This is a genomic window from Streptomyces sp. NPDC005878, from assembly GCF_040629815.1.
In the GTDB taxonomy this organism is placed as follows: domain Bacteria; phylum Actinomycetota; class Actinomycetes; order Streptomycetales; family Streptomycetaceae; genus Streptomyces.
Window position 1 is genome coordinate 457,457 of record NZ_JBEXWK010000003.1, and the last position, 47,239, is coordinate 504,695.

Consider the following 47,239-nt stretch of genomic DNA (forward strand, 5'->3'; position numbering starts at 1 on the left):
CTGTTCAACTGGGCGTACGCCCGGCACGTGGGCGGCACCATCGTCTTCCGCATCGAGGACACCGACGCGGCGCGCGACTCCGAGGAGTCGTACCAGCAGCTCCTGGACTCCTTCCGCTGGCTCGGCCTGGACTGGGACGAGAGCCCGGAGCTGGGCGGCCCGCACGCCCCCTACCGCCAGTCCCAGCGGATGGACATCTACCGGGACGTGGCCGGCAAGCTGCTCGCGGGCGGCTACGCGTACCACTGCTACTGCACCACCGAGGAGCTCGACCAGCGCCGCGAGGCGGCCCGCGCCGCCGGGAAGCCCTCGGGCTACGACGGCCACTGCCGCGAGCTGAGCGCGGAGCAGAAGGCGGCGTACGAGGCGGAGGGCCGCACGGCCATCGTCCGCTTCCGGATGCCCGACGAGCCGATCACCTTCACGGACCTGGTCCGCGGCGAGCTGACCTTCACCCCGGACAACGTGCCGGACTACGGCATCGTCCGCGCCAACGGCGCCCCGCTGTACACGCTGGTCAACCCGGTCGACGACGCCCTGATGGAGATCACCCACGTCCTGCGCGGCGAGGACCTGCTCTCCTCCACCCCCCGCCAGATCGCGCTCTACAAGGCGCTCATCGAGCTGGGCGTGGCCAAGGAGACCCCGGTCTTCGGCCATCTGCCGTACGTCATGGGCGAGGGCAACAAGAAGCTCTCCAAGCGCGACCCGCAGGCGTCCCTGAACGTCTACCGCGAGCGCGGCTTCCTCCCCGAGGGCCTCCTCAACTACCTCTCGCTCCTCGGCTGGTCCTTCTCGGCCGACCAGGACGTCTTCTCGCTCTCCGACATGGTCGCGCGGTTCGACGTGGCGGACGTCAACGCCAACCCGGCGCGCTTCGACCTCAAGAAGGCCGAGTCGATCAACGCCGACCACATCCGCATGCTGGACGTGAAGGCCTTCACGGACGCCTGCGAGCCGTGGCTGAACGCCCCGCACGCCCCCTGGGCGCCCGAGGACTTCGACCGCGCCGCCTGGGAGGCCATCGCGCCGCACGCCCAGACGCGTCTGACCGTCCTGTCGGAGATCACGGCCAACGTCGACTTCCTCTTCCTGAAGGAGCCGGCCGAGGACGAGGCGTCCTGGGCCAAGGCGATGAAGGAGGGCTCGGACGCGCTGATGCGCACGGCCCGGGAGAAGCTGGAGACGGCCGACTGGTCCTCCCCGGAGTCCCTCAAGGAGGCCGTCCTGGCCGCCGGCGAGGCGCACGGCCTCAAGCTCGGCAAGGCGCAGGCCCCGGTCCGCGTCGCCGTCACCGGCCGCACGATCGGGCTGCCGCTCTTCGAGTCCCTGGAGATCCTGGGCAAGGAGAGGACGCTGGCCCGCATCGACGCGGCGCTGGCGAAGCTGGCGGCATAGTCGCTTGACGTATGTCCCGAAGGGGCGTGGGCCGGTCCGGCCGACGCCCCTTCGGCGTACCGTCGTGGCATGACCGTCCGCGCCGTCCTCTGGGACATCGACGACACCATCTTCGACTACGCCTCGGCCGCCCGCGGCGGCATGAACGCCCATCTGGAGGTCGAGGGGCTGCCCGGTGCCTACACGTCGACCGAGCAGGCGCTCGCGGCCTGGGACGAGCTCACCGCGTATCACTGGGCGCGGTTCGCGGCGGGGGAGACCGACTGGGAGGGCCAGCGGCGCGACCGGGTGCGCGCCTTCCTCGGCGCCGAGCTGAGCGACCCCGAGGCCGAGACCTGGTTCGAGCGCCATCTGGCCCACTACGAGGCCGCCTGGTCGCTCTTCCCGGACACCGTGCCCGTCCTGGACCTGCTCGCCGGCGGCTACCGCCACGCGGTCCTGTCCAACTCCTCCCTCCACCACCAGGAGCGCAAGCTCCGGGTCCTGGGCGTCCGCGACCGCTTCGAGGCGGTGGTGTGCGCGGTCGAGCTGGGGATCTCCAAGCCCGAGGCGGCGGCCTTCCACGCGGCCTGCGAGGCGCTGGGGCTGGCCCCCGAGGAGGTCGCGTACGTGGGCGACCAGCCGGACATCGACGCGCGCGGCGCCGTGGAGGCCGGGCTCCTGGGGATCTGGCTGGACCGCAACGGACTGGGCGGCAGGCCCGAACTGGTCCGGATCACGGGCCTGGAGGAGCTCCCCGGCCTGCTGCGCCGGGATACCCGTTTTGGAGCGCCGGACACCTTCGGGTAATGTTCTTCCTGCGCCGAGGGGAGCGGGAAGAAAAGCCCGGAACCGACAGCGCGAGCGGAGCAGGATCCCCGGTGGGGATGGTGTTCCGATGGCCTATGGTGTAATTGGCAGCACGACGGTTTCTGGTTCCGTTAGTCTAGGTTCGAGTCCTGGTAGGCCAGCTCGCAGAGCTTATCTGCACCGCGGATTCCAGATCCGCAAAGCCCCCGTTGTGTAGCGGCCTAGCACGCTGCCCTCTCAAGGCAGTAGCGCCGGTTCGAATCCGGTCGGGGGTACAGATCCTTCCCAGGGGGACAGTCCGGGTCGCACCCGCTGACTCTCATGCAGGATCGCTAGGGCCCCCGTTGTGTAGCGGCCTAGCACGCCGCCCTCTCAAGGCGGTAGCGCCGGTTCGAATCCGGTCGGGGGTACTGGTCTAAACCACCATGGGCTATGGTGTAATTGGCAACACTACGGTTTCTGGTACCGTCATTCTAGGTTCGAGTCCTGGTAGCCCAGCGGATCGCATGATCGAAAGACAGGCGATTCACCGATCTCTCGGGATCGACAACACGCCCCCGTTGTGTAGCGGCCTAGCACGCCGCCCTCTCAAGGCGGTAGCGCCGGTTCGAATCCGGTCGGGGGTACGTGAGGAAGGGGCCCGGCACACACAGTGTGCCGGGCCCCTTTCGTCGCGTCCGGCCCCTTCGTCCGTCCCGCGAGCGGGCCGGCCCCGGGGGCGCGCGTCACGGTCGGACGAAGCGCCGCGCCGACTCCTGCGCCTGGGCCAGCCGCCGCAGACTCAGCAGCACCGGCTCGTAGAGCACCGTCAACGCCACGGCCGCCTCGACCTGTTCGGCGGGGGTGCGTCCGCGCTCCACCAAGTCCAGGTCGGTGACCGCCAGTTGCGCCGCCGCGGCCGCGTACGGCGCCAACTCCTCGGGGCCGCAGGGATATCCGAGCCGGGCGAGCGCGGTCACCGCGGTGAGCAGCGTCCGGTACGCACCCGAGCTTCCGGCCGGGTCCGAGCCGCCGTACTGCCAGCCCAGCTCCTCGATCAGCGCGTCCACCGACGCGCGCGCGGCCCGCGCGTGCGGGTCGTCGGGGCCGGGCTCCGGCGCGTTCGGCAGGGCCTCCACGGCGACGCCCAGGCGGGTGTGGTGGTCCAGGGCGTCGTCCTCCAGGGCGGCCAGGACCTCCTTGGCGGCGGCCACCGGCACCCGTCCCACCTGGATCAGCGCACGGACCAGCTTGAGCCGCCGCAGGTGCGAGGCGTCGTAGTCGGCCTGGGTGGCGGTGATCCGCTCGCCCGGCGGCAGCAGGCCCTCGCGCAGGTAGTACTTGATCGTCGCCGCGGAGACCCCGCTCCGCTCGCTCAGCTCGGCCAGTCGCATACCCCTTGCGCCCTTCTTTGGAGAGTGCCACTATCTAACCACTGGATAGCGCCGCTATCCAACGCACGGCCCAAGCACATTGCCACGTCATGGGGGACTGTCATGAGCGCGAAGCTGATCGAGGGACGGATGACCGCGGGCGCCGAGGGGGACGTGGTGGTCTTCCTCATCGGAATGCGCATCAACCGCTTCCGCGCGCTGCGCAGTTGGCTGCCGGTGACCTCGGCGATGCCCCGGATGCTCAAGGAGCTCGTCAAGGAGGAGGGCAGCGGGCTGCTCGGCTTCCAGCCGGTCCTCGCCGGGCCGCGCACCCTGGCGGTCGTGCAGTACTGGGAGTCCAAGGAGAAGCTCCTGGCCTACGCCTCCGCGCAGGACAAGGAGCACCGCCCGGCCTGGGCCGCCTTCAACCGCCGGGCGCGGGGGGCGAAGGGCGCGGTGGGCATCTGGCACGAGACGTACGTGGTCCCGGCCGGGTCGTACGAGTCGGTGTACGTCGGGATGCCGTCCTTCGGGCTGGGCAAGGCGACGGGGGTGGTGCCGGTGGGGCGGCGGGGGGACCGGGCGGCGGACCGCCTGAAGCGCGTAAGGCGCCCCGGCCGGCCCGCGGCGGGCTACGCCCGCTTCCCCGCACCCCGCCGGAGTACCTGAGACTCCTCGTTCGTCTGCGGCTGGGTGGTGGGTTGCTCGCGCAGTTCCCCGCGCCCCTGGGGGTGCGATTCCTCGGGCCCCTCGTTCGTCTGCGGCTGGGTAGTGGGTTGCTCGCGCAGTTCCCCGCGCCCCTGGGGGTGCCGCCGCTCGGGGTGGTGTTTGCGCTGCCAGGGGTCTTTGTTCGTCTGCCGCTCGGTGGACGGTTGCTCGCGCAGTTCCCCGCGCCCCTGAAGGGTTGTGGCCGAGCTGGGTTCTCCGGCTGCGGGCAACCTCCCAGGGGCGCGGGGAACTGCGCGAGCAACCCACCACCGGGCCGCAGGCGGACGTGCGAGCAAACCGACCACCGGGCCGAAGGCCGAGCCGTCGGCAACCCGCCACCGGGCCGAAGGCCGAGCCGTCGGCCACCCGCCGCCGGGCCGCAGGCAGGGGCCGGGGCACCCCGCCCGGTCCCGGGCAGCGGCGTGAGCAGCCCCCACCGGGCCGCAGACAGAGTCCGGGCACAAGAAACGCCCACCGCTGCGGCGCTGGAGCGGTGGGCCGGAGATGGACGGACGGAGGAGCGGCTAGCCGTTGCGGCGCAGGGCTTCGGACAGGCGCGCGGCGGCGTCGATGACCGCCTGCGCGTGCATCCGGCCCGGGTGCCGGGTCAGGCGCTCGATCGGCCCGGAGACCGAGACCGCGGCCACCACACGGTTGGACGGACCCCGCACCGGCGCCGAGACCGACGCCACGCCCGGCTCGCGCTCGCCGATCGACTGGGCCCAGCCCCGGCGCCGTACGCCCGACAGGGCCGTCGCCGTGAAGCGGGCGCCCTGGAGACCCCGGTGCAGGCGCTCCGGCTCCTCCCAGGCCATCAGGATCTGGGCGGAGGAGCCCGCCTTCATCGTCAGGGTCGAGCCGACCGGCACGGTGTCCCGCAGACCGGACAGCCGCTCGGCCGCCGCCACGCAGATCCGCATGTCGCCCTGACGGCGGTAGAGCTGCGCGCTCTCGCCCGTCACGTCGCGCAGATGTGTGAGCACGGGGCCGGCCGTGGCCAGCAGGCGGTCCTCGCCGGCCGCGGCCGCGAGCTCCGCGAGGCGCGGGCCGAGGATGAACCGGCCCTGCATGTCCCGCGCCACCATCCGGTGGTGTTCCAGTGCCACGGCAAGGCGGTGTGCCGTGGGTCGTGCGAGTCCGGTGGCCGCGACCAACCCCGCGAGGGTGGCCGGACCGGACTCCAGGGCGCTCAGGACGAGAGCCGCCTTGTCGAGAACGCCGACGCCGCTAGAGTTGTCCATGAAACGATACTCGCGTCTCACTCTGTGAAACGCAAGTTCAATTTTCTCCGGAACTTGCGAACCTGTACTGGCGGTCCGCACAACGGCCGCAGCCACCGTCCGGTCCCGGGGGCCCGGCGGTACACCCGGTCTCTAGTTGGGCCGGCGACGACGCCGGCCGGAGGTAAAGCGATGGGTAGGACACTCGCGGAGAAGGTCTGGGACGACCATGTCGTCCGGCGCGCCGAGGGCGAGCCCGACCTCCTCTTCATCGATCTGCACCTGCTGCACGAGGTGACCAGCCCGCAGGCCTTCGACGGGCTGCGCAAGAGCGGCCGCCCGGTGCGGCGCCTCGACCTCACCATCGCCACCGAGGATCACAACACCCCGACCCTCGACATCGACAAGCCCATCGCCGACCCGGTCTCCCGGGCCCAGCTGGAGACGCTGCGCAAGAACTGTGCCGAGTTCGGCGTACGGCTGCACCCGCTCGGCGACGTCGAGCAGGGCGTGGTCCACGTGGTGGGACCGCAGCTGGGTCTGACCCAGCCCGGCACCACCGTGGTCTGCGGCGACTCGCACACCTCCACGCACGGCGCCTTCGGGGCCCTGGCGTTCGGGATCGGCACCTCACAGGTCGAGCATGTGCTCGCCACCCAGACCCTGCCACTGGCCCCGTTCAAGACCATGGCGATCACCGTCGAGGGCGAGCTGCCCGACGGCGTCACCGCCAAGGACCTGATCCTGGCCATCATCGCCAGGATCGGCACCGGCGGCGGCCAGGGATACGTCCTGGAATACCGCGGCTCCGCCATCGAGAAGCTCTCGATGGAGGCCCGGATGACCATCTGCAACATGTCGATCGAGGCCGGCGCCCGGGCGGGCATGATCGCCCCCGACCGCACCACGTTCGACTACCTCCAGGGCCGCGCGCACGCCCCGAAGGGCGCCGACTGGGACGAGGCCGTCGCGTACTGGCAGACCCTGAAGACGGACGAGGACGCGGTCTTCGACGCCGAGGTCGTCATCGACGCCACCGCGCTCTCGCCGTTCGTCACCTGGGGCACCAACCCCGGCCAGGGAGCACCGCTTTCGGCGTCCGTCCCCGACCCGGCTTCGTACGAAGACGCTTCGGAGCGCCTGGCCGCCGAAAAGGCGCTGGAGTACATGGGGTTGACCGCGGGGCAGCCGCTGCGCACCATCGACGTCGACACCGTCTTCGTGGGCTCCTGCACCAACGGCCGTATCGAGGACCTGCGCGCGGCGGCCTCGATCCTCGAGGGCCGCAGTGTCGCCGAGGGTGTCCGCATGCTCGTCGTGCCGGGTTCGGTGCGGGTCGCCCTCCAGGCCGTCGAGGAGGGCCTGGACAAGGTCTTCACCGCCGCCGGCGCCGAATGGCGGCACGCGGGCTGCTCGATGTGCCTGGGTATGAACCCGGACCAGCTGGCCCCGGGCGAGCGCTCCGCCTCCACCTCCAACCGCAACTTCGAGGGCAGGCAGGGCAAGGGCGGCCGCACCCATCTGGTGTCGCCGCAGGTCGCCGCCGCAACAGCGGTTCTCGGCCACCTGGCGTCCCCTGCCGACCTGTCCGACGCCCGTACGCCCGCTGGAGTCTGATCAGCCATGGAAGCTTTCACCACGCACACCGGCCGGGCCGTCCCGCTGCGCCGCTCCAATGTCGACACCGACCAGATCATCCCGGCCCACTGGCTGAAGAAGGTCACCCGGGACGGCTTCGAGGACGGACTGTTCGAGGCCTGGCGCAAGGACCCGGAGTTCGTCCTGAACAGGCCGGAGCGCCAAGACGCCTCGGTGCTGGTCGCGGGCCCCGACTTCGGTACGGGTTCGTCGCGCGAGCACGCCGTGTGGGCGCTCCAGAACTACGGCTTCAAAACCGTGATCTCGTCCCGGTTCGCCGATATCTTCCGGGGCAACTCGCTGAAGAACGGCCTGCTCACCGTGGTCCTGGACCAGAAAGTCGTGGACCAGCTCTGGGAGCTGACGGAGCGCGACCCGAACGCCGAGATCACGGTGGACCTCCAGGACCGCCAGGTCCGCGCGGAGGGCGTCACGGCCGCCTTCGAACTCGACGAGAACGCCCGCTGGCGGCTGCTGAACGGCCTGGACGACATCAGCATCACGCTCCAGAACGAGCCCGACATCGCCGCGTACGAGGCGAAGCGGCCCTCGCACAAGCCCAGCACTTCGCTCGTCTGACCCGCCGGAACCGCCTCTTGGGCGGGCCCCGGGCAGTCTTTCGGCCCAACACGCCCCCTGTCTTTCGGGACAGGGGGCGTGTTGCGTTGCGGGGTGTCAGGGTGACGTCAACTAGCCTAGGCTGCACAGCAGATGGCCGGATTGAGTCTTGCGCGATCGGGGGTTGTTGGGGAGCCGGAAGCCACCCGGAATCCCTCAGTTGCCCCCGCCGGAGGCGACAACTCGCCCCAGATGGCACAATCGGCGCATGGAACGCGACAGCCAACTCGAGCTCTACCGGCTCGTCGCGGACCGGCTGAAAGAAGCGCACACAGTGGTGCGCGAACTGCAAGTCCCGGAGGGCGTACGGATGGCGCTGTCCCGGAAGCTGCTGGTCATCACAGCGGCTGCCAAACACGATCTCGCCGATGCGGCAAGGCGTCTGGAGCGGTTGATGAAGGACCTCGAAGAGGGCCGATTCCCCGAAGGCGACTGAGTCACAAGGAGTTCGGTGAAGCCGACTTCGTTGCGGCACTAGGGTGATTAGCCCGTTTCGTGTTTGATTTGCGGTATATATCTGCCTAACGTGCGAAAAAGCCAGAACAGATTCGTTCCGGCAATGTCTCCGAAGGGGAAGACGTGAACAAGGCGCAGCTCGTAGAAGCGATTGCCGACAAGCTCGGCGGCCGTCAGCAGGCCGCGGACGCCGTGGACGCCGTTCTGGACGCGGTCGTCCGGGCCGTCGTCGCGGGCGACCGGGTCTCGGTCACCGGTTTCGGTTCGTTCGAGAAGGTCGACCGTCCGGCCCGTTACGCCCGCAACCCGCAGACGGGTGAGCGCGTGCGGGTCAAGAAGACCTCGGTTCCGCGCTTCCGCGCGGGTCAGGGCTTCAAGGACCTGGTCAGCGGCTCGAAGAAGCTCCCCAAGGGCGACGAGGTCGCCGTGAAGAAGGCGCCCAAGGGCAGCCTCTCGGGTGGCACCTCCACCCGCAGCACGGTGAAGAAGGCCGCGGCCAAGAAGGCCACCGCCGCCAAGAAGACGACCGCCGCGAAGAAGACCACGACGGCCAAGAAGACCACCGCCAAGAAGGCCACGCCGGCCGTGAAGAAGACGACGGCGGCCAAGAAGGCCACCACGTCCGGCGCCGCCAAGAAGACCACGGCGACGGCGAAGAAGGCGACCCCGGCCAAGAAGGCCACCACCGCCAAGAAGGCCACGGCCAAGAAGACCGCGCCCGCGAAGAAGACCGTCGCGAAGAAGGCGCCCGCCAAGAAGGTCACCGCGCGCAAGACCACCACCGCCAAGAAGACGACCGCCCGCAAGAAGTAGGCACCGCCGGACGGCTCACGCGCCGGGCCGGGCTCCCCTCGGGGAGCCCGGCCCGCGGCGTGTCGGCCCCGCTCCGCCCCGCCCCGGCCGTGGCGGGGCGCGGCTCAGAAGGTCTGGAGCGTCACCAGGGTGATCCGCAGGGACGCGCCCTCGCCCTCCGTCTCGATACGGACCCGCTGGCCCACCCGCAGCAGCCGCAGCCCGCCCGCGTCGAAGGCCTCGGCCCCGAAGTCCACCGGGGTGCCGTCGTCGAGCAGCACACTGCCGCTGCGGGTCTCGGAGTCGTATGTGTACGCGGTCGCCTGCATGGCTGGCAGCCTAGTACCCGGGCACGACCTCCACCGCGCCCCGCAGCGCCCCCGTCGCCGGACCCGCCCCCAGCGCCAGCGCGATCCGCAGATCCGCCCCGGTGTCCACGTCCCGGCGCACCGAGTCCACCCCGGTCAACGCGATTTCCGCCGCCCCCGACGCCGAATGCGCGGCCCGGGAGAGGCCGCCGAATGCGGGGGCCAAATCCACCCCGGGCGCGGCCGAAAGAAATGTCGTCCCGATTCCGGCGGCGTCGGCCAGAAATGCGCGCGGAAATACGGAGGCGGCATCCAGTACCCGCCCCAATTCCGCCGGCCGCAGCGCGGGGAGATCCGCGTTCAGGGCCGCCACCGCCGCCCCGGGGCGTCCCCGCCGTACCGTGTACGCCCCGTGCGCGAGGGCGGCGTTGAGGCCCGCGCGCGGGCGGTCGGCGACGATACGGGCGCCCAGCGCGGCCAGCTCCGCGCCCGCCAGCGGATCATCCGTGACGACCGCCACATCCCGTACCGCCGGGCAGGCGAGGGCCGCCCCCACGGTGTCCAGGGCGAACGCCAGAGCGAGCCGGGGTCGCAGGGCCGCGCCGACGGCGGCCGTGAGCCTGCTCTTCGCCAGCGCCAACGGCTTCAACGGCACGACCAGGGACCAGCGGCCCGGTGCTGCGGTGTTCGTGGCGTCCCCCTCGCTCTCGTCGCTCCCGCCCGGTCGAACGGACAGCCGCTGGACAGGACGGGGGCCATTGTCACCCGGCCAGGAGCGGGCCCCGCACGGTCGGGGCGTACGGTGTTCTCGACAGACCGGAGGGCCGGGGCGACACTTGCTCCCTGCGCGAGTCGCGTGGTGGCCGACAGTGGTCTGTCCTAGAGGAAGGTGCTCCGAGTGTCCCGCCGCAGAATCGGCTTCTGGTACCGCCTGGCGGCGGTCATCGCCAAACCTCCACTGGTGGTGCTTTTCAAGCGGGACTGGCACGGAATGGAGAACATTCCGGCGGACGGCGGTTTCATCACCGCGGTCAACCACAACTCGTATCTCGACATGTTCTCCTACGGGCACTTCCAGTACAACACCGGACGGGTGCCCCGGTTCCTCGCCAAGGCCGGACTGTTCAAGGTGCCCGTGGTCGGGCCGCTGCTGCGCGGCACGGGCCAGATCCCCGTCTACCGCGAGTCCTCCAACGCCTTCGGCGCCTTCCGGGCCGCCGTCGAGGCCATCGAGCGGGGCGAATGCGTCGTCTTCTACCCCGAGGGCACCCTCACCCGCGACCCCGACATGTGGCCGATGACCGCCAAGACCGGGGTCGCGCGCGCCGCCATGCAGACGAAGGCGCCCGTCATCCCGGTCGCCCAGTGGGGCGCCAACCTGGCGATGCCGCCCTACGCCAAGGAGAAGAAGGTCCGCTTCTTCCCCCGCAAGACCCTCCAGGTGAAGGCCGGTCCGCCGGTCGACCTCGCGCGCTTCTACGACAAGGAGCCCACCCCCGAGGTGCTGCGCGAGGCGACCGAGGCCATCATGGCCGCGGTCACCCGCCAGCTGGAGGAGATTCGGGGCGAGAGCGCCCCCGCCAAGCCGTACGATCCGCGCGAAGTCCGCGCACAGCTGCGCCGCAAGGCCGCCGGGGAGGGCACCAAGTGACGCACGCCGCCACCAAGGCAGCAGTATTCGGCACCGGCTCCTGGGGTACGGCGTTCGCCATGGTCCTCGCCGACGCGGGCTGCGAGGTGACCCTGTGGGGCCGCCGCCCCGAACTCGCCGAGGCGATCAACACCACCCGCACCAACCCCGACTACCTGCCGGGCATCGAACTGCCCGCCGCGGTACGGGCCACCACCGACCCCGCCGAGGCCGCCGCCGGCGCCGACTTCACCGTCCTCGCCGTGCCCTCGCAGACCCTGCGCGGCAACCTCGCCGCCTGGACGCCGCTGCTCGCCCCGGAGACCGTCCTCGTCTCCCTGATGAAGGGCGTCGAACTCGGCACCGCCAAGCGGATGAGCGAGGTGATCGAGGAGGTCGCCAAGGTCCCCGCCGACCGCGTCGCCGTCATCACCGGCCCCAACCTCGCCAAGGAGATCGCCCAGCGCCGGCCCGCCGCCGCCGTGGTGGCCTGCCGCGACGAGGCCGTGGCCCAGCGCCTCCAGGCCGCCTGCCACACCCCGTACTTCCGCCCGTACACCAACACCGACGTCGTCGGCTGCGAACTCGGCGGCGCGGTCAAGAACGTCATCGGCCTCGCCGTCGGCATCGCGGACGGCATGGGCCTGGGCGACAACGCCAAGGGCTCGCTCATCACCCGGGGACTGGCCGAGACCACCCGGCTCGGCCTCGCCATGGGCGCCGACCCGCTCACCTTCTCCGGCCTCGCGGGCCTCGGCGACCTCGTCGCCACCTGCTCCTCGCCGCTCTCGCGCAACCACACCTTCGGCACCAACCTCGGCCGGGGCATGACGCTCCAGGAGACCATCGCGGTCACCCGGCAGACCGCCGAGGGCGTCAAGTCCTGCGAGTCCGTGCTGGATCTGGCGCGCCGCCACGGCGTGGACATGCCCATCACCGAGACCGTCGTCGGGATCGTCCACGAGGGCAAGCCGCCGGTGGTCGCGCTCAAGGAGCTGATGTCGCGCAGCGCCAAGCCCGAGCGGCGCTGAAACCACCGGGTCGAACGGGTACGCTCATCGCGATATGAGCAGCGAGAACCTCCCCCAGAGCCCTGAATCGAGCACCCAGCAGCCGCGCAAGCCGCGGGTGGCCGTCGTGTTCGGCGGCCGCAGCTCCGAGCACGGCATCTCGGTCGTCACCGCCGGTGCCGTGCTGCGCGCCATCGACCGTACGAAGTACGACGTGCTGCCCATCGGCATCACGACGGACGGCCGCTGGGCGCTCACCGCCGACGAGCCGGAGCGGATGGCCATCGCCGACCGCAAGGTGCCCAGCGTCGCCGAACTCGCCGAGTCCGCCGAGGGAGCCGTCGTGCTCCCCGTGGACCCGAACAACCGCGAGGTCGTCTTCAGCGAGCCCGGCGCGGTCCCCAAGGCGCTCGGCGAGGTCGACGTCGTCTTCCCGGTGCTGCACGGCCCGTACGGCGAGGACGGCACCCTCCAGGGCCTGCTCGAACTCTCCGGCGTCCCCTACGTCGGCTCGGGCGTGCTCGCCTCGGCCGTCGGCCAGGACAAGGACTACATGAAGCGGGTGTTCACCTCCTTCGGGCTGGCCGTCGGCCCCTACCTGGTGATCCGGCCGCGCGAGTGGGAGCAGGACGAGCAGGGCGCCCGCAAGCGGATCGCCGCGTTCGCGGGCGAGCACGGCTGGCCGCTGTTCATCAAGCCGGCCCGGGCGGGCTCCTCCTTCGGCATCACCAAGGTCGACTCCTTCGACGGTCTGGACGAGGCCATCGAGGAGGCGCGGCGCCACGACCCCAAGTTCCTGGTCGAGTCGCTGCTGCGGGGCCGGGAGATCGAGTGCGGCGTCCTGGAGTTCGAGGACGGGCCGCGCGCGAGCGTGCCGGCCGAGATCCCGCCGGTGAGCGACCACGCCTTCTACGACTTCGAGGCGAAGTACATCGACTCGGCCGACGGGATCGTGCCCGCGCCGATCGGCGCCGAGGCCACCGCCGAGGTGCGCCGGCTCGCCGTGGAGGCCTTCGAGGCCGCGTCCTGCGAAGGGCTGGTCCGGGCCGACTTCTTCCTCCAGGAGAACGGCGAGTTCGTCATCAACGAGATCAACACGATGCCGGGGTTCACGCCGATCTCCATGTACCCGCGGATGTGGGAGGCGACGGGCGTGGACTACGCGGAGCTGGTGGACCGCCTGATCGAGGCCGCGCTGCGGCGCCCGACGGGCCTGCGGTAGCCGTCGCCGGCCGTCCGGCCGCGGCTGCCCGCGCCCGGCGGGGGCCTACAGGCTCGCCGGAACCGTCTTCTTGACGGGTCCGGCGAGCTGGGTGAGCCACCCGATGTCGCCGGCGGCCTTGCCGGACGCCGTGCGCAGGGTGACCTCCACGTACGCCTTGCGGTAGGTCGTGGTGAAGCGGAAGCCGCCCGCCGACTGCTCCAGGAGCCAGTTGACGCCGTCCACGGTCACCCCGTCCGCCTCGGGATCGTTCATCTTCTCCGGCCGGTCGATCCCGCAGCGCAGTACGATCCCGTCATCGCCCCACCCGGCGGTCAGCTCCGACGCCGGGCTGGGATCGTTCCGCCCGAGCCCGTCGAGCTTCTGGGGCAGCGCCTTGTGCAGCGCGCCGCAGAGCGCGGCGGTCTCCCGGGGCGGGCTGGGAACCGTGATCGTCGCCTTCGCGTCCGTGGAGGAGCAGCCCGCGGCGGCCAGCAGGGCGAGGGCGGCTGCGGGCACGAGGAGGGACCGGCGGCGAGAGGAAGTCACCGGCCAAGGGTAAGCGGGGGCTACAGATGAACCACCGGGCAGGTCAGGGTGCGGGTGATCCCGTCCACCTGCTGGACCTTGGCGACCACCATGCGGCCCAGCTCGTCGACCGTGTCCGCCTGGGCGCGCACGATCACGTCGTACGGCCCGGTGACGTCCTCGGCCTGGATCACCCCCGGGATCTTCGCGATGGTCTCGGCGACGGTCGACGCCTTGCCCACCTCGGTCTGGATGAGGATGTACGCCTGTACCACGGAACCTCCAGGGCGGCCACGAGGATCATGTCCCCTCCCTACGGCGGGGAGGCCCGAGGGGGGAGGAAAGAGACGCCACGGTATCGCGTCGCCGTGCGCCCGCGGGAGTACCGCGCAGGCGCGGGCGCTCGCACATCCGCGTGCGCGCGGCAGAAGTTGACGTATGTGTTGACGGTACCCACCGAGGTGACGGCTCGCGACCGCGAGCGCGCCGGGTCCCAAGGGGTACGAGGATGAGAGGTGGCACGGTGAGAGGCACTGTGGGCGAGTTGGGGGAGTTCGGGCTCATCAGGGAGCTGACCTCCCGGCTCACCTCGACCCCCGCGGTACGGATCGGCCCCGGCGACGACGCCGCGGTCGTGACCGCACCCGACCGCAGGGTGGTGGCGAGCACGGACATCCTCCTGGAGGGCCGCCACTTCCGGCGCGACTGGTCGACCGCGTACGACGTGGGGCGCAAGGCCGCCGCGCAGAATCTGGCCGATATCGCGGCCATGGGCGCGGTGCCCACCGCGCTGCTGCTCGGGCTGGTCGTCCCGGCCGAGCTCCCGGCCACCTGGCCGGTCGAGCTGATGGACGGGATCCGGGACGAGTGCCAGGTCGCGGGGGCGGCCGTGGTCGGCGGCGACGTGGTGCGCGGCGACACCATCACCGTCGCCATCACCGCCCTCGGGGACCTGCGCAACCACGAGCCGGTGACCCGCGGCGGCGCGCAGCCCGGCGACGTGGTCGCCGTCACCGGCTGGCTGGGCTGGTCGGCGGCGGGCTACGCGGTCCTCTCGCGCGGCTTCCGCTCGCCGCGCGCCTTCGTGGAGGCCCACCGCCGCCCGGAGCCGCCCTACCACGCGGGCCCCGCCGCCGCCGGTCTCGGCGCGACCGCCATGACGGACGTCAGCGACGGCCTGGTGGCGGACCTCGGGCACATCGCGGAGGCCAGCAAGGTCCGTATCGACCTGCGCTCGGGCCTGATCGACATCCCGACGCAGATGAGCGACATCGGGCAGGCGGTCGGCGTCGACCCGCTCCAGTGGGTGCTGACCGGGGGAGAGGACCACGCGATCGTCGCGACCTTCCCGCCGGACGTGAAGCTCCCCGCCCGCTGGAAGGTCATCGGGGAGGTCCTCAACCCCTCGGCGCTGCCGCAGGTGACGGTCGACGGCGCCCCCTGGACCGCCAAGGGCGGCTGGGACCACTTCGGGGACGCGGAGTGAACACCGCGCCGCCCCGGGTGCTGACCGTCGCCGGATCCGACTCCGGCGGCGGCGCCGGAGTCCAGGCCGACCTCAAGACGATGCTGGCCCTGGGCGTCCACGGGATGAGCGTGATCACCGCGGTGACCGCGCAGAACTCGCTGGGCGTCCGGGGCGCCTGGGAGCTGCCCGCCGAGGCGGTCCGGGCGCAGTACCGCGCGGTCGTCGACGACATCGGCGTCCAGGCCGTGAAGACGGGGATGCTCTCCTCGGCCGTCCTGGTGGAGACCGTGGCGGACCTCCTGGCGGATACGGACGCGCCGGTGGTCGTGGACCCCGTGGGCGTCTCCAAGCACGGAGACGCGCTGCTGGCCGCCGAGGCGCTGGAGTCGGTACGCCTGCGGCTCCTGCCGGCGGCGACGGTGGCCACGCCCAACCTGGACGAAGTGGCGCAGCTCACGGGCGTACGGGTGGAGGACGAGGACGGAATGCGGCGGGCGGCGGAGGCGGTCCTCGCGTTCGGCCCGCGCTGGGCCCTGATCAAGGGCGGCCATCTCGCGGGCTCGGCGTCACCGGAAGCGGTGGACCTGCTCACGGACGGGAGCGAGGAGCACTGGCTCCGGGCGCCCCGCCGGGACAACCGCCACACCCACGGCACCGGCTGCACCCTGGCCTCGGCTCTGGCATCGTCCCTGGCCAAGGGCATGCCGGTACCGGAGGCGGCGAGGGCGGCCAAGCATTACGTGACGGGGGCGATTCAGGCGGGCTTCGCCCTGGGGGCGGGCATCGGCCCGGTGGACCACGGCTGGCGCTTCCGCGCTCCCTGAAGAGCACAACAGAAAGCCGGTCCACCGAGGTGGACCGGCTTTCTGGGCAACCGGAAAGGCTGCGCTACGACGAAACGTCGGCGTTAGCGCGAGACCTTGCCGGCCTTGATGCACGAGGTGCAGACGTTGAGCCGCTTCGGCGTCCGACCGACCACGGCACGCACACGCTGGATGTTCGGGTTCCAGCGACGAGACGTACGGCGGTGCGAGTGCGAAATGTTGTTGCCGAAGCCCGGCCCCTTGCCGCAGACGTCGCAGTTGGCAGCCACGGGTCACTCCAAAGACTTCAGATGCACTTACAGTGAAATCCGGCGCACCGGATCAGAGATCTGAGGTGGCTTGCCGGGGGAATGGCCCGACTCTCGCCGGGCAACCGAAGCAGCATACAACGGCTGCTCCCGAGATACGAAACTACCATGACCGCCGCCTCCCCCCGCCCCGGGCCGGAGCCGCCCGCCGGGTCTACCCTGCTGCTGGCCCGCAGCTCACCGGCCGCTCTAGGAGGACACCAGGTGCCGCAGACTCTCGACGCCGTCGCGGTACGCACCTGGTGCTCGCTGGCCCTGGACGGGCTCGGCCGGGACCGCGAGGAGATCGACGCGGTCAACGTCTACCCCGTCGCGGACGGGGACACCGGCACCAACCTCTATCTGACCGTCGAGTCCGCCCACCAGGCGGTCGAGGCGGTCTTCGCCGCGTACACCGAGGTGCCGGAGACGGCCGACGTCATACGGGCCATGGCCCACGGCGCCCTGCTCGGCGCCCGCGGCAACTCCGGCACGATCCTCTCCCAGCTGCTGCGCGGCATGGCCGAGGTCCTCGCCGAGCACGGCACCGACCTGGCCGGGGCCCTGCGCCGGGCGGCCGAGTCGGCGTACGAGGCGGTCGCGCACCCCGTCGAGGGCACGGTCCTGACGGTGGCGACGGCCGCCGCCGAGGCCGCCCGGGACACCGGCGGCGGCGCGGCGGCCGTGGCGAGCGCCGCCTACGCCGGCGCCCGGCGGGCCCTGGAGAAGACGCCCGGCCAGCTCGCGGTGCTGGGCCGCGCCGGGGTCGTGGACGCGGGCGGCTGGGGTCTGGTGACGGTCCTGGGGGCGCTGGCGCAGGCCCTCTCCGGCGAGGTGCCGGCCGTACGGCACGAGACGCGTACACCGCTCGACGGGCCCGCCTGCCCGGCCGAGGACGGCCCGGACGCGGAGAGCGCCGGGCCCGCCTTCGAGGTGATCTACCTCCTGGAGGCGGACGACGAGGCGGTCGCCCGGCTGCGCGGCCGGCTGGACGCCGTCGGGGACTCCCTGGTGGTGGTCGGCGGCGACGGCCTGTGGAACGTCCACGTCCACGTGGACGACGCGGGCGCGGCCGTCGAGGCGGGCGTGGAGGCGGGCCGCCCGTACCGGATCCGCATCACCCACTTCGGCGCCCACCCCGAGCCGCGCGAACAGGTCCAGCGGGCCGTCGTCGCGGTGGTGCCCGGCGAGGGCCTGGCCGGGCTGTGCGCCGAGGCCGGGGCGACCGCCGTGCTGGCCCGGCCCGGCGAGCCCCCGGCCAGCGGCGAACTCGTCGACGCGATCCGCCGCGCCCACGCGCGCGAGGTCGTGCTCCTGCCCAACGACGCCGAGCTGCGCCACACCGCCGCGGTCGCCGTGGAGCAGGCGCGCGCCGAGGGCGTACGGGTCGCGCTCATCCCCACCCGGGCCGCCGTCCAGGGCCTCGCCGCGCTCGCGGTGCACGCCCCCGACCGCCGCTTCGACGAGGACGTGGTGGCGATGACCGCGGCGGCTGGGGCGACCCGGTACGCGGAACTCGCCGTCGCCGAGCGGCAGTCGTGGACCACGGCGGGCATCTGCCAGGCCGGGGACGTGCTGGGCCTCATCGACGGCGACGTGGCCGTGATCGGACAGGACCTCGGCCGGACGGCCCAGGCCGTCCTCGACCGGATGCTGGCCGCGGGCGGCGAACTGGTCACGCTGGTGCGGGCCGCCGACACCCCGGCGGAGCTGGCCCCCGGTATCGAGGCCCATGTGCGCGAAACCCATCTGGCGGTCGACACGGTCGTCTACGAGGGCGGCCACCAGAGCTCCCCGCTGCTGATCGGCGTCGAGTGACGCGCCGAGCCGCCCCCGGGGTGCCGGGGCCTCCTGCGGGATGTCAGTGGCGTGGTGTGCAATGGATCGCGTGCCCGCGCTCGAAGAACCCCTGAAGAAGCTGCTCGGCGGTCCCACCGCGAAGGTGATGGCCGAGCAGCTCGGCCTGCACACGGTCGGCGACCTCCTGCACCACTACCCGCGGCGGTACGAGGAGCGCGGCCAGCTCACCAGGCTGGCCGAGCTGCCCCTCGACGAGGACGTCACGGTGGTGGCGCAGGTGGCCGACGCGCGTGTGCACACGTTCAACGGCGGGCGCGGCCAGCGCCTGGAGATCACGATCACCGACGGCAGCGGCCGGCTCCAGCTGGTCTTCTTCGGCCGGGGCATCCACAAGCCGCACAAGGAGCTGCTGCCCGGCAGCCGCGCCATGTTCGCGGGCAAGGTGTCGATGTTCAACCGCCGCCTCCAGCTCGCCCACCCCACGTACGCGAAGCTGGCCGCCGACGGCGACGAGGACGGCGACACCGCCGAGGTGGTCGACTCCTGGGCGGGCGCGCTCATCCCGATCTACCCCGCCTGCAAGGGCCTGGAGTCCTGGAAGATCGCCAAGGCGGTCGACGCGGTGCTGCCCAGCGCCCGGGAGGCCGTCGACCCGCTGCCCGAGTCCCTGCGCGCGGGCCGCGGCTTCGTCCCGCTGCCCGAGGCGCTGCTCAAGGTCCACCGCCCGCACACCAAGGACGACGTGGAGCAGGCCCGGCAGCGGCTGAAGTGGGACGAGGCGTTCGTCCTCCAGGTCGCCCTGGCCCGGCGCAGGCACGCGGACGCCCAACTGCCCGCCGTGGCGCGCAGACCCGTCCCCGGCGGCCTGCTCGACGCCTTCGACGCCAAGCTGCCCTTCACCCTCACCGACGGCCAGCGGACCGTTTCGAAGGAGATCTTCGACGATTTGGCGACCGAGCACCCGATGCACCGCCTGCTCCAGGGCGAGGTCGGCTCGGGCAAGACGATGGTCGCCCTGCGCGCGATGCTCGCCGTCGTCGACTCCGGCGGCCAGGCCGCCATGCTCGCCCCCACCGAGGTCCTCGCCCAGCAGCACCACCGGTCCATCACGGAGATGATGGGCGAGCTCGCCGAGGGCGGCATGCTGGGCGGCTCCGCCCTCGGGACGAAGGTGGTGCTGCTCACCGGCTCGATGGGCGCGGCCGCCCGCCGCCAGGCACTCCTCGACCTGGTCACCGGCGAGGCCGGGATCGTCATCGGCACGCACGCGCTGATCGAGGACAAGGTGCGCTTCCACGACCTCGGCCTGGTCGTGGTCGACGAGCAGCACCGCTTCGGCGTCGAGCAGCGCGACGCCCTGCGCGGCAAGGGCAAGCAGCCGCCGCACCTGCTGGTGATGACGGCCACGCCCATTCCGCGCACGGTCGCCATGACCGTCTTCGGCGACCTGGAGACCTCGGTCCTGGACCAGCTCCCGGCCGGGCGCTCGCCCATCGCCAGCCACGTCGTGCCCGCCCAGGACAAGCCGCACTTCCTCGCCCGCGCCTGGGAGCGGGTCCGCGAGGAGGTCGCCAAGGGCCACCAGGGGTACGTGGTGTGTCCGCGCATCGGGGACGACGAGGACCAGACGAAGGCGGCCCGGAAGAAGTCCGCCGAGGACGACGCCGAGAAGCGGCCGCCGCTGGCCGTGCTCGACCTCGCGGACCAGCTCGCCCAGGGCGCGCTCCAGGGCCTGCGCGTCGAGGTGCTGCACGGCCGGATGCAGCCCGACGACAAGGACGACGTGATGCGCCGGTTCGCGGCCGGCGAGGTCGACGTGCTGGTCGCCACCACGGTCATCGAGGTCGGGGTGAACGTGCCGAACGCCACCGCGATGGTGATCATGGACGCGGACCGGTTCGGCGTCTCGCAGCTGCACCAGCTGCGCGGCCGCGTGGGCCGGGGCTCCGCCCCGGGCCTGTGCCTGCTGGTCACCGAGATGCCGGAGGCGAGCGCGGCCAGGGCCCGGCTGAACGCGGTCGCGGCGACCCTGGACGGCTTCGAGCTCTCCCGGATCGACCTGGAGCAGCGCCGCGAGGGCGATGTGCTGGGCCAGGCCCAGTCGGGCGTGCGCTCCTCGCTGCGGATGCTCGCGGTCATCGAGGACGAGGAGGTGATCGCGGCGGCCCGCGAGGAGGCGGTGGCGGTGGTGAGCGGGGATCCGGACTTGGAGGGGCTGCCCGCGCTGCGGACGGCCCTGGACGCGCTGCTGGACAAGGACCGCGAGCAGTACCTCGACAAGGGCTGAGCGGCTGAGCGGCCCTTGGGCAGAGGCGGCCGGCGGGGCGCGCGGGCGGCGTCCGCGCCGGGTTCTGAGAAACTGGGGGCACCAGTGACACCCGTACACCGACAAGGACTCAGATGACCCGCGTGATCGCCGGCCGGGCCGGCGGACGCCGCCTGGCCGTTCCGCCGGGCAACGGCACCCGCCCCACCTCCGACCGCGCGCGCGAGGGCCTCTTCTCCACCTGGGAGGCCCTGCTCGGCACGCTGGAGGGCATCCGGGTCGCGGATCTGTACGCGGGGTCGGGCGCGGTCGGCCTGGAGGCGCTCTCCCGGGGCGCCGCGCACGCGCTGCTGGTGGAGGCCGACGCGCGGGCCGTGAAGACCGTCCGCGACAACGTGCGCGTACTGGGCCTTCCGGGCGCGGAGGTACGTAACGGAAAAGCGGAACAGATCGTTGCGGGCCCCGCTCCCGAAACCCCCTTTGACGTGGTGTTCCTCGATCCGCCGTACGCGGTGACCGATGACGATCTTCGGGAGATCCTCCTCACACTCCGCACTCAGGGGTGGCTCGCCGAGGCGTGCCTGGTCACCGTGGAGCGCAGCACCAGGGGCGGGGAATTCGGCTGGCCGCGGGGGTTCGAGCCGCTGCGGGCCCGCCGTTACGGCGAGGGCACGCTTTGGTACGGTCGCGCCGCCTCTACGTGCGAAGACGCACCATGACCGGGAGCGAGGGACTTCAGTTGCGCCGTGCCGTCTGTCCGGGGTCGTTCGACCCCATCACCAATGGACACCTCGACATCATCGCCCGGGCCTCGAAGCTGTACGACGTCGTGCACGTCGCGGTGATGATCAACCAGTCGAAGAAGGGCCTGTTCACCATCGACGAGCGGATCGACCTGATCCGCGAGGTGACCGCCGACTTCGGCAACGTGGAGGTCGAGTCCTTCCACGGCCTGCTGGTCGACTTCTGCAAGCAGCGCGACATCCCGGCCATCGTGAAGGGCCTGCGCGCGGTCAGCGACTTCGACTACGAGCTCCAGATGGCCCAGATGAACAACGGCCTCTCGGGCGTCGAAACCCTCTTCGTCCCCACCAACCCGACCTACAGCTTCCTGTCGTCGTCGCTGGTCAAGGAGGTCGCGGCGTGGGGCGGGGACGTCTCCCACCTGCTGCCCGCCACCGTCCACGACGCACTCGTGGCGCGGATCGCCGAACAGCGCTGAGCTGACTGCCCGTCAGCTGGTGTCGGGCGGGCCCCGACTGGCCTTACAGTCGTCCCGTCCGTCTCCCAACCAGTCGTAGAGAGTGGCGAGCCCACGGTGGACGTGCAGAAGAAGCTGGACGAGATCGTCGACGTCGTCGCCGGCGCCCGTTCCATGCCCATGTCGGCCTCGTGCGTGGTCAACCGCGCCGAGCTGCTCGCGCTCCTGGAGGAGGTGCGCCAGGCGCTGCCCGGCTCCCTCGCCCAGGCCCAGGAGCTGATCGGCGGCCGCGAGCAGCTGGTCGAGCAGGCCCGCCAGGAGGCCGAGCGGATCATCGAGTCCGCGCACGCCCAGCGCGGCACGCTGATCTCCGACACGGCCGTCGCCCGGCAGTCCCAGGACGAGGCCGACCGCATCCTGGCGGACGCCAAGCGCGAGGCCGAGGAGATCCGGGCCGAGGCCGACGACTACGTCGACTCCAAGCTGGCCAACTTCGAGGTCGTCCTCACCAAGACCATCGGCTCGGTCGACCGCGGCCGCGAGAAGCTCCTCGGCCGGGGCCCCGGCCTCGACGAGCAGGGGCAGTCGGACGCGGACGCCCCCGAGTACAGCGCGGACCCCCAGACGCTCATCCAGCGGGCCGACCAGTACGTCGACGCCAAGCTCGGCGCCTTCGAGGCCGTCCTCGCCAAGACCCTGGAGGCCGTCGGCCGGGGCCGCGAGAAGCTGCACGGCCGGATCGCCTCGGACGAGCTGGGCGCCCACATGGCCGCCCAGGACGCCGCCGGGGCCCTCGGCGGCCACACCAGCGACGCGGACTACCTGGCGGGCCTGGCCGAGCTGGCCGACCCCCAGCCGCAGTCCGCCGCGCAGCCCCAGCAGCCCCAGCAGCCCGCGGTCCCCGCCCAGGTCTACGACCCGTACGGCTACGGACAGGCCCAGGCCCAGCAGCAGGCCCAGCAGGACCCGTACGCCTACCAGCAGCCCCAGCAGCAGTACGCCCAGTACGGATACGACCAGCAGCAGCAGGACCCGTACGCCTACGACCCGCAGGCCTACGCCCATCAGCAGGTCCACCAGGACCAGGGGCAGGACCAGGGCCAGAGCCACGGTCAGAGCCAGGGCCAGCCGCACGGGCAGCACGACCACGACTACGGCCGGCAGACCGCGCACCCGCAGCAGCCCGCGCTCGACGAGACCAGCCTCTTCGACACGAGCATGATCGACCTCGAACAGCTGCGGCAGTACGAGCAGGGCCGCTGAGCGCGGCGCGGAAGCGCGGCCCGCGGCCGCGGTTCCCCGCCCCCTCCGGAGCCGGGCGGTGGGCCCGGATTGGGTCAAACGCGGCCCGTCCAGTATCCTGGCTCTTCGGTCGCGCGTACGTCCGCGATCAACGCTGCCCCGGCGTCGCCGCACCCACGGCGACGCATGGTGGCCAACCCTCCACGATCCGAAAGCGGGAAGAACCCTGAGTACGCACCTCGACCACCGCAACCCCCTCGTGTTCGACACACACGAGCTGGGTCGGCGTCCCGGTGCCCTCCAGCGGATCTCCCGCACGGTCGAGGCGCCCGCCGATCTCGGGATCGACGGCGTCATCGGCGTGCCCCAGGGCGCGCCCGTGGAGATCAAGCTCCGCCTGGAGTCGGTCATGGAAGGGGTGCTTGTCACAGGCACCGCCCGTGCATCGGCCGAGGGGGAGTGCGTAAGGTGTCTGGAGCCGCTGGAGCTCGCGCTCGATGCGGACTTCCAGGAGTTGTTCTCGTACCCTGACGCCGACGACCGGGGCCGCAGCAAGAAGGCGGAGCCGGTCGACGACGCCGAGGACGAGGACGACACCATCCCGCTTGAGGACGGTCTTTTCGACCTCGAGCCGGTGCTGCGTGATGCGGTGGTGCTCGCACTGCCGATGCAGCCGGTGTGCCGGGAGACCTGCCTCGGCCTGTGTTCCACCTGTGGATTCAGGCTCGAGGACGACCCCGACCACCACCACGACGCCGTCGACATCCGTTGGGCGGCACTGCAAGGACTCGCCGGGACCATCCAGGACGGCGAGAAGGACAACATGAGCGGCACTGCCTCTGACGTGCAGCGCGCCGCCGAGAAGCAGGAGAAGTAGCCGTGGCTGTTCCGAAGCGGAAGATGTCGCGCAGCAACACGCGCCACCGCCGGTCGCAGTGGAAGGCTGCGGTCCCCACCCTGGTTTCGTGTGAGCGTTGCCAGGAGCCGAAGCAGCAGCACATCGCGTGCCCGAGCTGCGGCACCTACAACAAGCGCCAGGTCCTCGAGGTCTGAGCGGCTGGTGAGAGGCCCGATGTCTGATCTGTCGAATGCCGGCGCCAAGAAGGCGGGCAGTAGCGACAACAACTCGGCCTCGTCCCACACGCTTCTGGAAGGGCGGCTCGGGTATCACCTTGAGTCCGCCCTTCTGGTGCGTGCGCTGACCCATCGCTCCTACGCGTACGAGAACGGCGGTCTGCCGACCAACGAACGGCTCGAGTTCCTCGGGGACTCGGTGCTCGGTCTGGTCGTCACCGACACGCTGTACCGCACCCACCCGGACCTCCCGGAGGGCCAGCTGGCCAAGCTCCGGGCCGCGGTGGTCAACTCTCGTGCGCTGGCGCAGGTGGGCCGCGGGCTCGACCTCGGCTCCTTCATCCGGCTCGGCCGGGGCGAAGAGGGCACGGGCGGCCGGGACAAGGCATCCATCCTCGCCGACACCCTGGAAGCGGTGATCGGCGCGGTCTATCTGGACCAGGGTCTTGGGGCGGCTTCCGAGCTCGTCCACCGGCTCTTCGACCCCCTGATCGAGAAGTCCTCGAACCTCGGGGCCGGCCTGGACTGGAAGACCAGTCTCCAGGAGCTCACCGCGGCCGAAGGCCTCGGCGTTCCGGAGTACCTGGTCTCCGAGACGGGTCCCGACCACGAGAAGACCTTCACTGCTGCCGCCCGCGTCGGTGGTGTCTCGTACGGCACCGGCACCGGCCGTAGCAAGAAGGAAGCGGAGCAGCAGGCCGCGGAGTCCGCGTGGCGCGCGATCAGCGCGTCGGCGGACGAGCGGATCGCCCGGGCGAAGGCGGAGGCCGAGGCCCCCGCGACCGAGCCGGACGGCGGGACGCCGACCCCCGCCGCCGACCCGGCAGCCTGACCGTTTCCTGGACCCCTGCCCGCACGGATTCCGTGCGGGCAGGGGTTTTTCGTGCTCGCGCCGCACCGCCGCGTCCGGCCGCCGCCCCGGTCGCCGCCTCCCCGCGCGGCGGATCACGGAGGGGTCCTGGACGCGGGACCGGGGGAGGCGCGGGATACCCTCCAAGCATCCCGTCGTCCCGCGACCTCACCGGAGGAGCCCGTGCCAGAACTCCCCGAGGTGGAAGTGGTGCGCCGCGGACTGGAGCGCTGGGTGGCCGGGCGGACCGTGGACGCCGTCGAGGTCCTGCACCCCCGGGCGGTGCGCCGCCACCCGGCCGGCGCGGCCGACTTCGCGGCCCGGCTCGCGGGGCACCGCATCGGGGTCCCCCGGCGGCGCGGGAAGTACCTCTGGCTCCCGCTCGCCGACACGGGGCAGTCCGTGCTCGGGCACCTCGGCATGAGCGGGCAACTGCTCGTCCAGCCGGAGAGCGCGCCCGACGAGAAGCACCTGCGGATCCGGCTGCGCTTCCAGGACACGGCCGGTACCGAGCTGCGCTTCGTCGACCAGCGGACCTTCGGCGGACTCTCGCTCCACGACAACACTCCCGACGGGCTGCCCGACGTCATCGCGCACATCGCGCGCGACCCGCTCGACGAACTCTTCGACGAGGCCGCCTACTTCACCGCGCTGCGGCTGCGCCGCACCACCGTCAAGCGCGCGCTCCTCGACCAGTCACTCATCAGCGGGGTCGGCAACATCTACGCCGACGAGGCCCTGTGGCGCGCCAAGGTGCACTACGAGCGCCCCACTTCGACCCTCACGCGCCCCAAGTCCGCCGAACTCCTCGGCCACGTACGGCAGGTGATGACCGAGGCGCTCGCCGTCGGCGGCACCAGCTTCGACAGCCTGTACGTGAACGTCAACGGGCAGTCGGGGTACTTCGACCGCTCGCTGGACGCGTACGGGCGTGAGGGCGAGCCCTGCCGCCGGTGCGGCACCGCGATGCGCCGGCGCCCGTGGATGAACCGGTCCAGCTACTTCTGCCCGCGCTGTCAGCGCCCGCCGCGCACCGCGTCGTAGCGCTCGCGCGCCTTCAGGACCGACGGCATCCGGTCCTCCATGAGGTGGATCAGTCCCAGCAGCCGCTCGGCGACCTCGGTGCCCAGCGGGGTCAGGGTGTAGTCGACGCGCGGCGGATTGGTCGGCTGCGCCTCGCGGTGGACGAGCCCGTCGCGCTCCAGCGCCTGGAGGGTCTGGGAGAGCATCTTCTCGCTCACCCCGTCGACCCTGCGCCGTAGCTCGTTGAAGCGGAAGCCGCCCTCGTGGAGCGCGCCCAGGGTGAGGCTGCCCCAGCGGCCGGTGACGTGCTCCAGGGTGCCGCGCGAGGGGCACGCCTTGGAGAAGACGTCGAACGGCAGGTCCGCGGGGGCGGTGGCGGTGGTCTCTTCCCTACCGGTCTCTTCCATACCTCACACCATACGACGAGACAGCGCTAACCAGAAGTTAGCGCTGTCTCGGGTGGGGTACGCGGAACGGGTACGGGCGCGGCCGTCGGGCTGCTCAGACGTCAGCTGTTCCGATGGGTCAGCTGCTCAGAAGCCGAAGTCCTGCGTCCACCACGGGCCGCCCTCGCCCAGGTGCACGCCGACGCCCAGCGTCTTGTAGTCGCAGTTCAGGATGTTCGCCCGGTGGCCGGGGCTGTTCATCCACGCCTCCATGACCGCCTTGGCGTCCGCCTGGCCGCGCGCGATGTTCTCGCCGCCCAGGTTGCCCACGCCCGCCTTGGCGGCCCGGTCCCAGGGGCTCCTGCCGTCCGGGTCGGTGTGGTCGAAGAAGCCGCGCGCCGCCATGTCATCGCTGAACGCGGTGGCAAGCGCCGCGAGCGAGGCGTCGGCCTTCAGGGGGCTGCACCCCGCCTGGGCGCGCTGCTGGTTCACCAGCGAGACGACGGTGGCCGCGGCCGCCTGCTCGGCGGTGGGGGCCTTGACCTGCGGCTGCTCCGGCACGACCGTCCTCACCCTGGACGGGGTCGCGGAGGGCGTGGCCGTCCTGGGCGCGGCCGCCGGGGCGGAGGGCTTCTCCTGCTTGCGGACCGGGGACGGCGCGGCCGAGGAAGGCTTCTGGGAGGGCGTGGCGGAGGGGGAGGTGAGCGGAGCGTGGGTGCTCGGCGAGGTGATCGGCGCCGAAGGAGCGGCGCTGGTCGGCTGCGCGGACTGCCCGCCCTGCTGGCGCAGGTCGGAGGCGCCGCCGCCGGCCTGGACGTGCTCGCCCGTGGATCCGCCGTTGAGCTCGAAGGAGGAGCCGCCCGGCAGCAGGCCGGAGGCTATGGCCACGGCGCCCACCGCCACGGCGGCGGACGCGCCGAGCAGCCCGGTGCGTACGGGCGCGGCGGGCCGCTTCTTGGCGGGCTCGACGGAGCGGCGATGGCGTCCCATCTGCGGGCCTCCCTCAGTGCTTCAGTGCTGCTCTTCGCTCAGTGCTGCGGTCCCTGGGCCCCGGATCCCGCGGGTGACGGACGCTGGTCCGAACGGGTGAGGCTCATTGCGTCGGGACTGTACGCCATGGCGCAAGAGGGCGAAGTGCTCCGTGAGCTATTGGCCGGTTAGCGTGCACCCATGAACGAAGATGCACGGCTGACCGCCTGGGTGCGCGGCCGAGTACAGGGAGTGGGCTTCCGCTGGTTCACCAGGGCAAACGCTTTGGAGATCGGTGGCCTCGTCGGGTTCGCCCTCAACCTCGACGACGGCCGGGTGCAGGTCGTGGCCGAGGGGCCGCGTGATAATTGCCACCGTCTGCTGGAGTGGCTGAGGGGCTCCGACACACCCGGCAGGGTCGACGGCGTCACCGAGATCTGGGCCACACCGCGCGGCGGTTACGACGGCTTCGCCATCCGCTAGGGCCCCCGGGGCGCGGGCAGCGCGGGCCGGGGAGGGCGTGCCGTCGGCCGGTCCGGTTCCGGGGCCCCTGACCTCGTACGACTTCGTTGTTGCCAATCCGGGCCGGGCGTGCAAGGCTGCCGCTAGAAGGAAGATCTCCACGCCCCCAGGGCTCCGAGGAGAGGCCTCGCCGGACGCGTTCCGGCTCGACGGCCCCCGGATTGCCCGCCGATGCGGGGCGTGATCGTGTTGACCGTCAAACTTTTTGGTGAGACGCTGAAAGCCCCGCGCACCTTAGCTGTTTGGCATGAAGAACCGCAGTCGAAGTCCAAACATCGCGGGTGCGATTCCCTCACGACCCACACCGCTTCGGTCGGTCACTCATTGTGGAGGACCATCCATCATGGCAAAGGCGCTTCTCGGTTACGTCGGCGGTTCCGACCCGCGACTCCTCGCCGAGATGCGACGGCTCCAGCAGCGTGTCCAGGACCTTGAGTCCGAGCTCGTACGGATCCAGTCCGAGAAGGACGCACTGTCCGCTGCCGTCGCTTCGCACCGCGGAGACTCGCTGCTCGAAGGCATCGACATCGACGTACCCCAGGCGGAGCCTGCGCTCACCTGATGTTCCGGGCCGCGCCCGAAGGCCCGTAGGTGAGATCCACTCTCCCGAGATAGATATGCAAGGGACGCCCCTGGCGTCCCTTCTTTCTTTCCCGGCCCTCCCGGGCTTTCCCGGTCCTCCCGGTCCGCCGCCACCCCTCGTCCGCCCGTGCGTCCTGCTCCCGTCCTTCCCCCGTCCTTCCCCCGTCCTTCTCCTCGGGGGTGCCCTGCGTGGCCAGAGGTGAAACCGCCGGGGCCGCGGCTTCGCGGGGCGCGGGCGGGGGCGCAGAGTAGAGTCCGACGGCGTGCACCTCAAGGCCCTGACCCTGCGCGGGTTCAAATCCTTCGCTTCCGCGACGACTCTGAAGTTCGAGCCCGGCATCACCTGCGTGGTGGGCCCCAACGGCTCCGGCAAGTCCAACGTCGTGGACGCGCTGTCCTGGGTCATGGGCGAGCAGGGCGCCAAGTCGCTGCGCGGCGGCAAGATGGAGGACGTCATCTTCGCCGGGACGACCGGCCGCCCGCCGCTGGGCCGCGCCGAGGTCTCCCTCACCATCGACAACTCCGACGGCGCCCTGCCGATCGAGTACGCCGAGGTCACCATCACCCGGATCATGTTCCGGGGCGGCAGCAGCGAGTACCAGATCAACGGCGAGACCTGCCGGCTGCTCGACATCCAGGAGCTGCTCTCCGACTCCGGTATCGGGCGCGAGATGCACGTGATCGTCGGGCAGGGCCAGCTCGACTCCGTGCTGCACGCCGACCCGATGGGCCGGCGGGCCTTCATCGAGGAGGCGGCCGGCGTCCTCAAGCACCGCAAGCGCAAGGAGAAGGCGCTGCGCAAGCTGGACGCGATGCGGGCCAACCTCGCGCGCGTGCAGGACCTCACCGACGAGCTGCGGCGCCAGCTCAAGCCGCTGGGCCGGCAGGCCGCCGTCGCGCGCCGGGCCGCCGTCATCCAGGCCGATCTGCGCGACGCCCGGCTGCGGCTGCTCGCCGACGACCTGGTGCGGATGCGCCAGGCTCTGCGCGCCGAGATCGAGGACGAGGCGGCGCTCAAGCAGCGCAAGGACAGCGCCGAGGCCGAGCTGAAGGCCGCCCTCGCGCGCGAGGCGGAGCTGGAGGAGGAGGTCCGCGCGCTCGCGCCCCGGCTCACCCGTGCCCAGCAGACCTGGTACGAGCTGTCGCAGCTGGCCGAGCGGGTGCGGGGCACCGTCTCGCTCGCGGACGCGCGCGTGAACAGCGCCACCGCCCAGCCGCCCGAGGAGCGCCGGGGCCGCGACCCCGAGGACTTGGAGCGCGAGGCGGCCCGGATCCGGGAGCAGGAGGCGGAGCTGGAGGCGGCCCGCGAGGCGGCCGAGCGCGCCCTGGAGGACACCGCCTCCCACCGCGCCGAGCTGGAGCGGGAACTCGCGCTGGAGGAGCGGCGTTTGAAGGATGTGGCCCGGGCCATCGCGGACCGGCGCGAGGGCCTGGCGCGGCTGCACGGCCAGGTCAACGCGGCGCGGAGCAGGGCGAGTTCGGCGCAGGCGGAGATCGACCGGCTCGCGGCGGCGCGGGACGAGGCGGGCGAGCGCGCGGCGCTGGCCCAGGAGGAGTACGAACAGCTGAAGGCCGAGGTCGACGGCCTGGACGCGGACGACCACGAGCTCGGCGAGGCCCATGAGCGCGCCAAGCGGGAGCTGGCCGAGGCCGAGGCGGCCCTGGGCGCCGCCCGTGAGGCGGCCACGGCCGCCGAGCGCAAGCGCGCCGCGGTGTCCGCGCGCCACGACGCGCTCGCCCTGGGCCTGCGCCGCAAGGACGGCACGGGCGCCCTGCTCGCCGCCCAGGACTCCCTCCAGGGACTGCTCGGCCCCGCCGCCGCCCTGCTCACCGTCGCGCCCGGCTACGAGGTGGCGGTGGCCGCGGCCCTGGGCGCCGCCGCCGACGCGCTCGCGGTGTCGGGCCCCGCCACCGCCGCCGAGGCGATCCGGCTGCTGCGCAAGCAGGACGCCGGGCGGGCCGCGCTCCTGGTGGGCGGGCTGCCGGGACCCCAGGAGCCCGAGCCCGTACGGCCGGGCGGTCCTCCGTACGCGGCGGACCTGGTGCGCGGCCCGCAGGAGCTGCTGCCCGCCGTGGGCAGGCTGCTGCGCGGGATCGTCGTCGTGGACACCCTGGAGGACGCCGAGGACCTGGTCCACGCCCGGCCGGAGCTGACCGCCGTCACCGCCGAGGGCGACCTGCTCGGGGCGTACTTCGCGCAGGGAGGCTCCGCCGGGGCGCCCAGCCTCCTGGAGGTGCAGGCCTCCGTCGACGAGGCCGCCGCCGAGCTCGCGGAGCTGGCGGTGCGGTGCGAGGAGCTGGCGGGGGCCCAGCGGACGGCCGGGGAGCTGCGGGCCCGGTGTGCCGAGCGGGCCGAGGAGCTGGGGGAGCGGCGGCGGGCCGCCGACCGGGAGAAGTCGTCCGTCGCCCAGCAGCTCGGACGCCTCGCCGGGCAGGCCCGCGGCGCCGCGGGCGAGGCCGAGCGCACGGCGGCGGCCGCCGCCCGCGCCCAGGAGGCCCTGGAGAAGGCGCTGGAGGAGGCGGAGGAGCTGACCGAGCGGCTCCTGGTCGCCGAGGAGACGCCGGTGCAGGAGGAGCCCGACACCTCCGTACGGGACCGGCTCGCCGCCGACGGGGCCAACGCCCGCCAGACGGAGATGGAGGCCCGCCTCCAGCTGCGTACGCACGAGGAGCGGGTCAAGGGCCTGGCCGGGCGGGCCGACGCGCTCGACCGGGCCGCCCGCGCCGAGCGCGAGGCCCGCGCCCGGGCGGAGGAGCGCCGCGCCCGGCTGCGCCACGAGGCGCGGGTGGCCCGGGCCGTGGCGGCGGGCGCGCGGACCCTGCTCGCCCATGTCGAGGTGTCGGTGGTGCGGGCCGAGCGGGAGCGGGCGGCCGCCGAGGCCGCGAAGGCCGTACGCGAGCTGGAGCTGGCAGCCGCCCGGGCCACCGGCCGCGACCTCAAGGGCGAGCTCGACAAGCTGACGGATTCGGTGCACCGCGGCGAGGTACTCGGCGCCGAGAAGCGGCTGCGGATCGAGCAGCTGGAGACGAAGGCGCTGGAGGAGCTGGGGGTGGAGCCGGCCGGACTGATCGCGGAGTACGGGCCCGACCAGCCGGTGCCGCCGTCCCCGGCCGCCGAGGGCGAGGAGCTTCCCGAGGACCCGGACCACCCGCGCAACCGCCCCCGGAGTTTCGACCGCGCGGATCAGGAAAAACGGTTGAGGTCAGCCGAACGGGCGTACCAGCAGCTGGGAAAGGTCAACCCGCTCGCGCTGGAGGAGTTCGCGGCTCTGGAGGAGCGGCACCAGTTCCTCTCCGAGCAGCTGGAGGACCTGAAGAAGACGCGGGCCGACCTTCTTCAGGTGGTGAAGGAGGTGGACGAGCGGGTCGAGCAGGTGTTCACGGAGGCGTACCGGGACACGGCCAGGGAGTTCGAAGGCGTGTTCTCGCGGCTCTTCCCGGGCGGCGAGGGGCGGCTGATCCTGACCGACCCCACCGACATGCTCGCCACCGGGGTGGACGTGGAGGCGCGCCCGCCGGGCAAGAAGGTCAAGCGGCTCTCGCTGCTCTCCGGCGGTGAGCGGTCGCTGACGGCCGTGGCCCTGCTCGTGTCGATCTTCAAGGCGCGGCCGAGCCCGTTCTATGTGATGGACGAGGTGGAGGCGGCGCTCGACGACACCAACCTCCAGCGGCTCATCCGGATCATGGAGGAGCTCCAGGAGTCCTCGCAGCTGATCGTGATCACGCACCAGAAGCGCACGATGGAGGTCGCGGACGCGCTGTACGGCGTGTCCATGCAGGGTGACGGCGTCTCCAAGGTCATCAGCCAGCGCCTCCGCTAGCCCACCTAACCCATCTTCAAGACTTGAACAAGCACGACACGCCAGGGTCACTCAATTCACATCTCTTGCCCTATTGACTTCGAAACTTGAAGGCATAGTCTCTGCAACGTTGCTTTTTCCTTCAAGTGGTGGGTGACCCGAAGTTGTGCGCCACTTGAAGTGCCCCCAACGCCCGGCGACGCTGCCGGGCGGCCCCAGGAGTTCACGTGACCAGCACTACGCAGCCACCGGCCTCGGGAGCCCGTACGGCGCATCCCGAGCACCTCGCCCACGTCGTCTTCATCGCGGCGGCGGCAGCGATGGGCGGTTTCCTCTTCGGCTACGACAGCGCCGTCATCAACGGCGCCGTCGAAGCGATCAGGGGCCGCTACGACATCGGTTCCGCGGCGCTCGCCCAGGTCATCGCGATCGCTCTGATCGGCTGCGCGATCGGCGCCGCCACCGCGGGCCGGATCGCGGACCGCATCGGCCGCATCCGCTGCATGCAGATCGCCTCCGTGCTCTTCACCATCAGCGCCGTCGGCTCCGCGCTCCCCTTCGCCCTGTGGGACCTGGCCTTCTGGCGCATCATCGGCGGCTTCGCCATCGGCATGGCCTCGGTCATCGGCCCCGCCTACATCGCCGAGGTCGCCCCCGCCGCCTACCGCGGCCGGCTCGGCTCCTTCCAGCAGGCCGCCATCGTCATCGGCATCGCCATCTCGCAGCTGGTCAACTGGGGCATCCTCAACGCCGCGGGCGGCGACCAGCGCGGAAAGCTGATCGGCCTGGAGGCCTGGCAGGTCATGCTCGGCGTGATGGTCATCCCCGCCGTCCTGTACGGCCTGCTCTCCTTCGCCATCCCCGAGTCGCCGCGCTTCCTCATCTCCGCGGGCCGCGACGCGCGCGCCCGTGAGGTGCTCAAGGAGGTCGAGGGCGACATCGACCTGGACGCCCGCGTCGCCGAGATCGAGCACGCCATGCGGAGCGAGGAGAAGTCGAGCTTCAAGGACCTGCTCGGCGGCTCCTTCTTCTTCAAGCCGATCGTCTGGGTCGGCATCGGCCTCTCGGTCTTCCAGCAGTTCGTCGGCATCAACGTCGCGTTCTACTACTCCTCCACGCTGTGGCAGTCGGTCGGCGTCGACCCGACGGACTCGTTCTTCTACTCCTTCACCACGTCGATCATCAACATCATCGGCACCGTGATCGCGATGATCTTCGTCGACCGGATCGGCCGCCGGCCGCTGGCGCTCATCGGCTCGGTCGGCATGGCCCTCGGCCTCGCCCTGGAGGCCTGGGCCTTCAGCTACGACCTCGTGGACGGCAAGCTGCCCGCCACCCAGGGCTGGATCGCCCTGGTCGCCGCCCATGTCTTCGTGCTCTTCTTCGCCCTGTCCTGGGGCGTGGTGGTCTGGGTCTTCCTCGGCGAGATGTTCCCCAACCGGATCCGCGCCGCCGCCCTGGGTGTCGCCGCCGCCGCGCAGTGGATCGCCAACTGGGCCATCACGGCGAGCTTCCCGTCGCTGGCCGACTGGAACCTCTCCGCGACCTACGTGATCTACACGATCTTCGCCGCCCTCTCGATCCCCTTCGTACTGAAGTACGTCAAGGAGACCAAGGGCAAGGCGTTGGAGGAGATGGGCTAAACCCCGCTGCCCTCTCTCCTCGACACACGTACTGCCCCGGCTCACCCATGGAGCCGGGGCAGTACGTCGTCGGTGAACAGGCGCAGACTGCGCCACCCCTCCTCCAGCGGCATCCCGCCGCACAGAGGGTGCAGCACCAGGCTCTCGGCGCCCAGCGCCGCGCACTCCTCGGGCGTCACGATCCGGTAGACGCCCTCCGCGCGCAGCTCCTCGACCGTGGCGGCCGTCGAGCGGACCGCCGAGCGGATGTCCTTGGACTGCCAGGAGGCGTACATCCGCGCCTCGTGCAGGAAGTGCTCCCCGTACAGCGCCCAGGCCCGGTCCGGGTCCTCACTCAGATGGAGCAGCGGCGTGCTCTCGGCGGGCATCATCGTCCAGCCCTCGGTGCCGTGCGCGGCCAGCTGCTCGCGGTAGTACGCCTCCAGCTCCGGCAGGTGCGCGCTGGGGAAGAACGGCAGCCCCAGCCGGGCCGCCCGCCGCGCCGCCGCCTTCGAGGAGCCGCCCACCAGCAGCATCGGGTGCGGCTGGGTGAAGGGGCGCGGGGTGACCCGTACCGCACGCCCCCGGTAGGTGAACGGCTCGCCCGTCCACGCCTTCAGCAGGGTCTCCAGGAGCAGGTCCTGGAGCTTGCCGCGCCTGCCCCACTCGACGCCCGCCCGCTCGTACTCCTCGGGCCGGTAGCCGATCCCGGCGACCGTCACCAGGCGCCCGCCGCTGAGCAGGTCGAGCACCGCGATGTCCTCGGCCAGCCGCAGCGGGTCGTAGAGCGGGCCGATGATCGCGGAGACGGTGACCGCGATCCGGCCGGTGGCCCCGAAGACCGCGCCCGCGAAGGCGAACGGGGAGGGCAGCCAGCCGTTGGCGGCGCCGTGGTGCTCCTCGGTCTGGACGGTGTCGACGCCGTGCGCGTCGGCGTACGCGGCCATCTCCACCGCGGCGCGGTAGCGGGCCGACAGCCTCTCGGGCGGCTCGTGCGGGGCCACCAGGTTCATGCGTACGACGGTGAACGGCATGGCAAAGTCCCCCTCCGCCGGGCCGGGCCGGTCCGGGTGGAACCCGATGGAACCCGATGGAGGGGGACGGTAGCTGACGAGGCGTCAGACAGCCAGGGGTGCGGGCTCCTCGGCCGCCACGTCCTCGGCCGGGGCCGGGACGGCGGGCTTGGGCAGGACCACGTACAGCAGTCCGGAGACCACGATGGTGGCCACCCAGCCCAGGCCGTACTCGCCGACCGGGTTGTTCGCGGCGAGCGGGCCGGTGAACCAGTCCGAGGTGGTGAAGAGCAGACCCGAGCCCAGCCCCACCGCCCAGGCGGCGACGGCGGCGGGGGAGAAGCCGCCGGTGTACCAGTAGGCGCTGGTGGGCGTGGTGTCGAGCAGCGCCTTCGCGTCGTACTCGGTGCGCCGCAGCATGTCCGCGCCGAAGACGCCGACCCAGGCCGAGAAGGCGACGGCCAGCAGCGAGAGGAAGGCGATGAAGGAGCCCATGAAGCTCTTGGCGACCAGCATCAGCACGCCGCCGAAGGCCAGCGAGATCACGGCGTTGACCGAGACCGCCCAGTGGCGCGGGATCTTGAAGCCGAGGGTCTGCGCGGTGAAGCCGGCCGAGTACATCGACATGGAGTTGATCAGCACCATGCCGACCAGCGCGATCAGCAGGTAGGGCACCGCGATCCACAGCGGCAGGATCTCGCCGAGGAAGGAGACCGGGTCGGCGGCCGAGGCGAGGTCCGGGGTGGAGACCGCCATGACCGCGCCCATCAGGACCATCGGCAGCACGACGATCCCGGCGCCGCCGACGGAGCTCGCCACCATCGCCTTCGACGAGGCCGTACGCGGCAGGTAGCGGGTGAAGTCCGGGGCGGACGGGATCCAGCTGACACCGCCCGCGGCGATCAGCCCGGTGCCCGCGACCATCAGCGACATCTTCCCGGCCGGACGGTCGAAGACCTCGCTCCAGTCGGTGTTCAGTGCCAGATAGACCAGCACGAGCACGGAGAACGCGCCGAAGAGGTAGGTCGCGTACTTGTTGCACTTCTGGACGACGTTGATGCCCAGGCCCGAGATCGCGAAGGTCGTCACCACGAAGAGCAGCAGCGTCACGATGATCAGGAAGGTGTTGCTCCTGATGCCGAAGACGATGTCCAGGACGGTCAGCATCGCGTAGGCGCCGGTGACCGCGTTGATCGTCTCCCAGCCCCAGCGGGCGACCCAGATCAGCGAGCCGGGGAGGAGGTTGCCGCGCTGGCCGAAGACCGCGCGCGAGAGCGCCATACCGGGCGCGCCGCCGCGCTTGCCGGCGATGGAGATGAGCCCCACCAGGCCGTAGCTGACGACGGGCGCGGCGACCGCGACGACGATCGCCTGCCAGAAGTTCAGCTTGTACGTCACGACCAGGCTCGCGCCCATCGTGAGCAGCAGCACGCTGATGTTGGCGGCGACCCAGGTCGGGAAGAGCTCGCGGGTTCTGGCGGTGCGCTCGCTGTCGGGGACGGGCTCAAGGCCACGGGTTTCCAGTGCGCCTTCGGACTGGGTGGTGGTGCTCATGGGGGTGCGGTTGCCTCTCGCTCGGCTCCGGGGAGAGCCGGTGGGGGTCATCTCGGGGGACTCTACGCGCGTTGATGCCTCCTCTTCCATCGTAACTTAATACGACGATTGCCCCATAGTTCCCTTTGATCTTCATGGGAAGACACGAGCGGGGCCCCGCGACGGGCCATGACTGATACTGGGGACGTTATGGAATTCGTCATCCTTGCCGTAGTCATCGCCCTGGTCGCGGTCGGCGCGATCAGCGGGCTCGTGGTCAGCAGCCGCAAGAAGAAGCAGCTGCCGCCCACGGCGCCGCCGTCCACGCCGACCATCACTGCCCCGCCCGCCGAGCCGCACGTCGGCGACGACGCCGCGGAGAGCGCCGAGGAGCAACGCCGCGCCATCGAGGAGATCGCCCTCCCCGAGGCGCCGGCGAGCCCCGTCGTGGTCGAGGAGGCGCCCGTCGAGGCGCCCGCCGCACCCGGGATCGAGGTGCCCGAGCCGACGGCCGGCCGCCTCGTCCGGCTGCGCGCCCGCCTCGCCCGCTCGCAGAACTCGCTGGGCAAGGGGCTGCTCACGCTCCTGTCCCGGGACAACCTCGACGAGGACACCTGGGAGGAGATCGAGGACACGCTGCTCACCGCGGACGTGGGCGTCGCCCCGACCCAGGAACTCGTCGAGCGGCTGCGCGAGCGCGTCCGGGTGCTCGGCACCCGCACCCCGGCCGAGCTGCGCGCGCTGCTGCGCGAGGAGCTCGTCGCGATCCTCCGGCCCGACTTCGACCGCACGGTGAACACCGAGGGCAACACCACCGAGGGCGGCGCCGAGGTCCCCGGCGTCGTGATGGTCGTCGGCGTCAACGGCACCGGCAAGACCACCACCACCGGCAAGCTCGCCCGCGTGCTCGTCGCCGACGGCAAGTCGGTCGTCCTGGGCGCGGCGGACACCTTCCGCGCCGCCGCCGCCGACCAGCTCCAGACCTGGGGCGAGCGCGTGGGCGCCCGCACCGTGCGCGGCCCCGAGGGCGGCGACCCGGCGTCGATCGCCTTCGACGCCGTCAAGGAGGGCATCGCGGAGGGCGCGGACGTCGTCCTCATCGACACGGCCGGACGGCTGCACACCAAGACCGGGCTCATGGACGAGCTCGGCAAGGTCAAGCGCGTCGTGGAGAAGCACGGGCCGCTCGACGAGGTCCTGCTCGTCCTCGACGCGACGACCGGGCAGAACGGGCTGGTCCAGGCCCGGGTCTTCGCCGAGGTCGTCGACATCACCGGCATCGTGCTGACCAAGCTCGACGGCACCGCCAAGGGCGGCATCGTCATCGCCGTGCAGCGCGAACTGGGCGTGCCGGTCAAGCTCATCGGGCTCGGCGAGGGCGCGGACGACCTCGCGCCGTTCGAGCCGGGGGCGTTCGTGGACGCGCTGATCGGGGAGTAGCGACCGAGCCGGGCGCGCGGGTTCCCACCCGCGGGCCGCGGCCGCCAGGCGTCCCGGAAGGGGCCCACCGCACGGTGCAGACGCGGTGGGCCCCTTCGTCCGTGCCGGCTCACCCCGCGCCGGGCTCCTCGGGACGTACTCCGGGGGAAGCGCCCCTCAGGAAGGCGCCCGGTGGCAGATGTACGCCAGGGTGCCCAGCAGCAGGCGGGCCTCCGGAGGACGCGTCGCGGTGTCCAGGGACGGGGGGCGCAGCCAGTGGACGTCTCCCGACGGGGGCGCCTGCACGTACTCCCCGGGGCCCGGGCAGACCAGGTCCAGGTCGGCGTCGTCCCAGCCCATCCGGTAGAGCAGGCGCGGCAGTTCGGCCGCCGCCCCCGGGGCCACGTAGAAGTGCGTACGGCCCGCCGGGGTCGTCGAGACGGGGCCCAGCGGCAGCCCCATCCGCTCCAGGCGCACCAGCGCCCGCCGCCCGGCCGGCGCCGCCACGTCCAGGATGTCGAAGGTGCGGCCCACCGGCAGCAGCACCGAGGCGCCGGGGCACTCCGCCCACGCCTTGCCGACCTCGTCCAGCGTCGCGCCCGCCGGCACCTCGGGGACGAACGCCAGCGGGTGCGCCCCGGGCTCCGGGCAGACCGGATCGCCGCAGGAGCACTGGCCGGACAGCTCCCGCGCCCCCGGGGCGACGTCCCACCCCCACAGGCCCGTGTACTCGGCCACCGCCGTGACCTCGGTCGCGCGGCCGCGGCGCCGCGGGCCGGGCCGGATTTCGCGGATCCCCCGGCCGCCGCCGATCGTGAAGCCCATGCCCCCTCCAACGGGTGATTGCCGACGGTGGTTACGTTCCGGAGTTCCCCGATCGCGCACTGCTCACCCAGCGGCTCGCGGCGGAAGGGAAGGTGGTGCGAACCGGTCCGCGCGCCCCCGCGTGCACCGCTCCACCGACTCCTTGTCGACCTGTGTCAAGTGAATCGCGCACGGCGGTGGGGGAGTTCATTCGAAGGGGTGGCGAATGGTGGCGTTTGTGGAATCGCCCTCGCCAGACGGGTGATCGTAGGATTACTTTCAGTACACGAACCCTGGAAACGCACGCGCTCGCGGGTATGCCAAAGGCAAGGAGCTGTACCGTCCGGAGGGTCGCGTCCTGCGGACAGGAAGCATGAACTCGCGGCATTCTGATAGGGGTTCGCGTGGCAGAGAAGACGCGCAGGGCTTTAGCCGAATGGGGGCGTTCCAGTGAGCGGCAGTGGGGCTAGCGGTACGAGCGCCGGCAAGCGCCCCAACGAACAGCTGAGTTCGTGGTTCGTGCGGAGCGGCTGGTCGAAGGGCGAGCTGGCGCGCCAGGTCAACCGGCGGGCGCGCCAGCTCGGCGCGCACCACATCAGCACGGACACCTCCCGGGTCCGCCGCTGGCTCGACGGCGAGATGCCGCGCGAGCCCATTCCGCGCATCCTCTCCGAGCTGTTCTCCGAGCGGTTCGGCAGCGTCGTGGCGGTGGAGGACCTCGGGTTGCGCACCGCACACCAGTCCCCGTCCGTCTCCGGCGTCGACCTGCCCTGGGCCGGCCCCCAGACCGTCTCCCTGCTCAGCGAGTACTCGCGCAGCGACCTGATGCTGGCCCGCCGCGGCTTCCTCGGCACCTCCCTGATGCTGTCGGCCGGCCCCGCCCTCATCGAGCCCATGCAGCGCTGGCTGGTCCCCGCGCCGCCCGGCGAGTCCATCAACGTGGAGACCCCCGCCAACGCCCGGCGCCCCTCCCGGCTCTCCCCGCCCGAGCTCGACCTGCTGGAGACCACCACGGAGATGTTCCGCCAGTGGGACGCCCAGTGCGGCGGCGGACTGCGCCGCAAGGCCGTCGTCGGCCAGCTCCACGAGGTCACCGACCTCCTCCAGGAGCCCCAGCCCGAGGCCACCGCCCGCCGACTCTTCCGGGTCGCGGCCGAACTCGCGGAACTCGCCGGGTGGATGAGCTACGACGTGGGCCTCCAGCCCACCGCCCAGAAGTACTTCGTGCTCGCCCTGCACGCCGCCAAGGAGTGCGGCGACAAGCCCCTCGGGTCGTACATCCTGTCCTCGATGAGCCGCCAGATGATCCACCTCGGCCGCCCCGACGACGCCCTGGAACTCATCCACCTCGCGCAGTACGGCAGCCGTGACTGCGCCACCCCCCGCACCCAGGCGATGCTGTATGCGATGGAGGCGCGCGCGTACGCGAACATGGGCCAGCCCAGCAAGTGCAAGCGGGCCGTCCGGATGTCCGAGGACACCTTCGGCGACGCCGGGCTCGACGGCGAGCCGGAGCCCGACTGGATCCAGTTCTTCTCCGAGGCCGAGCTCAACGGCGAGAACGCCCACTCCTTCCGCGACCTCGCCTACGTGGCCGGCCGCAGCCCCACGTACGCGACGCTCGCCGAGCCCGTCATGGAGCGCGCGGTCGAGCTCTTCGGCAAGGACGAGATCCACCAGCGGTCGTACGCGCTGAACCTCATCGGCATGGCCACCGTCCACCTCCTCAAGCGCGAGCCCGAACAGTCCACCGTGCTGGCCGGAGAGGCATTGAAGATCGCCAAGACGGTCCGCTCCGAGCGGGTCAACACCCGACTGCGCAAGACCGTCGACACCGCCGTGCGGGACTTCGGGGACGTGGCCGAGGTCATCCAGTTCACCGACCTCCTCGGCCAGGAGCTCCCCGAGACCGCGGAGGCCGTCTGACCCCCCCCCGGGGCGCCGCCACGGCGGCATACAGAACGCCGGCCGCGACGCCCACCCCGGCACACTCCGACTCGGCTCCCCCCGCCAGGTCAACCGGGAGACGTCGCGGCCGGTCACCCGTGAGCGTGCACGGGGACGGCGATCGGCCCTCCCGGGGCGATGATCCGGCAGTTCATGCCCGCGTAACACGCCCGACCTCTTCGTCACGGCGGCGAAACATCGAGCGGCATCGGCGGAAACCGCGCTGCGCCAACCTCATGGCGCATAACGGCCCACCCCTTCGCAGCCACTCGTTCGCCCCCGCACGGGCCGCCGTACCGACGACGAGGAGACGCCGATGCCCCCAGGCATCACGCTCGCAGCCGACACGCCTCAGCTGTCCAGCGCCAACACCGGATTCATGCTGATCTGCTCAGCGCTGGTGATGCTCATGACCCCCGGCCTGGCCTTCTTCTACGGAGGCATGGTCCGCGTCAAGAGCACACTCAACATGCTGATGATGAGCTTCATCAGCCTCGGGATCGTCACGATCCTGTGGGTGCTCTACGGCTTCAGCCTCAGCTTCGGCGAGTCCAACGGCTTCATCGGCTGGTCCAAGGACTACCTCGGGCTCAGCGGCATCGGCATCGTCCAGCTGTGGCCCGGCTACACCGTCCCGGTCTACGTCTTCGCGGTCTTCCAGCTGATGTTCGCCGTCATCACCCCGGCGCTGATCAGCGGCGCGCTCGCCGACCGCGTCAAGTTCAGCGCCTGGGCGCTGTTCATCACCCTGTGGGTCACGGCCGTCTACTTCCCGGTCGCGCACTGGGTGTGGGCCTCCGACGGCTGGCTCTTCAAGAAGGGCGTCATCGACTTCGCGGGCGGCACCGCCGTGCACATCAACGCCGGAGCCGCGGCCCTCGGCGTCATCCTCGTCATCGGCAAGCGCGTCGGCTTCAAGAAGGACCCGATGCGGCCGCACAGCCTGCCGCTCGTCATGCTCGGAGCCGGGCTGCTGTGGTTCGGCTGGTTCGGCTTCAACGCCGGCTCCTGGCTCGGCAACGACGACGGCGTGGGCGCCGTGATGTTCGTCAACACCCAGGTCGCCACCGCCGCCGCCATGCTCGCCTGGCTCGGCTACGAGAAGCTCCGCCACGGCTCCTGCACCACCCTCGGCGCCGCCTCCGGCGCGGTCGCGGGCCTCGTCGCCATCACCCCCTCCGGCGGCTGCGTCAGCCCGCTCGGCGCGATCGCGGTCGGCGCCATCGCCGGTGTGCTCTGCGCCATGGCCGTCGGCCTCAAGTACCGCTTCGGCTACGACGACTCCCTCGACGTCGTCGGCGTCCACATGGTCGGCGGCATCGCCGGCTCCCTCCTCGTCGGCCTCTTCGCCACCGGCGGCGTACAGTCCGACGCCAAGGGCCTCTTCTACGGCGGCGGCCTCGACCAGCTCGGCAAGCAGGCCATCGGCGTCGGCGCGGTCCTCGGCTACTCGCTCGTCGTCTCCGCGGCCCTCGCCTTCCTGCTCGACAGGACGATGGGGATGCGGGTCGCCGAGGACGACGAGGTCTCGGGCATCGACCAGGTCGAGCACGCCGAGACGGCGTACGACTTCAGCGGCGCCGGCGGCGGCACCGCCGTCCGCTCGCACGCCCCGGCCCCCGGCGAGAAGGCAGCGCAGAACAAGAAGGTGGACGCATGAAGCTGATCACCGCGGTCGTCAAGCCGCACCGCCTGGACGAGATCAAGGAAGCCCTCCAGGCCTTCGGGGTCCACGGCCTCACGGTCACCGAGGCCAGCGGATACGGACGCCAGCGCGGCCACACCGAGGTCTACCGCGGCGCCGAGTACACCGTCGACCTCGTCCCCAAGATCCGTATCGAGGTGCTGGTCGAGGACGACGACGCCGAGCAGCTGATCGACGTCGTGGTCAAGGCCGCCAGGACCGGGAAGATCGGCGACGGCAAGGTGTGGAGCGTCCCCGTGGAGACGGCGGTCAGGGTCCGCACCGGCGAACGCGGCCCCGACGCCCTCTGACGTGGCCCCCCGATTCGGTACGGACAGGAGCTGCCGGGTGACGAGCACGGACGTCAGCACAGACACAGAGGACTCCGGATCCGGCGGCTACGCGGCGGCCCGGCTGCGCCTCCTCCAGCAGGAGGCGCGGTCCGGGCCGCCGCGCCGTGCCGCCCTGGCCGCGCTCACCGACGACTGGCTGGCCCAGCTCTTCACCGGAGCCGCCCGCGCGGCCGGGGTGCGCGGCGCCGCCCTGGTGGCCGTCGGCGGCTACGGACGCGGCGAGCTGTCGCCCCGAAGCGACCTCGACCTGGTGCTCGTCCACGACGGCAGCGCGAGCGCGAGCGCCGTCTCCGCGCTCGCCGACGGCCTCTGGTACCCGGTGTGGGACCTGGGCCTGGCCCTCGACCACTCCGTGCGCACCCCCGCCGAGGCACGCAGAGCCGCCGGCGCCGACCTCAAGGTGCACCTCGGCCTCCTGGACGCCCGCCACCTGGCCGGTGAGCAGAGCCTCACGGCCTCCCTGCGCACCACCGTCCTCGCCGACTGGCGCAACCTCGCCCCCAAACGGCTCCCCGAACTCGACGCGCTCTGCCGCGAACGGGCCGAACGCCAGGGCGAGTTGCCGTTCCTCCTCGAACCCGACCTCAAGGAGGCGCACGGCGGGCTGCGGGACGCCACCGCCCTGCGCGCGGTCGCCGCGTCCTGGCTCGCGGACGCGCCCCGCGAGGGCCTGGACGAGGCCCGCCGGCGCCTCCTGGACGTCCGCGACGCCCTCCACCTGGTCACCGGCCGCGCCACCGACCGCCTCGCCCTCCAGGAACAGGACGCCGTCGCCGAGGCGCTCGGCGTGCTGGACGCGGACGTACTGCTGCGGCAGGTGTACGAGGCCGCGCGGACCATCGCGTACGCCAGTGACGTCACCTGGCGCGAGGTCGGGCGGGTCCTGCGCGCCCGCTCGGCCCGGCCCCGGCTGCGGAGCCTGCTGGGGGGCCGCCCGGCCGCCCCCGAGCGGACCCCGCTCGCCGAAGGGGTGGTCGAGCAGGACGGCGAGGTGGTGCTCGCGCTCGCCGCGAAACCCGAACGCGACCCGGTCCTGCCACTGCGGGCCGCCGCGGCCGCCGCCCGTTCCGGGCTGCCGCTCTCCCTGCACGCGGTCCGCCGGCTCGCCGCCGCGGTCCGGCCGCTGCCCGTGCCCTGGCCCGCCGAGGCCCGCGAGGAACTGGTGACGCTGCTGGGCGCGGGCGAGTCCACCGTGCCCGTCTGGGAGGCGCTGGAGGCCGAGGGCCTGATCACCCGGCTGCTGCCCGACTGGGAGCGGGTGCGCTGCCGCCCGCAGCGCAACGCCGTGCACACCTGGACCGTCGACCGCCACCTGGTGGAGACGGCCGTACGCGCCTCCTCGCTCACCCGCCGCGTCCACCGCCCCGACCTGCTGCTCGTCGCGGCCCTGCTCCACGACATCGGCAAGGGCTGGCCCGGCGACCACAGCGTGGCGGGCGAGGTCATCGCGCGCGACGTGGCCGCCCGGATCGGCTTCGACAAGGACGACGTGGCCGTGGTCGCCACGCTCGTACGCCACCATCTGCTGCTCGTCGAGACCGCGACCCGGCGCGACCTGGACGACCCCGCGACGGTACGGGCGGTGGCCGAGGCGGTCGGGACGGCCTCCACCCTCGAACTCCTGCACGCGCTCACCGAGGCGGACGCCCTCGCCACGGGCCCCGCGGCCTGGTCCGCCTGGCGCGGGTCGCTGGTGGCGGAGCTGGTGAAGCGGGCGGGGGCGGTGCTGGCGGGCGAGCCGGCGGACCCCGAGCCGCCCCTCGCCACGGCCGAGCAGGAGCGGCTCGCGATGGAGGCGCACCGCACGCGCGGGCCGGTCCTCGCGCTGCGCGCCCACCCGGAGGCGCCGGCCGACGACAGCGCCCGCGAGCCGCTCGGCGTCGAGCTGCTGATCGCCCTCCCGGACCAGCCCGGGGTGCTGCCGGCGGTGGCGGGCGTCCTGGCGATGCACCGGCTGACCGTACGGACGGCGGAGCTGCGGGCGATCGGGCTGCCGGACCCCCTGGCCGGGGAGATCCTCCTCCTGGACTGGCGGGTGGCGGCCGAATACGGCTCGCTCCCGCAGGCGGCCCGGCTCCGCGCCGACCTGGTCCGCGCCCTCGACGGCTCCCTGGACCTCCCGGCCCGCCTCGCCGAACGCGAGGCGGCCCGCCGCCGGGGCCCGGCCGCGCCCCCGCCCCGCGTCACGGTCGCCCCGGCGGCGTCCCGCCTGGCCACGGTGATCGAGGTCCGCGCCCAGGACGCGCCGGGCCTGCTGCACCGGATCGGCCGCGAACTGGACCGGGCGGGGGTACGGGTGCGGAGCGCGCACGTCTCGACGCTGGGGGGGAACGCGGTGGACGCGTTCTATGTGACGGACGGGGGAGGGGAGCCGCTGGGGGCGGGAGTGGCGGCGGGGGTGGCCCGGGGGGTGGAACGCGCCCTGGCCCCCCGGGGGGACTAGCCCCCACCCCGCCCCTTCCCTAAACCCTCCGGGGGCGAGCGGGGGGGGCAAGACCGTCCTCCCCGGGGGCTACGCCCCCCCGAGCGGGGCCTGCGGCCCCTGCACCCCCCCAGGGGCTTGGCCCCGGAACCCCCCAGGGGCTTGGCCCCGGAACCCCCCAACGCGGGGCCTGCGGCCCCTGCACCCCGCCGCGGGCTGCGCCCCCGGACCCGCTACGGAGGTTTCGCCCCGCCCCCGCCACGCGGCTGCGCCCCAGACCCGCTACGGGGCCGCACCCCGGGCCCGAGCGGGGCCTGCGGCCCCTGCACCCCGCCCCGGGGGCTCCGCCCCCGGCCCCGGTGGGGCCCCTGCCGTGGCTGCGCCCCCGCCCCCGTTGCGGGGCTCCGCCCCGGACCCCGCTCCTCAAACGCCGGAGGGGCTGAATCGCTCCCGCCCGAGGTTCCGGACTACAGCGGCCGCAAGTACCCAAGGGGCGCGGGGAACTGCGCGCCCAGCCCAAGACGACCCGCAGACGACAACCGGGCCCTGAGCACCCCAGGGCGTCCCGCAGACGAAGACCGGGCCCTGAAGGGGCGCGGGGAACTGCGCGAGCAACCCAAGACGGCCCGCGGACGAAGACCGGGCCCAAAAGGCGCGCGCCCGCCCGCGGGCAAAAGGCGGCCGCCGCACCCCCACCCCCGGAGGGTTAAGGGAACGGGGCGGGGTGGGGAAAACCTCTCCCGGGATACCCTGGGGGGCGTTCACCCGACCGCCCTACGAGCCGAGGATCCGCGACCACCGTGTTCGACACCCTCTCCGACCGCCTCAGCGCGACATTCAAGAACCTCCGGGGCAAGGGCCGCCTGTCCGAGGCGGACATCGACGCCACGGCTCGCGAGATCCGTATCGCCCTGCTCGAGGCCGACGTCGCCCTGCCCGTCGTCCGCGCCTTCATCAAGCAGGTCAAGGAGCGCGCGTCCGGCGCCGAGGTCTCCCAGGCGCTCAACCCCGCCCAGCAGGTCGTCAAGATCGTCAACGAGGAGCTCATCACCATCCTCGGTGGTGAGACCCGCCGGCTGCGGTTCGCCAAGACCGCCCCGACGGTCATCATGCTCGCCGGCCTCCAGGGCGCCGGTAAGACGACGCTCGCCGGAAAGCTCGGCCACTGGCTGAAGGGCCAGGGCCACGCGCCCCTGCTCGTCGCCTGCGACCTCCAGCGGCCGAACGCCGTCAACCAGCTCTCCGTCGTCGCCGACCGCGCGGGCGTCGCGGTCTACGCGCCGGAGCCCGGCAACGGCGTCGGCGACCCGGTCAAGGTCGCCCAGGACTCCATCGAGTACGCCCGGTCGAAGCAGTACGACGTGGTCGTCGTCGACACCGCCGGCCGCCTCGGCATCGACCAGGAGATGATGCGGCAGGCCGCGGACATCCGCGACGCCGTCAAGCCCGACGAGATCCTCTTCGTCGTCGACGCCATGATCGGCCAGGACGCGGTCAACACCGCAGAGGCCTTCCGCGACGGCGTCGGCTTCGACGGCGTGGTGCTCTCCAAGCTCGACGGCGACGCCCGCGGCGGCGCCGCGCTCTCCATCGCGCACGTCACCGGCAAGCAGATCATGTTCGCCTCCAACGGCGAGAAGCTCGACGACTTCGACGCGTTCCACCCGGACCGCATGGCGTCGCGCATCCTCGACATGGGTGACCTGCTCACCCTGATCGAGCAGGCGGAGAAGACGTTCAGCCAAGAAGAGGCCGAGAAGATGGCCTCCAAGCTGGCGTCGAAGAAGGGCCAGGACTTCACGCTCGACGACTTCCTGGCGCAGATGGAGCAGGTCCGCAAGATGGGCTCCATCTCCAAGCTGCTCGGCATGCTGCCCGGCATGGGGCAGATCAAGGACCAGATCAACAACATCGACGAGCGCGACGTGGACCGCACCGCCGCGATCATCAAGTCGATGACCCCGGCCGAGCGCCACGACCCCACCATCCTCAACGGCTCGCGCCGCGCCCGTATCGCCAAGGGCTCCGGTGTGGAGGTCAGCGCGGTCAAGAACCTCGTCGAGCGGTTCTTCGAGGCCCGCAAGATGATGTCGCGGATGGCCCAGGGCGGCGGCATGCCCGGTATGCCCGGCATCCCGGGCATGGGTGGCGGCCCCGGCCGCCAGAAGAAGCAGCAGAAACAGGCCAAGGGCAAGCGCAAGAGCGGCAACCCGCTGAAGCGCAAGGCCGAGGAAGAGGCCGCCGCCGCCCGCCGCGAGCAGGGCCCCCAGGCACTGCCCGGCGCCGCCCAGGTCCCGCAGGACTTCGAACTGCCCGACGCCTTCAAGAAGTTCATGGGCTGATGGGGCCGCCCCTCCTGACGGGGACGCGTACGTCCTCATAAGGAAGAAGAGGGCCAGTGGTAAGGAAGAGAGGGGGGGGGGGGGGGGGGGCGCGGGGCCCCCGTGGTTTCCCCCAATAGGTAAATAAAAAAAATAAAAAAAAAAGAAACAAAAAAAAA

At 72.0% G+C, this 47,239-nt stretch carries 43 protein-coding genes and 5 tRNA genes (1 of these 48 only partly in view); 36 read left to right on the forward strand and 12 right to left on the reverse strand.

All coding sequences use genetic code 11. The features are described from left to right. From gltX to ABZ404_RS08300, 7 genes are all read left to right on the forward strand, one after another. Positions 1-1,398, forward strand: the 3' portion of a protein-coding gene (gltX, locus tag ABZ404_RS08270) for a glutamate--tRNA ligase (protein ID WP_358836814.1). 81 nt of this gene lie to the left of the window's left edge; the window shows 1,398 of its 1,479 coding nt (coding positions 82-1,479); the start codon falls outside the window, past its left edge; the stop codon is at positions 1,396-1,398. A 69-nt stretch (positions 1,399-1,467) separates the two neighbouring features. Beyond that, complete coding sequence (locus tag ABZ404_RS08275; RefSeq protein WP_358836815.1) at positions 1,468-2,187, forward strand: HAD family hydrolase; 720 nt, start codon at positions 1,468-1,470, stop codon at positions 2,185-2,187. Between the two features lie 89 nt (positions 2,188-2,276). After that, positions 2,277-2,348 (forward strand) — tRNA-Gln (locus ABZ404_RS08280). Between the two features lie 41 nt (positions 2,349-2,389). Then, positions 2,390-2,462 (forward strand) — tRNA-Glu (locus ABZ404_RS08285). 62 nt (positions 2,463-2,524) lie between these two features. Next, positions 2,525-2,597 (forward strand) — tRNA-Glu (locus tag ABZ404_RS08290). A 16-nt stretch (positions 2,598-2,613) separates the two neighbouring features. Continuing rightward, positions 2,614-2,685, forward strand: a tRNA-Gln gene (locus ABZ404_RS08295). A 55-nt stretch (positions 2,686-2,740) separates the two neighbouring features. Then, positions 2,741-2,813 (forward strand) — tRNA-Glu (locus tag ABZ404_RS08300). A 99-nt stretch (positions 2,814-2,912) separates the two neighbouring features. Here the strand turns inward: ABZ404_RS08300 and ABZ404_RS08305 are convergent. After that, positions 2,913-3,560, reverse strand: coding sequence for a MerR family transcriptional regulator (locus tag ABZ404_RS08305; protein WP_358837880.1), 648 nt, complete (start codon positions 3,558-3,560; stop codon positions 2,913-2,915). A 102-nt stretch (positions 3,561-3,662) separates the two neighbouring features. Between ABZ404_RS08305 and ABZ404_RS08310 the strand changes: the two genes are divergently transcribed. Next, a complete protein-coding gene (locus ABZ404_RS08310; protein WP_358837879.1) occupies positions 3,663-4,208 on the forward strand; it encodes a DUF4188 domain-containing protein in 546 nt (181 codons plus the stop codon). Between the two features lie 563 nt (positions 4,209-4,771). On the opposite strand, the gene ndgR is transcribed toward ABZ404_RS08310, so the two are convergent. Continuing rightward, the gene (gene ndgR, locus ABZ404_RS08315) at positions 4,772-5,488 is read right to left on the reverse strand and encodes an IclR family transcriptional regulator NdgR (protein WP_005311436.1); all 717 of its coding nucleotides are present in this window, start codon (positions 5,486-5,488) and stop codon (positions 4,772-4,774) included. A gap of 171 nt (positions 5,489-5,659) precedes the next feature. On the opposite strand from ndgR, the gene leuC reads away from it, so the two are divergent. From leuC to ABZ404_RS08335, 4 genes are all read left to right on the forward strand, one after another. Next, positions 5,660-7,084, forward strand: coding sequence for a 3-isopropylmalate dehydratase large subunit (gene leuC / locus ABZ404_RS08320; RefSeq protein WP_358837313.1), 1,425 nt, complete (start codon positions 5,660-5,662; stop codon positions 7,082-7,084). 6 nt (positions 7,085-7,090) lie between these two features. After that, positions 7,091-7,684, forward strand: coding sequence for a 3-isopropylmalate dehydratase small subunit (gene leuD, locus ABZ404_RS08325; protein ID WP_358837314.1), 594 nt, complete (start codon positions 7,091-7,093; stop codon positions 7,682-7,684). 247 nt (positions 7,685-7,931) lie between these two features. Then, positions 7,932-8,159 carry a hypothetical protein gene (locus tag ABZ404_RS08330; protein WP_358837315.1) on the forward strand — a complete coding sequence of 76 codons (228 nt, stop codon included), beginning with the start codon at positions 7,932-7,934 and terminating at the stop codon, positions 8,157-8,159. A gap of 143 nt (positions 8,160-8,302) precedes the next feature. Beyond that, on the forward strand, positions 8,303-8,992 hold the full coding sequence (locus ABZ404_RS08335) for an HU family DNA-binding protein (protein ID WP_358837316.1): 690 nt from the start codon (positions 8,303-8,305) through the stop codon (positions 8,990-8,992). 104 nt (positions 8,993-9,096) lie between these two features. On the opposite strand, the gene ABZ404_RS08340 is transcribed toward ABZ404_RS08335, so the two are convergent. Both ABZ404_RS08340 and cofC read right to left on the reverse strand, forming a co-directional pair. Beyond that, complete coding sequence (locus ABZ404_RS08340; protein WP_358837317.1) at positions 9,097-9,300, reverse strand: hypothetical protein; 204 nt, start codon at positions 9,298-9,300, stop codon at positions 9,097-9,099. 10 nt (positions 9,301-9,310) lie between these two features. Next, positions 9,311-9,940 carry a 2-phospho-L-lactate guanylyltransferase gene (cofC, locus tag ABZ404_RS08345; RefSeq protein ID WP_358990278.1) on the reverse strand — a complete coding sequence of 210 codons (630 nt, stop codon included), beginning with the start codon at positions 9,938-9,940 and terminating at the stop codon, positions 9,311-9,313. 237 nt (positions 9,941-10,177) lie between these two features. Between cofC and ABZ404_RS08350 the strand changes: the two genes are divergently transcribed. Genes ABZ404_RS08350 through ABZ404_RS08360 form a run of 3 tightly spaced genes read left to right on the forward strand, consistent with a single transcriptional unit; the run spans position 10,178 to position 13,141 of the window. Then, on the forward strand, positions 10,178-10,930 hold the full coding sequence (locus tag ABZ404_RS08350) for a lysophospholipid acyltransferase family protein (RefSeq protein ID WP_358837620.1): 753 nt from the start codon (positions 10,178-10,180) through the stop codon (positions 10,928-10,930). Further along, positions 10,927-11,940: an NAD(P)H-dependent glycerol-3-phosphate dehydrogenase gene (locus ABZ404_RS08355; protein WP_358837621.1), complete on the forward strand. Its 1,014-nt coding sequence runs from the start codon at positions 10,927-10,929 to the stop codon at positions 11,938-11,940. Before ABZ404_RS08350 ends, ABZ404_RS08355 begins: the two co-directional genes overlap by 4 nt. A gap of 34 nt (positions 11,941-11,974) precedes the next feature. After that, a complete protein-coding gene (locus ABZ404_RS08360; RefSeq protein WP_358990270.1) occupies positions 11,975-13,141 on the forward strand; it encodes a D-alanine--D-alanine ligase family protein in 1,167 nt (388 codons plus the stop codon). 45 nt (positions 13,142-13,186) lie between these two features. Here the strand turns inward: ABZ404_RS08360 and ABZ404_RS08365 are convergent, their stop codons facing one another. Further along, entirely contained in the window at positions 13,187-13,669 is a 483-nt protein-coding gene (locus ABZ404_RS08365) for a DUF3515 domain-containing protein (RefSeq protein ID WP_358833539.1), read from the reverse strand. Between the two features lie 20 nt (positions 13,670-13,689). Next, entirely contained in the window at positions 13,690-13,923 is a 234-nt protein-coding gene (locus ABZ404_RS08370) for an Lrp/AsnC ligand binding domain-containing protein (RefSeq protein ID WP_064070330.1), read from the reverse strand. A 248-nt stretch (positions 13,924-14,171) separates the two neighbouring features. Between ABZ404_RS08370 and ABZ404_RS08375 the strand changes: the two genes are divergently transcribed. Together ABZ404_RS08375 and thiD are read left to right on the forward strand one after the other, a co-directional pair. Beyond that, entirely contained in the window at positions 14,172-15,134 is a 963-nt protein-coding gene (locus ABZ404_RS08375) for a thiamine-phosphate kinase (protein WP_358833538.1), read from the forward strand. Continuing rightward, positions 15,131-15,940, forward strand: coding sequence for a bifunctional hydroxymethylpyrimidine kinase/phosphomethylpyrimidine kinase (gene thiD / locus ABZ404_RS08380; RefSeq protein ID WP_358833537.1), 810 nt, complete (start codon positions 15,131-15,133; stop codon positions 15,938-15,940). Before ABZ404_RS08375 ends, thiD begins: the two co-directional genes overlap by 4 nt. Positions 15,941-16,023: 83 nt before the next feature. Here the strand turns inward: thiD and rpmB are convergent, their stop codons facing one another. After that, the gene (gene rpmB, locus ABZ404_RS08385) at positions 16,024-16,209 is read right to left on the reverse strand and encodes a 50S ribosomal protein L28 (RefSeq protein WP_003957616.1); all 186 of its coding nucleotides are present in this window, start codon (positions 16,207-16,209) and stop codon (positions 16,024-16,026) included. Between the two features lie 243 nt (positions 16,210-16,452). Here rpmB and ABZ404_RS08390 point away from each other — a divergent pair, with 243 nt between their 5' ends. From ABZ404_RS08390 to mutM, 9 genes are all read left to right on the forward strand, one after another. After that, on the forward strand, positions 16,453-18,045 hold the full coding sequence (locus ABZ404_RS08390; protein ID WP_358833542.1) for a DAK2 domain-containing protein: 1,593 nt from the start codon (positions 16,453-16,455) through the stop codon (positions 18,043-18,045). Positions 18,046-18,106: 61 nt separating this feature from the next. Then, complete coding sequence (gene recG / locus ABZ404_RS08395; protein WP_358833536.1) at positions 18,107-20,314, forward strand: ATP-dependent DNA helicase RecG; 2,208 nt, start codon at positions 18,107-18,109, stop codon at positions 20,312-20,314. A 113-nt stretch (positions 20,315-20,427) separates the two neighbouring features. Then, a complete protein-coding gene (gene rsmD, locus ABZ404_RS08400) occupies positions 20,428-21,012 on the forward strand; it encodes a 16S rRNA (guanine(966)-N(2))-methyltransferase RsmD (RefSeq protein ID WP_358833535.1) in 585 nt (194 codons plus the stop codon). A gap of 20 nt (positions 21,013-21,032) precedes the next feature. After that, on the forward strand, positions 21,033-21,515 hold the full coding sequence (gene coaD / locus ABZ404_RS08405; RefSeq protein WP_358833541.1) for a pantetheine-phosphate adenylyltransferase: 483 nt from the start codon (positions 21,033-21,035) through the stop codon (positions 21,513-21,515). 96 nt (positions 21,516-21,611) lie between these two features. Continuing rightward, positions 21,612-22,757 (forward strand): ATP synthase F0 subunit B, encoded by a 1,146-nt coding sequence (locus tag ABZ404_RS08410; RefSeq protein WP_358833534.1) that lies wholly within the window; start codon positions 21,612-21,614, stop codon positions 22,755-22,757. A 205-nt stretch (positions 22,758-22,962) separates the two neighbouring features. Continuing rightward, positions 22,963-23,613 (forward strand): DUF177 domain-containing protein, encoded by a 651-nt coding sequence (locus ABZ404_RS08415; protein WP_358833540.1) that lies wholly within the window; start codon positions 22,963-22,965, stop codon positions 23,611-23,613. A 2-nt stretch (positions 23,614-23,615) separates the two neighbouring features. Continuing rightward, positions 23,616-23,789, forward strand: a complete 174-nt coding sequence (rpmF, locus tag ABZ404_RS08420) for a 50S ribosomal protein L32 (RefSeq protein ID WP_026165248.1) — start codon at positions 23,616-23,618, stop codon at positions 23,787-23,789. Positions 23,790-23,808: 19 nt separating this feature from the next. Beyond that, positions 23,809-24,642: a ribonuclease III gene (gene rnc / locus ABZ404_RS08425; RefSeq protein ID WP_358833533.1), complete on the forward strand. Its 834-nt coding sequence runs from the start codon at positions 23,809-23,811 to the stop codon at positions 24,640-24,642. A gap of 201 nt (positions 24,643-24,843) precedes the next feature. Beyond that, the gene (mutM, locus tag ABZ404_RS08430; protein WP_358833532.1) at positions 24,844-25,704 is read left to right on the forward strand and encodes a bifunctional DNA-formamidopyrimidine glycosylase/DNA-(apurinic or apyrimidinic site) lyase; all 861 of its coding nucleotides are present in this window, start codon (positions 24,844-24,846) and stop codon (positions 25,702-25,704) included. Here mutM and ABZ404_RS08435 read toward each other — a convergent pair. Together ABZ404_RS08435 and ABZ404_RS08440 are read right to left on the reverse strand one after the other, a co-directional pair. Continuing rightward, on the reverse strand, positions 25,677-26,090 hold the full coding sequence (locus tag ABZ404_RS08435; RefSeq protein ID WP_358833531.1) for a helix-turn-helix domain-containing protein: 414 nt from the start codon (positions 26,088-26,090) through the stop codon (positions 25,677-25,679). The genes mutM and ABZ404_RS08435 overlap by 28 nt on opposite strands. A 126-nt stretch (positions 26,091-26,216) precedes the next feature. Then, positions 26,217-27,059 carry a CAP domain-containing protein gene (locus tag ABZ404_RS08440; protein WP_358833530.1) on the reverse strand — a complete coding sequence of 281 codons (843 nt, stop codon included), beginning with the start codon at positions 27,057-27,059 and terminating at the stop codon, positions 26,217-26,219. A 180-nt stretch (positions 27,060-27,239) separates the two neighbouring features. Here ABZ404_RS08440 and ABZ404_RS08445 point away from each other — a divergent pair, with 180 nt between their 5' ends. The 4 genes from ABZ404_RS08445 (at position 27,240) to ABZ404_RS08460 (ending at position 33,585) form a co-directional block, all read left to right on the forward strand. Beyond that, entirely contained in the window at positions 27,240-27,521 is a 282-nt protein-coding gene (locus ABZ404_RS08445) for an acylphosphatase (RefSeq protein ID WP_358833529.1), read from the forward strand. Positions 27,522-27,903: 382 nt separating this feature from the next. After that, on the forward strand, positions 27,904-28,122 hold the full coding sequence (locus tag ABZ404_RS08450; protein ID WP_067164723.1) for a hypothetical protein: 219 nt from the start codon (positions 27,904-27,906) through the stop codon (positions 28,120-28,122). A gap of 283 nt (positions 28,123-28,405) precedes the next feature. Next, positions 28,406-31,963 carry a chromosome segregation protein SMC gene (gene smc, locus ABZ404_RS08455; protein ID WP_358833528.1) on the forward strand — a complete coding sequence of 1,186 codons (3,558 nt, stop codon included), beginning with the start codon at positions 28,406-28,408 and terminating at the stop codon, positions 31,961-31,963. A 206-nt stretch (positions 31,964-32,169) separates the two neighbouring features. Beyond that, on the forward strand, positions 32,170-33,585 hold the full coding sequence (locus ABZ404_RS08460; protein WP_358833527.1) for a sugar porter family MFS transporter: 1,416 nt from the start codon (positions 32,170-32,172) through the stop codon (positions 33,583-33,585). 41 nt (positions 33,586-33,626) lie between these two features. On the opposite strand, the gene ABZ404_RS08465 is transcribed toward ABZ404_RS08460, so the two are convergent. After that, a complete protein-coding gene (locus ABZ404_RS08465; protein WP_358833526.1) occupies positions 33,627-34,598 on the reverse strand; it encodes an LLM class flavin-dependent oxidoreductase in 972 nt (323 codons plus the stop codon). An 84-nt stretch (positions 34,599-34,682) separates the two neighbouring features. Continuing rightward, positions 34,683-36,131 carry a cytosine permease gene (locus ABZ404_RS08470; RefSeq protein WP_358833525.1) on the reverse strand — a complete coding sequence of 483 codons (1,449 nt, stop codon included), beginning with the start codon at positions 36,129-36,131 and terminating at the stop codon, positions 34,683-34,685. A gap of 189 nt (positions 36,132-36,320) precedes the next feature. On the opposite strand from ABZ404_RS08470, the gene ftsY reads away from it, so the two are divergent. Further along, entirely contained in the window at positions 36,321-37,550 is a 1,230-nt protein-coding gene (gene ftsY / locus ABZ404_RS08475) for a signal recognition particle-docking protein FtsY (RefSeq protein WP_358833524.1), read from the forward strand. 156 nt (positions 37,551-37,706) lie between these two features. On the opposite strand, the gene ABZ404_RS08480 is transcribed toward ftsY, so the two are convergent. After that, entirely contained in the window at positions 37,707-38,354 is a 648-nt protein-coding gene (locus tag ABZ404_RS08480; protein ID WP_358833523.1) for a bifunctional DNA primase/polymerase, read from the reverse strand. A 429-nt stretch (positions 38,355-38,783) separates the two neighbouring features. Between ABZ404_RS08480 and ABZ404_RS08485 the strand changes: the two genes are divergently transcribed. The 5 genes from ABZ404_RS08485 to ffh all read left to right on the forward strand — a co-directional run bounded on the left by ABZ404_RS08485 (position 38,784) and on the right by ffh (position 47,081). Then, positions 38,784-40,259, forward strand: a complete 1,476-nt coding sequence (locus ABZ404_RS08485) for a hypothetical protein (RefSeq protein ID WP_358833522.1) — start codon at positions 38,784-38,786, stop codon at positions 40,257-40,259. 337 nt (positions 40,260-40,596) lie between these two features. Continuing rightward, positions 40,597-41,940 (forward strand): ammonium transporter, encoded by a 1,344-nt coding sequence (locus ABZ404_RS08490; RefSeq protein ID WP_358833521.1) that lies wholly within the window; start codon positions 40,597-40,599, stop codon positions 41,938-41,940. After that, positions 41,937-42,275: a P-II family nitrogen regulator gene (locus ABZ404_RS08495; RefSeq protein WP_004924863.1), complete on the forward strand. Its 339-nt coding sequence runs from the start codon at positions 41,937-41,939 to the stop codon at positions 42,273-42,275. The genes ABZ404_RS08490 and ABZ404_RS08495 overlap by 4 nt, the downstream gene beginning before the upstream one ends. Before the next feature lie 37 nt (positions 42,276-42,312). Continuing rightward, entirely contained in the window at positions 42,313-44,760 is a 2,448-nt protein-coding gene (locus ABZ404_RS08500; protein WP_358990273.1) for a [protein-PII] uridylyltransferase, read from the forward strand. Between the two features lie 779 nt (positions 44,761-45,539). After that, on the forward strand, positions 45,540-47,081 hold the full coding sequence (gene ffh, locus ABZ404_RS08505; protein WP_358837825.1) for a signal recognition particle protein: 1,542 nt from the start codon (positions 45,540-45,542) through the stop codon (positions 47,079-47,081). Positions 47,082-47,239: the final 158 nt, after the last annotated feature.

Excerpts from the sequence above, each read along its gene's own strand:
- ndgR (WP_005311436.1), bottom strand. The coding sequence starts at position 5,488 with ATGGACAACTCTAGCGGCGTCGGCGTTCTCGACAAGGCGGCTCTCGTC.
- rnc (WP_358833533.1), top strand. The coding sequence starts at position 23,809 with ATGTCTGATCTGTCGAATGCCGGCGCCAAGAAGGCGGGCAGTAGCGAC.
- ABZ404_RS08495 (WP_004924863.1), top strand. The coding sequence starts at position 41,937 with ATGAAGCTGATCACCGCGGTCGTCAAGCCGCACCGCCTGGACGAGATC.
- ftsY (WP_358833524.1), top strand. The coding sequence starts at position 36,321 with ATGGAATTCGTCATCCTTGCCGTAGTCATCGCCCTGGTCGCGGTCGGC.
- ABZ404_RS08340 (WP_358837317.1), bottom strand. The coding sequence starts at position 9,300 with ATGCAGGCGACCGCGTACACATACGACTCCGAGACCCGCAGCGGCAGT.
- ABZ404_RS08360 (WP_358990270.1), top strand. The coding sequence starts at position 11,975 with ATGAGCAGCGAGAACCTCCCCCAGAGCCCTGAATCGAGCACCCAGCAG.
- leuD (WP_358837314.1), top strand. The coding sequence starts at position 7,091 with ATGGAAGCTTTCACCACGCACACCGGCCGGGCCGTCCCGCTGCGCCGC.
- ABZ404_RS08445 (WP_358833529.1), top strand. The coding sequence starts at position 27,240 with ATGAACGAAGATGCACGGCTGACCGCCTGGGTGCGCGGCCGAGTACAG.
- rsmD (WP_358833535.1), top strand. The coding sequence starts at position 20,428 with ATGACCCGCGTGATCGCCGGCCGGGCCGGCGGACGCCGCCTGGCCGTT.
- ABZ404_RS08310 (WP_358837879.1), top strand. The coding sequence starts at position 3,663 with ATGAGCGCGAAGCTGATCGAGGGACGGATGACCGCGGGCGCCGAGGGG.
- ABZ404_RS08435 (WP_358833531.1), bottom strand. The coding sequence starts at position 26,090 with ATGGAAGAGACCGGTAGGGAAGAGACCACCGCCACCGCCCCCGCGGAC.
- ABZ404_RS08440 (WP_358833530.1), bottom strand. The coding sequence starts at position 27,059 with ATGGGACGCCATCGCCGCTCCGTCGAGCCCGCCAAGAAGCGGCCCGCC.
- ABZ404_RS08305 (WP_358837880.1), bottom strand. The coding sequence starts at position 3,560 with ATGCGACTGGCCGAGCTGAGCGAGCGGAGCGGGGTCTCCGCGGCGACG.
- recG (WP_358833536.1), top strand. The coding sequence starts at position 18,107 with ATGGATCGCGTGCCCGCGCTCGAAGAACCCCTGAAGAAGCTGCTCGGC.
- ABZ404_RS08480 (WP_358833523.1), bottom strand. The coding sequence starts at position 38,354 with ATGGGCTTCACGATCGGCGGCGGCCGGGGGATCCGCGAAATCCGGCCC.
- ABZ404_RS08450 (WP_067164723.1), top strand. The coding sequence starts at position 27,904 with ATGGCAAAGGCGCTTCTCGGTTACGTCGGCGGTTCCGACCCGCGACTC.
- ABZ404_RS08470 (WP_358833525.1), bottom strand. The coding sequence starts at position 36,131 with ATGAGCACCACCACCCAGTCCGAAGGCGCACTGGAAACCCGTGGCCTT.
- leuC (WP_358837313.1), top strand. The coding sequence starts at position 5,660 with ATGGGTAGGACACTCGCGGAGAAGGTCTGGGACGACCATGTCGTCCGG.
- ABZ404_RS08465 (WP_358833526.1), bottom strand. The coding sequence starts at position 34,598 with ATGCCGTTCACCGTCGTACGCATGAACCTGGTGGCCCCGCACGAGCCG.
- ABZ404_RS08490 (WP_358833521.1), top strand. The coding sequence starts at position 40,597 with ATGCCCCCAGGCATCACGCTCGCAGCCGACACGCCTCAGCTGTCCAGC.
- ABZ404_RS08275 (WP_358836815.1), top strand. The coding sequence starts at position 1,468 with ATGACCGTCCGCGCCGTCCTCTGGGACATCGACGACACCATCTTCGAC.
- ABZ404_RS08330 (WP_358837315.1), top strand. The coding sequence starts at position 7,932 with ATGGAACGCGACAGCCAACTCGAGCTCTACCGGCTCGTCGCGGACCGG.